Annotated in this window: 46 protein-coding genes; 31 read left to right on the top strand and 15 right to left on the bottom strand. The window is 72.3% G+C overall.

The window, feature by feature from the left end:
* The first annotated feature begins 4,104 nt into the window (after positions 1–4,104).
* The 14 genes from AC4IJH_RS11420 (at position 4,105) to AC4IJH_RS11355 (ending at position 22,442) form a co-directional block, all read left to right on the top strand.
* Positions 4,105–4,545, top strand: coding sequence for a phage tail protein (locus AC4IJH_RS11420; RefSeq protein ID WP_490851507.1), 441 nt, complete (start codon positions 4,105–4,107; stop codon positions 4,543–4,545).
* A complete protein-coding gene (locus tag AC4IJH_RS11415) occupies positions 4,542–5,249 on the top strand; it encodes a CIS tube protein (RefSeq protein WP_490851489.1) in 708 nt (235 codons plus the stop codon). The genes AC4IJH_RS11420 and AC4IJH_RS11415 overlap by 4 nt, the downstream gene beginning before the upstream one ends.
* A 101-nt stretch (positions 5,250–5,350) precedes the next feature.
* Positions 5,351–7,123 carry a VgrG-related protein gene (locus AC4IJH_RS11410; RefSeq protein WP_490851488.1) on the top strand — a complete coding sequence of 591 codons (1,773 nt, stop codon included), beginning with the start codon at positions 5,351–5,353 and terminating at the stop codon, positions 7,121–7,123.
* A 71-nt stretch (positions 7,124–7,194) separates the two neighbouring features.
* A complete protein-coding gene (locus AC4IJH_RS11405; protein ID WP_490851487.1) occupies positions 7,195–7,524 on the top strand; it encodes a PAAR domain-containing protein in 330 nt (109 codons plus the stop codon).
* A 1-nt stretch (position 7,525) separates the two neighbouring features.
* On the top strand, positions 7,526–8,002 hold the full coding sequence (locus tag AC4IJH_RS11400) for a GPW/gp25 family protein (protein ID WP_490851486.1): 477 nt from the start codon (positions 7,526–7,528) through the stop codon (positions 8,000–8,002).
* Complete coding sequence (locus tag AC4IJH_RS11395; RefSeq protein WP_490851485.1) at positions 7,989–9,938, top strand: putative baseplate assembly protein; 1,950 nt, start codon at positions 7,989–7,991, stop codon at positions 9,936–9,938. The genes AC4IJH_RS11400 and AC4IJH_RS11395 overlap by 14 nt, the downstream gene beginning before the upstream one ends.
* A gap of 196 nt (positions 9,939–10,134) precedes the next feature.
* Positions 10,135–10,779, top strand: a complete 645-nt coding sequence (locus tag AC4IJH_RS11390) for a hypothetical protein (protein ID WP_490851484.1) — start codon at positions 10,135–10,137, stop codon at positions 10,777–10,779.
* Between the two features lie 249 nt (positions 10,780–11,028).
* Positions 11,029–12,150 (top strand): discoidin domain-containing protein, encoded by a 1,122-nt coding sequence (locus tag AC4IJH_RS11385; RefSeq protein ID WP_490851483.1) that lies wholly within the window; start codon positions 11,029–11,031, stop codon positions 12,148–12,150.
* Positions 12,147–13,607, top strand: a complete 1,461-nt coding sequence (locus tag AC4IJH_RS11380; protein WP_490851482.1) for a COG1470 family protein — start codon at positions 12,147–12,149, stop codon at positions 13,605–13,607. The genes AC4IJH_RS11385 and AC4IJH_RS11380 overlap by 4 nt, the downstream gene beginning before the upstream one ends.
* Before the next feature lie 17 nt (positions 13,608–13,624).
* The gene (locus AC4IJH_RS11375; protein WP_490851506.1) at positions 13,625–14,278 is read left to right on the top strand and encodes a Pvc16 family protein; all 654 of its coding nucleotides are present in this window, start codon (positions 13,625–13,627) and stop codon (positions 14,276–14,278) included.
* Entirely contained in the window at positions 14,275–16,248 is a 1,974-nt protein-coding gene (locus AC4IJH_RS11370; protein ID WP_490851481.1) for an ATP-binding protein, read from the top strand. Before AC4IJH_RS11375 ends, AC4IJH_RS11370 begins: the two co-directional genes overlap by 4 nt.
* A 75-nt stretch (positions 16,249–16,323) precedes the next feature.
* Positions 16,324–18,906: a hypothetical protein gene (locus AC4IJH_RS11365; RefSeq protein WP_490851480.1), complete on the top strand. Its 2,583-nt coding sequence runs from the start codon at positions 16,324–16,326 to the stop codon at positions 18,904–18,906.
* 353 nt (positions 18,907–19,259) lie between these two features.
* Positions 19,260–19,781 (top strand): hypothetical protein, encoded by a 522-nt coding sequence (locus AC4IJH_RS11360; RefSeq protein ID WP_490851479.1) that lies wholly within the window; start codon positions 19,260–19,262, stop codon positions 19,779–19,781.
* Positions 19,782–20,270: 489 nt separating this feature from the next.
* Complete coding sequence (locus AC4IJH_RS11355; RefSeq protein WP_490851478.1) at positions 20,271–22,442, top strand: hypothetical protein; 2,172 nt, start codon at positions 20,271–20,273, stop codon at positions 22,440–22,442.
* A gap of 259 nt (positions 22,443–22,701) precedes the next feature.
* Here the strand turns inward: AC4IJH_RS11355 and AC4IJH_RS11350 are convergent, their stop codons facing one another.
* Positions 22,702–24,000 (bottom strand): exo-beta-N-acetylmuramidase NamZ family protein, encoded by a 1,299-nt coding sequence (locus tag AC4IJH_RS11350; protein WP_490851477.1) that lies wholly within the window; start codon positions 23,998–24,000, stop codon positions 22,702–22,704.
* A gap of 239 nt (positions 24,001–24,239) precedes the next feature.
* On the opposite strand from AC4IJH_RS11350, the gene AC4IJH_RS11345 reads away from it, so the two are divergent.
* From AC4IJH_RS11345 to AC4IJH_RS11335, 3 genes are all read left to right on the top strand, one after another.
* Positions 24,240–25,007 (top strand): SDR family oxidoreductase, encoded by a 768-nt coding sequence (locus AC4IJH_RS11345; protein WP_490851505.1) that lies wholly within the window; start codon positions 24,240–24,242, stop codon positions 25,005–25,007.
* A 133-nt stretch (positions 25,008–25,140) separates the two neighbouring features.
* Positions 25,141–26,856, top strand: a complete 1,716-nt coding sequence (locus AC4IJH_RS11340; protein ID WP_490851476.1) for a class I adenylate-forming enzyme family protein — start codon at positions 25,141–25,143, stop codon at positions 26,854–26,856.
* 5 nt (positions 26,857–26,861) lie between these two features.
* A complete protein-coding gene (locus AC4IJH_RS11335; RefSeq protein ID WP_490851475.1) occupies positions 26,862–27,455 on the top strand; it encodes a TetR/AcrR family transcriptional regulator in 594 nt (197 codons plus the stop codon).
* 63 nt (positions 27,456–27,518) lie between these two features.
* On the opposite strand, the gene AC4IJH_RS11330 is transcribed toward AC4IJH_RS11335, so the two are convergent.
* The 3 genes from AC4IJH_RS11330 to AC4IJH_RS11320 all read right to left on the bottom strand — a co-directional run bounded on the left by AC4IJH_RS11330 (position 27,519) and on the right by AC4IJH_RS11320 (position 30,449).
* On the bottom strand, positions 27,519–28,742 hold the full coding sequence (locus AC4IJH_RS11330; RefSeq protein ID WP_490851474.1) for an acyl-CoA dehydrogenase family protein: 1,224 nt from the start codon (positions 28,740–28,742) through the stop codon (positions 27,519–27,521).
* A gap of 9 nt (positions 28,743–28,751) precedes the next feature.
* Positions 28,752–29,783 carry a phosphotransferase family protein gene (locus tag AC4IJH_RS11325; protein ID WP_490851473.1) on the bottom strand — a complete coding sequence of 344 codons (1,032 nt, stop codon included), beginning with the start codon at positions 29,781–29,783 and terminating at the stop codon, positions 28,752–28,754.
* A gap of 264 nt (positions 29,784–30,047) precedes the next feature.
* Positions 30,048–30,449: a winged helix-turn-helix transcriptional regulator gene (locus AC4IJH_RS11320; RefSeq protein WP_490851472.1), complete on the bottom strand. Its 402-nt coding sequence runs from the start codon at positions 30,447–30,449 to the stop codon at positions 30,048–30,050.
* A gap of 142 nt (positions 30,450–30,591) precedes the next feature.
* Here AC4IJH_RS11320 and AC4IJH_RS11315 point away from each other — a divergent pair, with 142 nt between their 5' ends.
* Together AC4IJH_RS11315 and AC4IJH_RS11310 are read left to right on the top strand one after the other, a co-directional pair.
* A complete protein-coding gene (locus tag AC4IJH_RS11315; protein ID WP_490851471.1) occupies positions 30,592–31,257 on the top strand; it encodes an NADPH-dependent F420 reductase in 666 nt (221 codons plus the stop codon).
* A 97-nt stretch (positions 31,258–31,354) separates the two neighbouring features.
* On the top strand, positions 31,355–32,263 hold the full coding sequence (locus tag AC4IJH_RS11310) for a hypothetical protein (protein WP_490851470.1): 909 nt from the start codon (positions 31,355–31,357) through the stop codon (positions 32,261–32,263).
* A 21-nt stretch (positions 32,264–32,284) separates the two neighbouring features.
* Here the strand turns inward: AC4IJH_RS11310 and AC4IJH_RS11305 are convergent, their stop codons facing one another.
* The 5 genes from AC4IJH_RS11305 to AC4IJH_RS11285 all read right to left on the bottom strand — a co-directional run bounded on the left by AC4IJH_RS11305 (position 32,285) and on the right by AC4IJH_RS11285 (position 35,836).
* A complete protein-coding gene (locus tag AC4IJH_RS11305) occupies positions 32,285–32,632 on the bottom strand; it encodes a DUF202 domain-containing protein (RefSeq protein ID WP_490851469.1) in 348 nt (115 codons plus the stop codon).
* A 4-nt stretch (positions 32,633–32,636) separates the two neighbouring features.
* Positions 32,637–33,047 carry a YidH family protein gene (locus AC4IJH_RS11300; protein WP_490851468.1) on the bottom strand — a complete coding sequence of 137 codons (411 nt, stop codon included), beginning with the start codon at positions 33,045–33,047 and terminating at the stop codon, positions 32,637–32,639.
* 10 nt (positions 33,048–33,057) lie between these two features.
* Positions 33,058–33,672 carry an NUDIX hydrolase gene (locus AC4IJH_RS11295; protein ID WP_490851467.1) on the bottom strand — a complete coding sequence of 205 codons (615 nt, stop codon included), beginning with the start codon at positions 33,670–33,672 and terminating at the stop codon, positions 33,058–33,060.
* Positions 33,673–33,794: 122 nt separating this feature from the next.
* Positions 33,795–34,760, bottom strand: a complete 966-nt coding sequence (locus tag AC4IJH_RS11290) for a hypothetical protein (protein WP_490851466.1) — start codon at positions 34,758–34,760, stop codon at positions 33,795–33,797.
* 188 nt (positions 34,761–34,948) lie between these two features.
* A complete protein-coding gene (locus AC4IJH_RS11285) occupies positions 34,949–35,836 on the bottom strand; it encodes a DMT family transporter (RefSeq protein WP_490851465.1) in 888 nt (295 codons plus the stop codon).
* A gap of 260 nt (positions 35,837–36,096) precedes the next feature.
* Here AC4IJH_RS11285 and AC4IJH_RS11280 point away from each other — a divergent pair, with 260 nt between their 5' ends.
* From AC4IJH_RS11280 to AC4IJH_RS11250, 7 genes are all read left to right on the top strand, one after another.
* The gene (locus AC4IJH_RS11280; RefSeq protein ID WP_490851464.1) at positions 36,097–37,752 is read left to right on the top strand and encodes an FAD-binding dehydrogenase; all 1,656 of its coding nucleotides are present in this window, start codon (positions 36,097–36,099) and stop codon (positions 37,750–37,752) included.
* Positions 37,753–38,017: 265 nt separating this feature from the next.
* Positions 38,018–38,974 carry a hypothetical protein gene (locus AC4IJH_RS11275; protein WP_490851463.1) on the top strand — a complete coding sequence of 319 codons (957 nt, stop codon included), beginning with the start codon at positions 38,018–38,020 and terminating at the stop codon, positions 38,972–38,974.
* Between the two features lie 90 nt (positions 38,975–39,064).
* Positions 39,065–40,702 (top strand): APC family permease, encoded by a 1,638-nt coding sequence (locus AC4IJH_RS11270; protein ID WP_490851462.1) that lies wholly within the window; start codon positions 39,065–39,067, stop codon positions 40,700–40,702.
* A 103-nt stretch (positions 40,703–40,805) separates the two neighbouring features.
* A complete protein-coding gene (locus AC4IJH_RS11265; RefSeq protein WP_490851461.1) occupies positions 40,806–42,779 on the top strand; it encodes a primary-amine oxidase in 1,974 nt (657 codons plus the stop codon).
* 315 nt (positions 42,780–43,094) lie between these two features.
* Positions 43,095–43,772, top strand: a complete 678-nt coding sequence (locus AC4IJH_RS11260) for a molybdopterin-dependent oxidoreductase (RefSeq protein WP_490851504.1) — start codon at positions 43,095–43,097, stop codon at positions 43,770–43,772.
* On the top strand, positions 43,756–44,403 hold the full coding sequence (locus AC4IJH_RS11255; RefSeq protein WP_490851460.1) for a cytochrome b/b6 domain-containing protein: 648 nt from the start codon (positions 43,756–43,758) through the stop codon (positions 44,401–44,403). Before AC4IJH_RS11260 ends, AC4IJH_RS11255 begins: the two co-directional genes overlap by 17 nt.
* A gap of 157 nt (positions 44,404–44,560) precedes the next feature.
* Positions 44,561–45,532, top strand: a complete 972-nt coding sequence (locus AC4IJH_RS11250) for a hypothetical protein (RefSeq protein WP_490851459.1) — start codon at positions 44,561–44,563, stop codon at positions 45,530–45,532.
* A gap of 173 nt (positions 45,533–45,705) precedes the next feature.
* Here AC4IJH_RS11250 and AC4IJH_RS11245 read toward each other — a convergent pair whose 3' ends face one another.
* The 4 genes from AC4IJH_RS11245 to AC4IJH_RS11230 form a co-directional block, all read right to left on the bottom strand.
* On the bottom strand, positions 45,706–46,824 hold the full coding sequence (locus tag AC4IJH_RS11245; protein WP_490851503.1) for a sensor histidine kinase: 1,119 nt from the start codon (positions 46,822–46,824) through the stop codon (positions 45,706–45,708).
* On the bottom strand, positions 46,824–47,615 hold the full coding sequence (locus AC4IJH_RS11240) for a response regulator transcription factor (protein WP_490851458.1): 792 nt from the start codon (positions 47,613–47,615) through the stop codon (positions 46,824–46,826). Before AC4IJH_RS11240 ends, AC4IJH_RS11245 begins: the two co-directional genes overlap by 1 nt.
* Complete coding sequence (locus tag AC4IJH_RS11235) at positions 47,590–48,144, bottom strand: DM13 domain-containing protein (RefSeq protein ID WP_490851457.1); 555 nt, start codon at positions 48,142–48,144, stop codon at positions 47,590–47,592. Before AC4IJH_RS11235 ends, AC4IJH_RS11240 begins: the two co-directional genes overlap by 26 nt.
* Positions 48,145–48,290: 146 nt before the next feature.
* The gene (locus tag AC4IJH_RS11230; protein WP_490851456.1) at positions 48,291–48,695 is read right to left on the bottom strand and encodes a (2Fe-2S) ferredoxin domain-containing protein; all 405 of its coding nucleotides are present in this window, start codon (positions 48,693–48,695) and stop codon (positions 48,291–48,293) included.
* A 98-nt stretch (positions 48,696–48,793) separates the two neighbouring features.
* On the opposite strand from AC4IJH_RS11230, the gene AC4IJH_RS11225 reads away from it, so the two are divergent.
* The 4 genes from AC4IJH_RS11225 (at position 48,794) to AC4IJH_RS11210 (ending at position 55,375) form a co-directional block, all read left to right on the top strand.
* Complete coding sequence (locus AC4IJH_RS11225) at positions 48,794–50,167, top strand: cytochrome P450 (protein ID WP_490851455.1); 1,374 nt, start codon at positions 48,794–48,796, stop codon at positions 50,165–50,167.
* A 332-nt stretch (positions 50,168–50,499) separates the two neighbouring features.
* Positions 50,500–52,110, top strand: a complete 1,611-nt coding sequence (locus AC4IJH_RS11220) for an ABC-F family ATP-binding cassette domain-containing protein (RefSeq protein WP_490851454.1) — start codon at positions 50,500–50,502, stop codon at positions 52,108–52,110.
* A gap of 146 nt (positions 52,111–52,256) precedes the next feature.
* On the top strand, positions 52,257–54,242 hold the full coding sequence (locus AC4IJH_RS11215) for a hypothetical protein (RefSeq protein ID WP_490851453.1): 1,986 nt from the start codon (positions 52,257–52,259) through the stop codon (positions 54,240–54,242).
* A 74-nt stretch (positions 54,243–54,316) separates the two neighbouring features.
* Positions 54,317–55,375 (top strand): aldo/keto reductase, encoded by a 1,059-nt coding sequence (locus tag AC4IJH_RS11210; RefSeq protein ID WP_490851452.1) that lies wholly within the window; start codon positions 54,317–54,319, stop codon positions 55,373–55,375.
* Between the two features lie 23 nt (positions 55,376–55,398).
* Here AC4IJH_RS11210 and AC4IJH_RS11205 read toward each other — a convergent pair whose 3' ends face one another.
* Together AC4IJH_RS11205 and AC4IJH_RS11200 are read right to left on the bottom strand one after the other, a co-directional pair.
* Entirely contained in the window at positions 55,399–55,887 is a 489-nt protein-coding gene (locus AC4IJH_RS11205; RefSeq protein ID WP_490851451.1) for an NUDIX hydrolase, read from the bottom strand.
* Positions 55,888–55,937: 50 nt separating this feature from the next.
* Positions 55,938–56,630 carry an HAD family hydrolase gene (locus tag AC4IJH_RS11200; protein ID WP_490851450.1) on the bottom strand — a complete coding sequence of 231 codons (693 nt, stop codon included), beginning with the start codon at positions 56,628–56,630 and terminating at the stop codon, positions 55,938–55,940.
* A gap of 385 nt (positions 56,631–57,015) precedes the next feature.
* On the opposite strand from AC4IJH_RS11200, the gene AC4IJH_RS11195 reads away from it, so the two are divergent.
* Positions 57,016–57,591 carry an AMIN-like domain-containing (lipo)protein gene (locus AC4IJH_RS11195; RefSeq protein ID WP_490851449.1) on the top strand — a complete coding sequence of 192 codons (576 nt, stop codon included), beginning with the start codon at positions 57,016–57,018 and terminating at the stop codon, positions 57,589–57,591.
* The last annotated feature ends 80 nt before the right edge of the window (positions 57,592–57,671 follow it).

The following is a 57,671-nucleotide window of genomic DNA, read 5'->3' as shown; positions in this document are numbered from 1 at the left end:
CGTATCCGCGTTGGCCGACAGTGCCGGAGGGGTTCCGGTGGACCGTACCGGGCTCGGGGGCGCCGGAGAGGCGGGGCAGGGGCATACCGCTGGCGCCGGGCGAGAGCAGTGCGAGGACATGAAGCTGGGCGCGGGACCGGTCACGGGCGTCGACGAGCGGCGAGCCGGTGGTACGGGGAGCGAGCGCGAGACCGCCGAGAGACGGCCGCCCGCGTCGGCTGCGGAGCCGGGCGTGGCCGGGCCGGAGGCCATCAGCCAGGAGCGTCGCGCCTCGGCAGCTGGCGATGCATCGGAAGCGGTGCGGCGAAGTGGCGCCGCGGGAGGGCATGTTGGAGGTACAGCCTCAAGCTGCGCGGCGGCGGCCGGGCGGCCTGCCGGGTCTGTGGAACCCCCCGGCACAGCCGAAGGCGTACGCGGGTCTTCGCCTGAGGCGGAAGGCGCGCTCGGATCAAGGCCTGCGGCTGCGCACGAGTGTGTGCGTGAGGTGGGAGCTGTTGCTGGGGCGGAGTGTGCGTCGAGGGTGAGGGGTGTGTCCGGGGAGGAGTGTGGGAGTGGGGCGAGTCCTGCGCATGGGGTGGGGGACGGGCCTGGTGCGGAGAGCGTGTTCGAGGCGGATGCTGCGGTCGAGGTCGGTGTCGACGGCAGGGATGGACTGGTGTCAGCCGAGGCTGTTGGCCGGGGCGAGGTGGGGGACGGGTCGGGGCTCCGGGTGCTGGGTTTGGAGTGGGGGCAGGGCGACGAGGGGATTCCGGCCGCGGGGGAGTTGCTTCGGGGTGCGCGGGAACGGCGTATCGGCGGTGAGTTGCCGGTGCGGCCGAGGACAGGTGATGGGCAGGGCGTTCGGGGTGCGAAGGGTGAGAACGATGAGTTCTGGCCGGAGTCGGCGCGTGTCGGGCGGGATGGCGAACAGAGTGCGGAGCGCGGTGTCCGTGCGGGTGTGCCGGTTTCGGGCGAGGCTCGTGAGCGTGGTGGCGACTTGGCGCGTACGAAATCGCTGACGGAGGCGTCGGGGCGGACAGTTGGCGGTCGTGCCACGGCGGGGGCTCTTCCTGATGTGGGCCGACGGATTCCGAGCGCGGCGCCTGGTGGAGTACGGCCGGAGCCGGCGGCGGGCGCCGGTGGTGCTGGGGTCGTCAGCGAAGCCGGGGAGGCCGAGCGGGGCGGTCTGACGGATACCTCGCCTTCCGCGACTCCTTCTGGGGCTGGTGGTGTGGTTGAGGGGAACGGTGCGCGGTCGCGGGGCGTTCGGGAGCGGGATGCCGAGGCTCGAAGCGCGGTGGAGGGCGCACGGGATGAAGCGCGTCGGCCTGGTGGTGGCACCAGCGTGGGTGCGGGAACGGGCAGTGGGCGGAGTGTAGAGCGGGAGCCGGGTGGCCGCGCTCGCCCGGATCGCGAGGTGCCGATCACGCCCGGAAGCGCTCGTGCACCGATGCCGCAGCCGGAGTCTTCGGCGGGGCGGGAGCTGGGTGTTGAGTCGAAGCCGAAGATGATTCCGGTGGCGGAGTCTTTGGCACGGCAAGAGTCGGTTGTTGAGCCGGGGCTGGTGGCGGAGTCTGCGGTGGCGCCGGAGCTGGTGGTTGAGTCGGGGCCGGTGTCGGAGGCAGATGCAAGGCGGGAGTTGGGGGCGGGCGCGGTGCTCGCCGTGGGGCTGCGTGCAGGGCGAGGCGTGGGCGGGGGCGCCGGTCACGGAGCACGGGAATCGGGTGCGGTGCCCGTCCGATGGGACCCCGTGCGCGGGACGGAACACGGAGTTCCGAGTGTGTTCCGCGCCCGTGGTGCGGAGGGGAAGCGGGGCGCGGAGTACGAGCTGTCTGCCGAGGCCGTCGTGCCTGAGGGCGTAAGCGGTGCTACGCGGAGGACGGAGCGTGCCACTGGCGCTGAACCGTCAGTCTTGGCTGAGGGTGTCGAGCCTGCGCGGGACGAGGATTCCGGCCGGGAGCGGGCCGTCGTACGAGAGCCGGACAGCGGCGTACGGCGCCGGCGCGAGCCGGGGCCCCGTGAGGCGCGCCCCGAGCCGTCGCAGTCGGCAGGCGAGGCCGATGGCTTTGCATCGCACCGCGCCAGTGCCGAGAAGGGGAGCAGGCCAGAACCGGGACTTCGGGACGCTTCTGAGCCGACGGCGGAATGCCAGGTGGCAGCTGCTGTGGCAGGGGAGAACTACGGTCGGGCTCCCGTACCCGCTCCGACGCTGGAGGGCAGGTCAGGGCCTGAGGTTCGGGGTGCTGCCGGGCTCATGGCGGAACGCCGGGTTGCCCATGTGGCGGAAGCGCGTGAGGGCCGGGTCCCTGGCTCCGCCGTGGGGGAGGGAGGTCGGTCAGGGGCGTGGCTTCGGGATGGTGCCGAGTCGAGGACGGGAAACCGGGTGGCTGCCTTGGCAGAGATGCGGGGCGATCGGGTTCTCGTGTGCGCTTCGGTCGCGGAGGGCGGCTCAGGTCCGGAGTTTCGGGATGTTGCCGGGCCGATGGTGCAGCGTCGCGGAGCTGCTGTGACAGAGGTGGGTGAGGGGCAGGTCTCGGGTTGCGGCGTGGGGGCGGGAGGTCGGTCAGGATCGGCGCTTACGGACGCTGCCGAGTCGACTGCGGAGTACCGGGCGGACGTCGTGGATGCGGCGAGGGGCGGTTGGGCTTCTCCGTCCGTTGTGGTGGCGGGGAGTAGGTCAGGGTCGGGTTTTCGGGATGCTGACGGGTCGTTGGTGGAACGCCGGGCGGCTGCCGTGGCGGAGGGGTGTGGCGGAGCCGCTGCGTCCGTTGTGGTGGCGGGGAGTGCGTCAGGGTCGGGGCTTGGGGTGGCTGATGGGGGGCTGCCGAGGGGTGGTTGGGTCTCGGCATTCGGCGGGAGGGCGGATCGTACGCAACGGGCAGGCTCTGCGGATGGTTCACGACCTGGGCAGGCGATGGTTTGTAGTAGTCAACAAGGGTTGGTTGCAGGGTGGTTGGCGGGTGGTGCGTCGTTCGTCGCAGGGTGGGCGGTGGACGTGATGGGGGTGGTGCCGCCGCACGCTGCGATTCGTGGGCTTGTCGAGGCGCTGCCGATGTCGTTGTGGGGGGATGGGGCTGCGGCGGGGCCTGTTGGTGGTGGCGTGGGGGCGCTCGTAGGGGGCGGAGGTCGAGGGCGTGTGCTGTCGAGTTTCGTGTCCGGGGCGGGGGTGGTGGATTCGGGTGGTCTCGATGTCGGTCTTGGTTGGGTGAAGTGGGCGGCTCACGGGCCTAGTTGGCGTCCTGGGCGGGTCGGCTGGAGTGCGGGTGTACGGGAGGAGGAGCAGGCCGGGAGCGAGTTGGCAGGTGGTGTCGCGGGCTCTCGGGGTGAGGGGGCTGTTGCTCCTTCGCGTCTCTCGGGGCGGATGGCGGACGCCGTTGGCGGGAGGCGGGCCTTTGCCCGGATCGGTGTGCGGGAAGCCGGCGCCCCGGTGAAGGGGGAAGTGTGGCGCCGGGCGGAGGCGGGAGGGCATGCGGAGGGAGTCGCCTCGGCGTCGTTCGGCTCGGCTGTGTCCGTGCGGGGCATCGTCGTGCCGGAGGGCCGGGGGACGGGCTCGCGGGAGGGGATGTCCGGGGCGTCGGCGTCGTCTGCGTACGAAGGCGAGCGCTCGCAGCCGCACCCGGAGTACGGGGACGGGGCGTCGCGCGCCACCTCTGACTCCGGTACCGGCATCAGCACCGGTGCCGCGTTCCGATCCGGCCCCGACCTTGCCCGCCCCTCGCTCCAGACTCACCTACCGCCGCCCAGCGCACGCCAGTTCAGCACAATCGCTGCCCGCGCCCCGCACATCGGCATCGACAGTGATGAGTTCTCGGGTGCTCAACTCCCGCTCGCCGATGGGCTATCACGCAGCGGCGCCGGCCTGCCGCTGGCTCCCACCGGAAGGCGGGGCGGTGCGACCCGTCGATCGCCGAGCTGGGGCATTCCGCAGGGACAACGTCCGCAAGGGCAAGGAAAGCCGCCAGTGCGAGGAAATTCGTAACCCGTAATCCATGACCCGTAATCCATAACCCGTAGTCCGTAGTCCGTGAGGGGCAGGCGAACCCCAAGGGCCAGGGCGCTCGCCCCAGCAAAGCAACAACCAACCCACCCCTCTCCAACAGCCCAAGAAAGGCGCAGGTGCACCACATGTCGGGGAATCCGGTCGACCCGGGGACGACGCATCGCTTTCGGCTTGTCATAGATGGGGTCGACCTGGGGGTGTTCACCGGGTGTACGGGGCTGTCCTGCACGGTTGAGGTGGAGGAGTACGCCGAGGGGGGCCGTAACGACTCGACGTGGTATTTGCCCAAGCGGATCAAGTATCCGCCGCTGGTGCTGTCGCGGCCGCTCACCTCGGAGGCCGAGAAGACCAGTCAGTGGGTGATGGATGCGGTGAATGAAGCGCGGCAGCGTACGGGGCAGATCGCATCACTGTCGTCCGGTGGCACGGTGCTCGCGAAATGGGATCTGCTGAATGTGGTGCCCATTGCCTGGAGCGGGCCGAATTTCGACACCTCGGCGCCGAGCGCGGCCACCGAGGTGCTGGAGATCGTCCACCACGGGTTCTTCAAGGCGGGTACGACATGAGCGGTGAGAGTCGCGACAAAATGGTGCGGGCTTCGCTGGAGGTGTATGCGCCGCCGAGCAGCGGCGGTACCGACCCGGGGGCGCAGCTCGACGAGATCCAACTCCAGTTCAATCCGGCGGAGTTGGCGTTGGTCAAAGGGGCTTCGTGGGCGCGCAGCAATGTGCGCTCCGCTCCCCGGGCCGCGGTGCCGGAGTTCACCGGTACGCAGCCGCGCGTACTGGCGATGACGGTGCTGCTGGACGGTGCCGACCAGCGCGGCCGATCGGTCGACGCGCGGGTGACCAAGCTGCTGGAGTGCTGTGCCCCCACGGAGTACAGCATCGACGCGGATCGGCCGTCGCCGCCGTGGGTCAGGTTTCGGTGGGGGGACTTCGCCTCCGTCTCCTTCCTCGCGTATCTGCGCAAGCTGCAGGCCACGTACACCCGGTTCTCCTCGCAGGGGAGCCCGCAGCGGGCGGTCTGCGAGATCACGCTGGAGGAGATCGGCGGGGCCACCAAAGGGCAGAACCCGACGTCCGGTTCGCCGTCCTCGCGCCGCGCCCGCACGGTCGTCGCGGGCGACTCGCTGCAGTCGATCGCGCACCAGGAGCTGGGCGGCGCCGTGGCCTGGCGCGCGGTTGCCCAGCTGAACGGCCTGTCCGACCCGTGGCGGCTGCCCCCGGGGACCCAGGTCCTGCTGCCCGGCCGGGACGACAGTCAGTAAGGCGCCAGCGAGTTGGACGGCGGCGAGCAAGCCGTCAGCGAGTAGGGCGTCAGCGAGCAAGCCGTCAGCGAGCAAGAAATCGCAGGAGGAGAGAGGAAGTCGTGGAGCGGTACACCGCGGGGCTCGATGTGCAGGTCGCAGGGCAGTCGCTGCCCAGGAACTGGGGCCTGGCCCTGGCCTGGGCCATCGCCGAGGAGTCGGGCCGCGCCTCGGCCTCGGCCGAGATCGGGTTCCGCGACCCGGGCTGTGAGCTGCCGGTGAAGACCGGCCTGCGGCTGGGTGCGCGGGTCAAGCTCGTGGCGCGCGACGCCCGGGGTACGGCCGAGCTGTTCGAGGGCGAGGTCACCGGCTGCGAGGCGCGCGCCGGGGAGTCGGGCACCTTCAGTGTCGTACAGGCGGAAGACCTGGCGCACCGGCTCAAGCGCGGACGCCGGGTCGTCGGCTACCACCAGATGTCCGCCGGCGAGATCGCCGCCCAGCTCGCGCGCAAGGCGGGTCTGAAGGTGGGGGAGGTGGACCGTACGTCACTGGTGTACGAGTTCCTCACCCAACCCGGCGTCTGTGACTGGGAGTTCCTCTCCCACCTGGCCCGCGAGAACGGCTGCGATGTCTTCGTACGCGCCGGTGCCCTGCACTTCAAGCGGCCGGCCGCCGCGACCGGCGCGCCGGCGGGGCGGGCCCGCGCCCGGCAGAGCCCGTACGTGCTGGAGTACGGGCACAACCTGGTCACCGTACGGTCCGGCGCGCTGCTGCGTGACCAGGTCACCGGCGTGGAGGTGCGCGGTTGGGACCCGGAGCGCAAACAGAAGCTGGTCGCCGAGCGGAAGGCGACCTCGACACCGTCCCGCGATGTGCGGTGGAAGGCGGCGCCCGAGGCCGTCGGAGGTGAGCCGCTGCGGCTGTCCTCGGTGCCGCGGGCCAGCCAGAACGAGGTGGAGCTGGTCGCGGGCGCGATGGCGCAGGAGGTCGCGGGCGCGCTGAGCGAACTGCACGCCGTGGTACGGGGCGAGCCCCGGCTGCGGCTGCGCTCCGCGGTCACCCTCAGCGGGCTCGGCGACCAGTACGGCGGCCGGTACACGGTGACGTCGGTACGGCACGAGTACCACCCCGACTCCGGCTACCTGACCGACGTCGTGGTGTGCGAAGGCGCCGACCGCGCGGTGATGGGCGGCCCCGGCGACGCGGAGAGCGGCGCGCACCGGATGCGGGGGCTGGTGTCCGGCGAGGTCGTCGACATCAAGGACCCCAAGGAGCGGGGCCGGGTCAAGCTGCGCTTCCCGTGGCTGTCGGACGAATACGTCAGCGACTGGGCGCGCACCGTTCAGCTGGGCGGGAGCAAGGGCGGCGGCGTCGTGCTGCCGGAGGTGGGTGACGAGGTGCTGGTCGGTTTCGAGCAGGGGAGTCTGGACCGCCCTTACGTGATCGGCGGGCTCTACAACGGAGTTGACAAGCCCAGCCCGCACAAGGTCGCGCTCTACGACAAGTCCAAGGGCACCGCCAACCGGCGTTCGTTCGTGTCCAAGAAGGGGCACCGGCTGGAGCTGCTGGACGCGGACCAGGGCCCGCTGGGGGTGCTGCTGGCAACCGGCGACAACAAGTTCCGTATCGATCTGGACCAGCACGGCACACGGGTCGCGATCCACAGCGACGGCGCCGTGGTCGTCGAGGCGAAGGGGGCGGTGCAGGTGAAGGGGGACGGGATCGCGCTGGACGCCGGTTCGGGCGCCCTCCAACTGAAGGGGAGTCAGGTCAAGCTCTCCGGTACGCAGGTGGAGGTGTCCGGCACCGACGTGAAGGTGTCCGGAAGCGGCGCGGTGAAGGTCAAGGGCGGTGCCCTGGCGGAGATCTCGGCCGCGCTGGTCAAGCTCAACTGACGTACGGAATCCCCTCGCGGCCAACAGGCCACCAGGTCAACGCACCCGAAAACGAACGGAGTTCGCACCCCATGCCTCCCGCAGCGCGCGTCGGCGACGCCACCTCCCACATCCCTAACCCCACCCCGGTGCCCGTGCCGGTGGGTACCGGGGCCATCTCCGGCCCGCCGATGGTCCCGAACGTCCTCATCTGTGGCCAACCCGCCGCCGTGGCCGCCTCGTTGGCCACCTGCGTGTTCCCCGCCCACGTGCCGCCGCTGCCGCCCATGCCGCTGATCGCGCTGCCCGCACCGGGCAAGACCGTGCTCATCGGCGGGATGCCGGCGGCCAGGCTCGGCGACAAGCTGCCGTGCGGAGCCGCCGTCGTCGGCGGGGCGCCGACCGTCCACATAGGCGGCTGAGGTGTCCGAACTCTTCATCGGCAGGGGCTGGTCCTGGCCGCTGGGCGTGAGCCCGTCCGGCGGCGTGGCGATGGCCGAGGGCTTCTCGGAGGTCGAGCAGTCCATCCGTCTGATCCTGGGGACGGAGCCCGGGGAGCGCCCGATGCGCCCGGAGTTCGGCTGCGCCATCCGCGACCAGGTCTTCGGCTCCTTCGACGCCTCCACCAGTGGCGCCATCGCCCAGGAGGTGGGGCGGGCGCTGGACCGCTGGGAGCCGCGGATCGTCGTGGACGAGGTGGATGTCGTACAGAGCGCGGACGAGCAGGACGTACTGCGCATCCACGTCGGATACCACCTGGCCGGCACCAACAGCCGGCGCAACCTCGTCCACCCCTTCTATGTGATCCCCGCGCACGGGAGTGGCCGGGAGTCCTCCCCGGCGACCCGGGAACTCCCGCAGGCGCCCGACCGAGAAACCGATAGTGATGTCACTGCCTAGCCCGAACCTCGACGACCGCCGCTTCCAGGACCTGGTCGACGACGCCAAGCGGTTCATCCAGCGCCGCTGCCCCGAGTGGACGGACCACAACGTCTCCGACCCGGGCGTCGCGCTCATCGAGGCGTTCGCGCAGATGGTCGACCAGCTCAGCTATCGCCTGAACCAGGTGCCCGAGAAGATCCACCTGGACTTCCTGGACCTGCTGGGCATGAAACTGACGCCACCTCAGGCGGCCACCGTGGAGCTGACCTTCTGGCTCTCGGCGGCGCTGGAGACGGCCGTACGCGTACCCTCCGGAGCCGAGGTGGCCACCGCGCGCACCGGGCACGGACCGGCCTGTGTCTTCACCGTCGACCGCGAACTGGACATCGTGCCCAGCGAGTTCAAGCACATCGGCACCGCCGAGGCGGGGCGCGGCGCGGTCCTGGTCACCGAGCGCTTCACGGCGGGCGAGAGCCTCGCGTGCTTCTCGCACCGGCCCGCGCCCGGCGACAGCCTGGTGATCGGGCTGACCGAGGCCGTGCCGCGCTGCGCGGTGGCGCTGCGCGTGGACTGCTCGCTGGACGGGGTCGGCGTGGACCCGCGGCGCCCGCCCCTGGTGTGGGAGGCGTGGTGCGGGGAGCGGTGGCTGCCCTGCGAGGTGGACAGCGACTCCACCGGCGGCCTCAACCGGCCCGGCGAGGTCGTCCTGTTCGTCCCCGAGGGCCATGCGATCTCGCTGATCGGCCGCCGCCGGGCCGGCTGGCTGCGCTGCCGCGTCCTGGAACCCGCCGCCGGGCAGCCCGCGTACTCCGCCTCGCCGCAGATCAACGCCATCGAGGCGTTCACCGTGGGCGGCACCACGACCGCCGTGCACGGCGAGGTGGTCACCGGCGAGGAACTGGGCACCTCCGACGGCACCCCCGGGCAGAGCTTCGCCCTGGAGCGCACCCCCATCGCCGCGGGCTCACTGCGCACCGTGATCACCGAGGGGGCCGGTGGCCGCCAGGACTGGACCGTAGTGGCCACCTTCGCCGACTCCGGGCCCGCGGACCGGCATGTGACGGTCGACGAGGTCGCGGGCGAGGTGCGGTTCGGCCCTTCGGTACGCGATGTGGACGGCACCGTACGCCAGCACGGTGCCGTACCCGAGATCGGCGCGCGCATCGCCGTCGCCGCGTACCGCAGGGGCGGCGGCCGCGCGGGCAATGTCGCGGCGGGCGCACTGACCGTGCTGCGCACCCCGCTCGCCCTCATCGGGCGGGTCGACAACCGCGTGGGCGCGGTGGGCGGCGTCGACGCCGAGTCGGTGGCCGGGGTCAAACAGCGCGCCGCGCAGTGGCTGCGGACCCAGGAGCGGGCGGTGACGGCCCGCGACTACGAGGTGATCGCGGGCGCCGCCTGCCGGGAGGCGGGCCGGATCGAGTGCGTGGCGGACACGGACCCCGGGGGCGGCACGCTCGTACGGGTCCTGATCGTCCCACGGGTGCCGGACACCCAAGAGGACGAGAACTGGCGGGAGTTGGTGCCCTCGCGCGCCCTCCTGGACGCGGCGGCCGACGCCGTCGAGGCGGCCCGCCCGCTGGGCACCCGCGTGGCGGTGAGCGGACCCGCGTACCAGGGCGTGACGGTGGTCGCCGAGATCGAGCCGGTACGCGGCGCCGACGCGGAAGCCGTCCGCACGGACGTCCTGCGCGCGCTGCACACCTTCCTCAGCCCGCTGCCCGCCCAGGACGGCAGCCGGGCGGGCTGGCCGCTGGGGCGGGCGCTGCGGATGAGCGATGTGTACGCGGTGGCGGCCCGGTGCCCCGATGTGGAGGCGGTGAACAAGGTCGAGCTGTACGCCGCCGACCTGGCCACCGGCGAGCGGCAGCCCGCCGAGAAACGGATCGAGGTGGGGCCGACGACGCTCTTTCTGTCCTATCGGCACCAGGTGGCGGTGAAGGCGCGGCGGTAGGGCGCGGCCTCGTACACGCGCCGCCCGCCGCCCGCCGCGCGGATCCGCCGTAACGAAGCCGCCACCCGCCATCGGCCCTCCGACCTCCGACATCTGCGCTCCGCCCTCTGACCTCCGTCATCCGCTGTCGGACATCCGCGATCCGCCAGCCGACATCCGTAATCCGACCTCCGCAATCCGTAGAAAGGGGGACACCATGCGCGCACCGCGCGTTAGCGCCCACAGGCGCCCGGCCGTCGAGCCCGAGGAGGTGGCCCCGCCGCCTCTCGTGCCCGGCAGCCGCTCGCTGCGGGCGATGCTGCCCGAGAGCTACCGCGAAGGGGACTTCGCCGACCGCTTCATCGCGGGCTTCGATGACACCCTCGCGCCCGTCATCGAAACCCTGGACTGCCTGGACGCCTACTTCGGGCCGCGCACCGCACCGGCCGACTTCCTGGAGTGGACGCTGCGCTGGATGGGCACCGAACTGCCCGACGCCGTCGACGCGGCGGGACGTCGCAACGCCCTGCTGCTCGGCCGCAGGCTGCACGGCCTGCGCGGCACCCGCGCGGGGCTCGAACTCCTGGCCCGCGAGGTGCTGGACGCGCGGGTGGTGATCGCCGAGTCCGGCGGCACCTGGCGCGGCCCGAGCCCACAGGAGATCTTCGCGGGGGACGGCGCCGCCGCGGCGGCCTGGGCCGACATCCGCATCGAGCTGTCGCCCGCGGCGGCTGCCCGGTGCGCGGGCCGCACCCAGGAGATCGAGGCACTGGTACGCGACTGGGTTCCGGCGCATGTCTCCGGCCGGGTCGTCGTCACGCCCGCTGCGCCGAGCCCCGAATCGCCGGGGGAGGTGGTCTGATTGGCGGGTCTGTACGGGGACGGCGGCGCGCGTGGCCCGGGCGGGGCGGGTGGCGCGGGCGGCCGGGAGATGTGCGCGGGCTGCGGGGCTCCGGCCGACGGCGGCGAGATGTTCTGTGTGTCCTGCGGCGCCTATCTGGGGTGGGATGACACCGGGGCACGGGCGGTGGTCAGGGAACAGCCGCCTGTTGCCGGGCAGTCGGGCGCGGGTGGGGTGCCGGGTCCGGCTGGTCCGTCGGGCGCAGGTGGGGTGCCGGGTCCAGCCGGTCTGTCGGGCGCGGCAGGTCCGTCGGGCCTGTCCGGTCCGTCGGGCGCGGCCGCGCTGGAATCCGTACCGTCCCCCTGGCCGGATCTGCCGCGCCCGCAGCAGTACCGGTCGGTGTATCCGTCGGACCCGCTGAACTCGCCGAGTCGGCCGCCGCGCCACACCACCGAAGCGGCCCACCCGGCGGAAGCCGAGTACCCGGCGGGGGCTGCCCATCCGACGGAGGCTGCCCACCCGGCGGAGTCCGCGTACTTGCCGGGAGCCGCGGAGTCCGCGTACCCCACCGCCCGGGACACCCCGCCGCACACCGCCCCCTACACCTCGTACGCTCCACCCCCACCCCTCATCCCCTGCCCCGACTGTCACATCCACAACGACGAAACCCGTACGTACTGCACCCCCTGCGGCGCCGTACTGCGCCCCGAGCCCGAGCCGGAGCAGCTCACCCGCCGCCAGCGGCTGCGCAAGCAGTGGGAGGAGCGGCCCCGGCCCTGGCACCTGGACCGGCGCTGGTGTCTGCTGCCCGCCGCGCTGCCCGTGTTCTTCGCCTTCGGGCTGTCGACGGGCTGGTCGATCGAGGCGGTACGCGGCGTGATCCCCGCCGTCGAGGACCGCTTCTCCGACCAGGTCGCCACGGCGCCGAGCAAGGTCGAGGCGACCAGCGAGGCCAAGGGGTACGAGGCGGGCAAGGCCGTCGACGGAGTGGACAACCAGGCCTGGGCGCCCGGGCCGCACGGGCAGGGCGCGGTCGGACAGTCCCTGACGGCCACGTTCCAGCAGCCGTTCCGGCTGACGGGGCTCGTCATCCTCAACGGCGCGTCCAAGAAGCCCAAGGAGTACCTGGCGGGGGGGGGGGGGGGGGGGGGGGGGGGGGGGGGGGGGGGGGCCCCCCCCACCGCCTTCACCGCGATCGCCGTCACGGCTTCCGGCAAGACCGAGCGCAAGGAGCTGCGCCTCGCCGACCAGCCGGGGCCGCAGGACTTCCGGTGGGGCGTGGACGACGTCGTGTCGGTGGAACTGCGGATCGACGGGGTCCACGCGGGGCCGCAGCCCGACGCACCGGTCGCGCTCGCTGAAGTGCAGTTCTTCACCAGGCAGGACACATGACGCTCCGAGCCGAACTGGTCGTACCGGACGGCGCCGTCGTACCGGGCGACACCGTGAACACCGACCTCCACGTCTGGAACGAAGGCCGCATCGTCGACGCTTACGAGCTGACGCTGCTGGGGCCGCCGGGGGAGTGGGGCGAGCGCAGGCTGGGGCAGCTGCCGGTCTACCCCGGCAACCACGAGAAGATCAAGGTTCCCATCGCCGTGCCCCGCAGCGGTGAACTGGAGCCGGGGAGGCTGCCGTTCGCGGTCCGGGTGGCCTCGGTGGAGGACCCCTGCGCCGTCGCCGTACCCGAGGCCGAGCTCGACATCGGTACGTTCCGGGATCTGGAGACGGAGCTCACCCGCCCCCAGGTGAGCGGGCGGATCTTCGGCAGCAACCTCATCACCCTGCGCAACACCGGCAACACCTCCATCAGCGTGCGCCTGCGCACCGCCCCGGAGGACGCGAAGGCGCCACTGCGCTCGCGGCTGCGCCGTACCCGTGTGGTGCTCGGCGTCGGCGACCGGGCGCGGATCGGCGTGCTGCTGCGGACCGGCAAGCCGGTGGCGGTGGGTACGGCCGAGAGCTGGAACGTCAAGGTCAGCGCCGAGTGGGACGGCAGCGAGGTCCGGGAGAGCACCTTCGCGTACCGGCGGCGCCCGTTCCTGACCAAGGGGAGCCTGAAGGTGGCGACGCTGCTGGTCGCGGCGGCCGTCGCCGGGGTCGCGCTGTGGATGTCCCCGGTCGGCGGCGGCACCCGTACGGGTCAGACGCAGAGCGCCGAAGGGCCGCCGCAGCTGGAACAGGTCAAGGCCGCCGCCGCCAAGGCCGAGCAGGAGGAGAAGAAGAAGGGCGAGGCCGAAAAGAAGAAGGAGGAGGACGAGAAGAAGAAGGAAGAGGAGGAGAAGAAAGAGGCCGAGGAAGACAAGGCGCCGAAGAAGAAGTCGCTCCAGCGGGCGCTGTTCGTCCAGGCGAAGAGCGGCGGCACGGGCGCCGGCAAGAGCAGTCAGTACACGGTGGAAAAGGGCTACCGGCTCAAGCTGACCGCGGTGCAGATCACCGCGGCGGGCAACGGGACGCTGCTGCTGAGCGCCGGCGGCCTTCCGCTGGGCAGCATGGCGCTGGGTCAGGCCAAGGACATCGTCCCCAAGTCCCCGGTCGTGGTGCAGGAAGGCGAGACGGTCACGCTGACCGTCCAGTGCGCACCCTCGACCGTCCCCCAGCCCTCCGGCTCCCCACCCGCCTCATCGTCCCCGCCACCCGCGGGGCAGTCCGCGGCAGACGGCAGCTGTACGGCAACGGCGCTGGTGACGGGCGAACTCATTCCCAACAAGGGGCCCTTTTCCAAGGACTCGACGGACCCCAAGGACCCCAAGGACCCCAAGGACCCCAAGGACTCCAAGGGCTCGACAGATCCCAAGGACTCCAAGGGCTCCGCGGGATCGTCGGGTTCTCAGGGCAACAAGGCGTAGGAGGCGGACCGTTGAGTGTGGTCCAGCGGGTCGACGAGACCCTCGAAGAAGAGCTGACGCGCGGCCCGCTGCGCACGGCGAACATCCAGGTGTCCTTCGAGACCCCCGACGCGGACTGGTCCGCGCGGCGCTCCGGCCCGTGCGTGAACCTCTTCCTGTACGGCATCGAGGAGGACACCTCCCGCAGCCAGTCGGGCGGCGTCAGCGTCATCGACGAACAGGGCACAGTGGTCGGCTACGGCAGCCCCCCGCGCTACTTCCGGCTCGCCTACCTGGTGAGCGTCTGGGCGCAGTCGGTCCAGGACGAGCACCGGATGCTCGGCACGCTCCTCGAATGGTGCGTCCGCACCGAGGAGCTGGTGCTGCGGGCCGCGGGGGAGGGGGACGGTACGCACCTGTCGCTGGGCCTGCGGGAGGCGGGTGACGGTTCGGAGAGCGCGGCCTCGCGCCTGTGGTCGAGTCTGGGCACCGCCGCCAGGCCCGTACTGGATCTGTCCGTGACGGTGCCGCTGAGCAAGCCGGCCGAACAGAGCGGACCGGCGCCGGTCAAGGGGATGGGGCTGCGGGCGCGGCAGTTGGGGGACTCTGAGGCGGCCCGGCCGGGAGCCGCCCGTACGTCCACGGAGCCCGGCGCCTCCCGGCCCCGCCGCAATGTCGAGGAGATCGCATGAACGACGGCCTGCTGCAGGACCGTCTGGCCGTCGTCGAGAACCGGCTGCGGCTGCTGTACGCACAGCGCACCGCCGATCTGACGGATGCCGGAGGAATGGTTTCCGACGACCCGTCAGGACTGTCGGGAGGTGCCGGTCAGGGGAGCGGATGGGATCCCGGCGGCTATCCGGATGGCGATCAACTGATAGGTCTGGCAAGGGAGTTCATGCTGGACGAAGCAGAGGTTGATCTGCTCGTCTGTGCCGTGCTGCCCGAACTCAGCCCCGTCTGCGGCGCCGCGTACCGCATGCTGACCGGCTCGGCGCACTCCTCGCGGCCCACCGTCGCCGTCGCCCTGGAGGTCCTGGGAATCGCCCCGGCCGAGGGGATGGCGCGCGGGCTGCTGCGGCCCGGCTCCCCGCTGCTCGCCGGCGGTCTGATGGCGTACGAGAACCCCGAGGCGACCTATCCCGAGCGGCTGCTGCGAGTGCCGGACCGGGTGCTGAGCCACCTCGTCGGCGAGGGGTGGCGAGCGGGGGACGTGCGTGCCGTACGGGAGGCCGTGGCACAGACCTGCGGGCGCCACCTCCAGCCGCTGCCTCAAGGGGCGCGGGTGGCGGAGCCTTCGGTGCGCGACGCCCTCCTGAGGGATGACGTGTCCCGCGACGGAATCACGTACGTGCACGAGAGTGCCAACGGGCCTGCGCTGCATGCCATGTGTGGCGTACTGAGGGACGCGGGCCGGCTTCCGCTCCTGATCGATCCGGATGAACTGGACGATACATCGGCCGATTTCGCGGACATGGTCATACGGGAGGCCCGGCTGCTCGGCGGCGCCGTCATCGTCCCGGTCTTCCTGGAGGCGGATGCCCCGGCCGCCGCGGCGCTACGCCGCTTGATCATGGGCCTGTCCGCCGCGCCGCTGCCCGTGCTGCTGTACGGGAGCGCCGCCTGGGACGCGGACGCGTGGGGTACGACGCCGGCGGTCACGGTCGATGTCAGGCACCTCCCGCAGCGGGCGGCGGACCCGGCCGACGCGATGGCCCCAACGGGCGCGGCCGCCTGTCTCGTACCGGAGCGCCTGTGCTCCACCGCGGCCCCGGCGCTGGACCGGGCCCGCAGGCACGCCGCGCTGAGCGCTCGCGGTCTGGCGCCCGACGAGGCCCGGCGGATCGCCCACGACTGCGCCCTGCGCGACCTCGGCCGCTTGGCACGGCATGTCCAACCGGACGTGAAATGGGACGACTTGGTGCTGCCGGAGGCGGTGCGCGAACGCCTGGACGCCCTGACCTTCCGCATCAGGCACCGGCGGCGCGTGCTGGAGGAGTGGAACTTGCGCCGCGGTGGCGGCCGGGGCAAGGGTGCCACCGCACTGTTCGCGGGCGAGTCGGGTACGGGAAAGACGATGGCCGCCGAAGCGGTCGCCGCCGAACTGGGTGTGGACCTCTACATCGTCAGCCTGCCGACGGTGGTGTCCAAGTACATCGGGGAGACCGAGAAGAACCTGGAACGGATCTTCTCCGCCGCGGAGTCGCTGAGCGGTGTGATGCTCTTCGACGAGGCGGATTCGGTATTCGCCAAGCGCGGCGCCGTACGGGACTCCAACGACCGTTATGCGAACCTGCAGAGCGGCTATCTGCTGCAACGCCTGGAATCCTTCGACGGCCTGGCCATCCTCACCACGAATCTCCGCTCCAACATGGACACGGCCTTCACCCGCCGCTTCGACGAGGTCATCGAATTCGAGAGCCCGGGGCCCGATGTCCGCGCACGGCTCTGGCGTGCGTTCCTCGGCGCGGAACTCGCGGACCGCTGTGAGATCGACCGGCTGGCGGACCGGTTCACGCTGGCGGGCGGCGGCATCAGAGCCGGTGTCGAGACGGCGGCCTTCGCGGCAGCCGCCGAGGACCGACAGGTCTCGACCGAGGATCTGCTCAAGGGAATCGAGGTCGAGTACCGCAAACTCGGCCGCCTCTTCGACGCATTGTGACGGCCTGCTGAGCATCTTCCGGTCACCTTCCGACGGCCTTCCGAACACCGGCGCTGACGACGACAGGAGTGGGGCATGGAACAGGAAAAGCCACGCCACAAGAAGAAGAGCCCCGCGGCGAGCACGCAGACGACGGCACCGACGAGTGCGGCGTCGCGCTCCTCGATCGAGACGGGAATTCCCGCGGCGCCTTCGGCCCGGGACAATGCCGCCATGTCCGGCTGGGTGAATGCCGCCATGTCCGGCTGGGTGAATGAGGGTGCCTCGACGTCGAGCGCACACCGCACCAGTAGCAGTTCCGTCATGCGCAGCATCGGCAACGACTACCGGTACATGGCCGACGCGCAACTCGCCTCCTCCGAGCCCGTCAAGCGCTACGGCGAAGTGGGCGCTCGGGCGGAGGAGAACATCGCGCACCTGCAAAGGGGGCAGGAAGAGATCAATCGCCAACTGGTCGCCGACGCCGCGGAGATGATCAAAGAGGGCAAGCGGATCGTCAAGGAGATCGACAAGGAGCACAAGCAGGAACAGAAGGCGGCAGGCGCCGAGGCGTACTCCCGCCTCAAGGACTACGCCCTCGCACAGGGCCACACCACGCCCCGCACCCACAAACCCCTGGACGCTCAGGCCGCGCAGCACCTGGCCGACCACTTCGAGGCCAATGAGCAGCGGGCACGGGAATCCAGCGCCGAGAAGGCGGTCGCCGACGCCGTACGGAATGCGCAGAAGGACGCCGAGATCGCGGCCAAGTACGCCGAGCGGGAGCGGCGCAACGCCGCATGGGAGGCGGCGCATCAGGAGCGGCGCGCCGAACTGAACCAGGAGTCGGAGCGGAGCTGCGCCGCCGCACGGGAGAAGCAGAAAGAGCGCCAAGCAGCCGCCATGCAGACGGAATTGGCGCAGGCGTCCCGACGGCAGGAGCAGTTGTCCCGCGAACGGCACGTCAGGGAGAACGCGCCGATCCCGCACCTCCTGGTGCAGACCGGGGAGCATCTGACCCGTGCCCGGCACCGCTCCGGCGAATACGAGAGCGCCAAGCGCGACACCGTCGGCACGCTCCTCCAGCGCCTCACCGGCCCCGGCGAGCACACGGCGAAGGATTACGCGGGTGAGGGCCTCTCGCAGGAGTGTCTCGGCCTGCACGCGGACTTCTCGGCGATGAAGGAGCGCCTTGGCACCCCGGAGACCAACCCGATGGGCAGCGCCGAGGACCTCCGCTACCGAAACCGTATCGGCGACAGAAATCCGGGACTCCACGCCGACGCTCTCACGACGAAATTCGAGAAGGCCGAGTCGGCACTGGACCCCCTGCTGTGCAGGGCCCGCGAAATGGAGACCGATCCGCTGCTGAAACTGACCGACCGGGAGCAGGAGGCGTACGAGGAGGAGATCGCGGCGGAACTCGTCGCGGAGGGAGTGGCGAGCCCCACCCCCGAACAGATCGTCATGCGCCAGCTCGAAAGGAAGCTGGTGGAACTCGCCGGAACACCACAGGAGTCGACGGTCCGCGACAGGCTGGAGAGCATCCGCCACCCCATCTGGCACGCCCCGGCCTACTTTCCCGTCCCGGTGGGCGTGAGCCCCGCCGACCTCCCGGAACAGCAACGGCATCTCGTACACCGGTCCAACGTCCAGGTCGAAGTGCACGACGGGGAACGCTGGGTCCGTGTCTACCAAGTGGTGTACGCGCCCGCGAAACCCGGGAGCGGCCACAAGGACGTACGCCAGAGCAGCGCCGAGAACCGTATCGAGCTCGTCAACCAGCAAGGGACGGCATGGATCAATGCCGGGCAGCCGTGGCGAGCCCTGCACTACATGCGCACCTACCGAGCGCAGGCCCTGGCATCGGGAAAGCCTCTCTCGACGGAGAACGGCCGGCCGCTCATCCGCTCCTGGCTCGTCCCGGAACAGACCTATGGCGACATCACCTCCACGGCCATCGGTGAAGGCCAGGCGGGCGTGCTGGGAGAGCGCTCGCTCAATGTGGATGTCAATGCCGCGGCCGACCAATACGGCGTCAGGGGTGAGGACATCGCCGCCCTGGAACGCCATTCCCGTCCCGGGTCCCTGGTCACGTACGCCATTGCCCCCGACGCCTCCGCATCCGGATCGGGCGCTGAATCCGGCACTGGCACTGGCAGTGGTACCGGCTCGGGCTCCGGCTCCGAGAACGCGTCCGTACGCCCCCTGGACGACCTGCTCTCCGACATCGGGCTGCCTCCCGCCCGCCACTTCCCGGAATTCTCCGTGGCGAGCGGCCCTGGCCCCACTCTCTCCCTCGTCCTTCCGCTCAGCGGCGACAACAGAATGCAGAACGACGCGGCGCAGCAGGCCCATCGCGCCTGGCTCACCCATCTGCTGGACCACTGGTCGACCGAGACGGCGCAGCGCCACTCCCTGGGCGACCCGACATACGAACAGGTGCAGCGGGCGGCCACCTATACCTCCATGCCCGGCTACATCCGGCAGGGCTACGAGGAAATGCAGCACGAAGCCCTGCACTCCGCCAACCCCTCCCGCACGGCAAAGGAATTGGAACGCCGGGAGAAACAGTCCAGGAAGAAGCAGCAGAAGGGCAAGCCCTCGCCGGAGGAGATAGAGCGGCTCCGCAAGGAAAAGGGACGAGGCGGCGGAAAGCCCGGGGGACGGCTGCTTTGAGCCGATCGCGACCGGTCCCTGGGCAGGGCGGGCGCACGCTGGATCATGCGGTACGCGGCGAGAACTGGTCGGTGGCGCCGAAGAGTTGGCGGAAGGGACGGACGGGGCGGCCGTACGCCCCGAACGCGCCGTTCCACTAGCGCGGCTTCGCCGGATCGAGGAGTGGCCGCAAGATCCTTTCGGGTGCGGCCCCACCCCTCCTTCCGCGATCCGCAGTGCGGTCAAGAAGGGGAATGAGACGGCTTGTCGGGGTGGGTGTGGTTCGAGTGGATCGGGCAGAACGCGCCATTGCCGTGTGGCGGGCGGCATGAGGGGTAGACGCGTTGGGCGTGTGCTTCGTAGCGTCCCTGCCCATGCGAATCACTCAGCTCAGACGTTTCGGTCTCGCCGCCGTCCTCGCCTTCGCCCTCGCCCTCTTAGGCCTCGGCCAGACGGCCACCGCCGCCACCGCCAACGCCGCGCCCGACCTGGCCTTCACCGTCGACAAGCCGACCGCGACGCCCGGTACCACGGTCAATCTCACGATGACCTTCACCAACAACCAGAGCACGGACATCTGGTTCGTCTACCAGTCCGTGCAGCCGACCTGGGCCACCACCCAGCGTCCGGACCTGAAGTACACCTTCGGCACCTGCGCCGGCACCGGAGTCAGCTGCACCGGCAGCGGTACCACCACGCTCGGTGTGAACTACCAGGTCCCGGTGCCGCCCGGCACCAGCCGCACCGTCACGATCCCCGTCCAGATCGCCGCCGACTCCGGCTGCAACGGCAACATCGCCTGGTACTCCTACGTCTACTACGAGTTCAACGACGGCACGGAGCACAAGGACGGCACCTTCAACACCCCGACCACCCGGGTGACCTGCGCAGCCTGAGCGCCGACCGGCGCCGCGCGCCACGGAAGGCCACACTGCCTGCCGGCCGATCCCTCCCCGGGGTCGGCCGGTTCCGTGTGCGCCGCGAATCTCCCCCGAACGGCCACGAATCCGCCCTGGCAGTCGGCCAGTTGTGCGGGTGAGGTGGCCGGAATCGGTGGCGGGGGTGCGGCTCGCCGTATCGCTCCCCACTCGTCCCGATCGGGTGTGCACCGTCTGCGGACGGGGCATTCGCGCCGGTCCGGCCCGGTGTGCCGCCTGCAGGGCACCCGCGCGGGGGCGCTGTCCGGCGCCCGGCACGCTGCACACCGGCCGATCTTTTTCGTCATGTTTCACAGAAGGCACTCAAGAACCCCAGAAGAGTCTCACCATGTGTTCCGTCACAGAGGACGGCGCTGCGTCGGTCGCGGCGGCCGGGCTCTTGCGCTCGGAGCGGGCTCCTTTCGGGTTGGGGGCCGGCCGGGCCTCTCAGGGGAGGGACCTCACCACGTGAAGCGGAACAGACACCGCAGCCATCGCGCTGCCGCGCTGGCGACCGGCGCACTGCTGCTGGCGCTCGCGGCGCCGTCGGTGCCCGCGTCGGCTGCACCGGCGGCGCCGCGGATCGATCTGCGGGTGCTCGTCGTCACCGACGGCGGCCCCGCCACCGCCGCCATCACCGCCGAACTGGACGGCGAGGGAACGCCGTACACCCTGGTCGACCTCAGGAAGACCGGCCGTCCGGTCATCGACGCCGACTTCCTGGCCGACACGGTGGACGGCGGCCCGCGGGCCAAGTACCAGGCGGTCGTGCTGCCCAACGACAACCCGTTCCCGGTGGGGTCGGCGGAGATGGCCGCGATCACCGCGTACGAGAAGGCCTATGCGATTCCGCAGGTCGACGCCTACACCTATGCGCGCCCGCAGGTCGGGCTCCAGGTGCCGGGCAGCAACGGCTACAGCGGGCCGGTGGACGGGGTGCGCGCGCAGGTGACGCCGACGGGCCGCAGCGGGGCGTTCGGCTACCTCAAGGGCGGCGTGCCGTTCGAGGACAACTCGCCGATGGTCAATGAGAGTTATGCCTTCCTGTCCCAGCCGGCTCCGGGCGCGGACTTCACCAGCTACGTCGAGGCGCCGGTGCCAGGGCGCAGCGCCAAGGGCACCCTGGTCGGCGAATACCGCCACGACGGCCGCCGCCAGCTGGTGGTCACCTTCGCCTACAACCAGCACCAGCAGCAGTTCAAGCTGCTCGCCCGCGGCATCGTCGACTGGATGACCCAGAACGTACGGCTCGGCGCCTCGCGCAACTACTTCGCGGTCCACATCGACGACGTCTACGCCGCCGACGACCGCTGGGACTCGGATCTGAACTGCACCCCCGGCGATGTGGACTGCCAGCCCGGCGAGGGCACCGTCAGCTCCATCCGGATGACCCCGGAGGACGTACGCCACGCCGTCACCTGGCAGAAGAACCGCAACTTCAAGCTCGACATGGCCTACAACGGCGGCGGAAGCGAGGAGTGGCGCCGCGAGCACAACGGCATCGACCGGCTCGCGGACGAATTCATCGCCACCCGCAACGAGTTCCGCTGGATCAACCACACCTACGACCACCCCTACCTGGGCTGTGTGCAGAACACCACGGTCGTGCCGTGGAAGTGCGCCACCAACTCCGACGGCTCCACGCGCTACGTCAGCCAGACGGAGATCTCCCGGCAGATCTCCGAGAACCAGCAGTGGGCCGACCAGGGGCGACTGCCTACAGAGCCCGACGAGCTGGTCACCGGTGAGCACTCGGGGATGAAGCTGCTGCCGCAGCAGCCCGAGGACAACCCCAACCTCGCGCCCGCGCTCGGCGAGAACCGCATCGCCTGGCTGGGCGCCGATATGTCCCGCGACCCCGACCAGCGCAAGATCGGCCCCGCGCTGACCGTCGCCCGCTACCCGGTGAACATCTTCTACAACGCGGGCCGGGTGGCCGACCAGGTGGACGAGTACAACTGGCTCTACACCAGCCGCGCCCAGGGCGGCAGCGGCCTGTGCGAGGACCAGCCCAACAGCACCTGCATGCCGGCCCCGCTGGACAAGAGCACCGGCTTCGCCGACTACATCGTGCCGCTGGAGACACAGACCGCGCTCGGCCACGCCCTGGGCAACGACCCGCGCCCGCACTTCATCCACCAGTCCAACCTCGCCGAGGACCGGATCGGCTACCCGGTGATGGACGGCGTGCTGGACCAGTACACGGCGCTGTACGCGGACAGCGCGCCGCTGGTGAACCTGCGGATGAAGGAGATCGGCGCCGAACTGCGCGACCGGTCCGCCTGGCGCAGCGCCGTCAAGGCCAATGAGGTCACCGCATACCGGATCGGCGACAGTGTGACCGTCAAGGCCCCGCGGGGCGTCGCGGCCACCGCCACCATGCCCAACGGCACCCAGCAGGTCCTGCCCGGCACCACCACCGCCTTCGGCAAGGTCTACGCCGGCAGCGTCTCCGGCTGGGTCTCGCCGGGCACCGGGCAGAGCGACATCACCCTGACGCTCGCGGCACCCACGCAGCCGTCCGTCGCGCCCCGGCACGGCACGGCGGCGCCCGCCGACCGCGCTCCGGCCGCGACCTCGCCCCGTACGCCGGTCCCCGCAGGGGTGGCCGAGCAGGTGCCGTACGGCGCCGGACGCTGACGCCGTGACGGCCAGCAGCGGCAGCCGCCGCCGCGCGGTTCTCACCATGCCGGATCCTCCTCAACTCTCCGCAGGAGCTTGGAAAATGATGATCCGGCAGTGAGCGTGGGCCGTGCCATGGTGCCTGCACCCCGATGCCGGTGCGGTCTTCCGCACCACCGGTGGGTGGGGGTTACCGCCCCCACCGCGCCCCCCCCACCCCCCCCCCCCCCCCCCCCCCCCGCGACGCCCCCTCGCGACGCACTCCTCGCGTCCGGCGCTATGCGTACCGCAGGTACCGCCGCCGCAGCGTCCGGAAGCGCGCCAGCCCGTCCTGCCAGGCCGCCACCACCTCATCGGCGCCGGCGCCCGCGTCGATCATGGTCCGTACGGACGTCGTGCCCGTCAGCTTGTCGATCCAGTGGTCGGGGCGCCAGGCGAAGCCGCCCCACACCTTCTTGGCGGTCACCAGCAGCGCGATGCCGGTACGGACCGGATCGAAGGCGTCCCGGTCGTGCACATGCAGCTGGACCCCGCCGATCGTCTTGCCCTGGAACTTGGAGAAGGTCGGCGCGAAGTACGCCTCCCTGAAGTGCACTCCGGGCAGGCCCTGCGCGTTCGCCGCCGCCGCCCACTTGCGGTCGATGCCGTCGGCGCCCAGCAGCTCGAAGGGCCTGGTCGTGCCCCGTCCCTCCGAGAGGTTGGTGCCCTCGAACAGACAGGTGCCGGAGTAGACCAGGGCGGTGTCGGGGGTGGGCATGTTGGGGCTCGGCGGCACCCACGGCAGCCCCGTGGTGTCGAAGAAGTCGCCGCGCCGCCACCCCTTCATGCCCACCGTCGCCAGGTCGGTGGCCCGCCCCGCCGCGCGGGGCACGAACGCGTCGTTGAAGAGCATCGCCAGCTCCGCCACCGTCATGCCGTGCGCCAGCGCGATCGGCTCCCGCCCCACTCCGGAGGCCAGCGCGGGCTGGAGCAGCGGCCCGTACGCGCCGCGCCCGGTGACGGGGTTGGGCCGGTCCAGCACGACCAGGCGCCGCTCGGCGAGGGCGGCCGCGACCATGCAGTCGTACAGCGTCCAGATGTAGGTGTAGAAGCGGGCGCCGACGTCCTGGATGTCGAAGACGACGGTGTCCACGCCGGACTTGGTGAAGATTCCGGCCAGTTCCCGGGCGCTCTTGCCGTAGGTGTCGTGCACGGGAAGCCCGGTGGCGGGGTCGGTGTAACTGCCCTCGGAGCCGCCCGCCTGGGCCGTTCCCCTGAAGCCGTGCTCGGGGCCGAATACGGCCGTCAGATCCACCCGTTCGTCGGCGTGCATCACATCCACGATGTGCCGCGCCTGGGGGGTGATGCCGGTCGGGTTGGTGACGACGCCGACCTTGCGGCCCGCCAGCTGCTGGTAGCCGCCCTCGGCCAGCCGGTCGAATCCGGTACGCACCCGGGGCCGGCCGCCGCCGTGCGCGGCGCCCCCTTCGGGCCGGGATCCGGCGGCCTCGGCGGCCGCGCAGGGGCCCGCCGCCGCGGTGACCACCGCGCCCGCCGCACCCGCTGACGCCAGGAGATTCCGTCTCGACAGGGCCATGCGCACACCTCCGTGGTCGGGGTCCGTGTCGTGCGCACGCTAACGCGCCACAGGCCCCCGGGGAACGCAGGCGGCGGCCGCGCGCGGCGGAATCCCGCAGAGGAGGCGGCGGACGGCTGCCCGGATCACGCCCCCCGGTTCTCCGGATCGCGTCGGCGGTCTTCCGCCGCGACATACCGACTGGTTAGTCTGCCCGGCAGTCCAGTCGATGGAGACCGAAGGGGGCAGGCGTGCGAGCCGTGCCGGAAGCCGTACGGGACAAGGCAGTTGTCGTGACCGGGGCGGGCGGCGGCATCGGAGCCGCGCTCGCCCGCGCGTTCGCGGACCAGGGCGCCCGCGTCGTGGTCAACGACCTGGACAAGGCCAAGGCGGAACGTATCGCCACCGAGATCGGCGGGACGGCCGTCCCCGGCGACGCCTCCGCCGTCGTTCCCGCGGCCCGCGAAGCGCTCGGCGGCACGGTCGACATCTTCTGCGCCAACGCGGGCGTGCCGACCGGCGGCGGCCCCGAAGCGCCCGACGAGGACTGGGCGCTGGCCTGGGACGTCAACGTCATGGCGCACGTACGGGCCGCCCGGGAACTGCTGCCGCACTGGCTGGAGCGCGGCTCGGGCCGCTTCGTCTCCACCGTCTCCGCCGCCGGGCTGCTCACCATGGTCGGCGCGGCGCCGTACAGCGTCACCAAGCACGGCGCGCTGGCCTTCGCCGAGTGGCTGTCGCTGACCTACCGTCACCGCGGCGTGGCGGTGCACGCCATCTGCCCCCAGGGCGTACGGACCGACATGCTCGCCGGCACCGGCAGCGCGGGGGACCTCGTGCTCGCCCCCACCGCCATCGAGCCCGAAGCCGTCGCCGAGGCCCTCTTCGAGGCCATGGCGCAGAGCCGCTTCCTGGTCCTGCCGCACCCGGAGGTCGCCGGGTACGCCACCGCGCGGGCCGCCGATCCCGAGCGCTGGCTCGGCGGGATGAACCGCCTCCAGCGCCGGCTGGAGGGGGTCGACGACTGACCGCGGCGGGCCGTGGCGAGCGAGAAAGCGGAATCGGGGGAAACACGCATCCGGCCGTAGGTTTGGGCACCAGCGGAATCCGAGGGCCGGGTGCCGGACCACAGGACGCACAGGAAGGAAGGGCCACACCTCGATGACCTCCTACCAGGACAAGCCGTGGCTGGCGCTGTTCACCGACGCCCAGCGCGCTCCCGTCGACCCGAGCCCCTCGACACTGCACGCCTTCCGGGACGCGGTACGCCGCGTCCCCGGCCGCACCGCGCTCGCCTACTTCGACGGGCGGCTGTCCTACGCACAGGCCGACGCGCTCTCCGACGGCGTGGCCCGCCACCTCGCCGCGCACGGCTTCCGGCCCGGCGACCGGGCCACCGTGATGCTCCAGAACACCCCGCACTTCGTGCTCGCGCTGCTGGGCATCTGGAAGGCGGGCGGCGTGGCCGTACCCGTCAACCCCATGTACAAATCGGGTGAGATGCGGCACATCCTGACCGACGCCGAGGTCACCGCCGTCATCTGCGCCGACGGCACCTGGGCGGACTTCCTGCGCGAGACCGCGGCCGCGGTGCCGTCCGTACGGATCGCGCTGACCGCCTGTGAGAGCGACCTGCAGACCCGCAATGACGCGCGGGTACTGCGTAACGGGCGGCCGGGCGGGGCCGCGGAGCAAGCCGCGGGCCAAGGGGCGCAGGACCTGTTGACGGCGGCCCGCAGCGCGCCGGGGGCCGGCTCGGCGCCGCGCGTACGGGAGCCCGCCCCCGAGGACATCGCGCTCATCAGCTACACCTCCGGCACCAGCGGCCTCCCCAAGGGCGCCACCAACACCTTCGGCAACATCGCCCACAACGCCGAGCGGCAGCGCGTCGGCCTCGCGCTGCCCGACGGCGCCACCTACTTCGCGATGGCCCCGCTGTTCCACATCACCGGCATGGTCAGCGAACTGGCCTCCTGTATCGCCAACGCGGGCACCCTCGCCCTGGCCCACCGCTTCGAGGCGGGCGTCGTCCTGGACGCCTTCGTGGAACACCGCCCCGCCTATACGGTCGGCCCCTCCACCGCCTATATGGCGCTGATGGCCCACCCCCGCGCCGGCCGCGACCACTTCACCTCCTTCCAGGCGATGTACTGCGGAGGGGCGCCGCTGCCGCCCGCGCTGGTGGAGAGGTTCCGCACCGACTTCGGTCCGTACCTGCACAACGGCTACGGGCTGACCGAGTGCACCGCGCCCTGCGCCAGCGTCCCGCTCGGCACCGTGGCGCCGGTGGACCCCCACTCCGGCACGCTCGCGGTCGGCGCCCCCGGACCCGACACGGTGATACGGATCATCGACGGCCACGGCCGGGACGTGCCCTTCGGCGAACAGGGCGAGATCGCGGTGCGCGGTCCGCAGGTCGTGCCCGGCTACTGGCGGCGGCCCGACGCCACCGCGGCGGCGCTGCCCGACGGTGAACTGCGCACCGGCGACATCGGGTTCATGGACAGCGACGGCTGGCTCTATGTCGTCGACCGCAAGAAGGACATGATCAACGCCTCGGGCTTCAAGGTATGGCCCAGAGAGGTCGAGGACGTCCTGTACACGCACCCCGCGGTGCGCGAAGCGGCGGTGGTCGGTGTGCCCGACGCCTATCGGGGGGAGTCGGTCAAGGCGTACGTCAGTCTGCGCCCGGGGCACGAGCCGGACCCGGTCGGACTGGCGGCCTACTGCAAAGAGCGGCTGGCGGCGTACAAGTATCCGCGGGAGGTGGAGGTCCTGCCCGATCTGCCGAAGACGACCAGTGGGAAGATCCTCCGCAGGGAACTGCGCGACCAGGCGCGGCTCGCACTACCGCAGGCACGGACGAAGGACAGGTGACGGGGATGGCCGGCAGGACGGAAGGTGGCACCAAGCCCGTGGCCCAGCGGCTGCTGGCCACCGCCACCCGCCTCTTCGCGGAGCGCGGCTACGACCGTACCTCCGTACAGGAGATCGTCGAGGCGGCGGGCGTCACCAAGGGGGCCCTGTACCACTACTTCGGCTCCAAGGACGATCTGCTGCACGAGGTCTACGGGCGGGTGCTGCGCCTCCAGCAGGAGCGCCTGGACCACTTCGCGAACGCGGACGCGCCGGTGGAGAAGCGCCTGCGGGACGCCGCCGCCGACGTCGTGGTCACCACCATCGAGAACCTCGACGACACCAAGATCTTCTTCCGCTCCATGCACCACCTGGGCCCGGAGAAGGACAAGCAGGTACGCGCCGAACGCCGCCGCTACCACGAGCGCTTCCGCGCCCTGGTGGAAGAGGGCCAGCGCAGCGGCGTCTTCAGCGACGCCACCCCCGCCGACCTCGTCGTCGACTACCACTTCGGCTCGGTCCACCACCTGGGCACCTGGTACCGCGAAGACGGCCCCCTCACCCCCCAGCAGGTCGCCGACCACCTGGCCGACCTCCTCTTGCGGGCCCTGCGACCGTAAGCAGCCGCCGGGGCGGCGCCGCGCACGGCCGCCGCCCCACGGGCTCCCGCTGCGCCTGCCGCGTCAGTCGGATGTCTGATGACGCCTCAGTTCGCGGCGGGCCAGGGAGCGTTGGTGGACCTCGTCGGGGCCGTCGGCGAGTTGGAGGGTGCGGGCGCCGGCCCAGAGTTCGGCGAGGGGGAAGTCCTGGCTGACGCCGCCGGCGCCGTGGAGCTGGACGGCGCGGTCGAGGATGTCCACGACGGTGCGAGGGGTGGCGATCTTGATGGCCTGGATCTCGGTGTGTGCGCCGCGGTTGCCGACGGTGTCCATGAGCCAGGCCGTCTTCAGGACCAGCAGGCGCAGTTGCTCGACGGCGACGCGGGCGTCGGCGATCCACTCCTGGACGACGCCCTGGTGGGCCAGCGGCTTGCCGAAGGCGGTACGGGTCACCGCGCGGCGGCACATCAGGTCGATGGCGCGCTCGGCCATGCCGATCAGCCGCATGCAGTGGTGGATGCGGCCGGGGCCCAGGCGGGCCTGGGCGATGGCGAAGCCGCCGCCCTCCTCGCCGATCAGCGCTCCCACCGGGACGCGGACGTTGTCGAAGGTCACCTCGGCGTGCCCGCCGTGGTAGTGGTCCTCGTAGCCGTACACCCGCATGGCGCGCCGGACTTCGAGCCCCGGGGTGTCGCGCGGCACCAGCACCATCGACTGCTGGCGCCGGATGTCCGCGCCGTCCGGGTCGGTCTTGCCCATCACGATGAAGATCTCGCACTGCGGGTTCATCGCGCCTGAAATGAACCACTTGCGGCCGTTGATGACGTACTCGTCGCCGTCCCGGTCGATACGGGTCTCGATGTTCGTCGCGTCGGAGGAGGCCACCTCGGGCTCGGTCATCGCGAACGCCGAGCGGATCTCGCCGGCCAGCAGCGGCTCCAGCCACTGCTTCTTCTGCCGGTCGGTGCCGAACTGTGCGAGGACTTCCATGTTGCCGGTGTCCGGCGCCCCGCAGTTCAGGGCGACGGGCGCCAACTGCGGGCTTCTTCCGGTGATTTCGGCCAGCGGGGCGTACTGGAGGTTGGTCAGCCCGGCGCCGTACTCGTGGTCGGGGAGGAAGAGATTCCACAGCCCCTGCTCGCGCGCCCTGGCCTTGAGCTCCTCGACGACCGGCGGGGTGTCCCAGGGCGAGTCCAGGGCCGCGCGCTGCTCGTCGGCGACCTTCTCCGCGGGGTAGACCTGCTCGTCCATGAAGGTCAGCAGCCTGTCGCGCAGCTCTTCGGTGCGCGCGTCGTATGCGAAGTCCATGGCGGTGCCTCAGCCTTCCTTCAGGGCGGTGAGCTTGGAGAGCCCGTGGTCGATGAACACCGGGACGAGTTCGCCGATCCGGTCGAAGCCCGCGCCGAGCGTCTGGCCGAGCGTGAAACGGTAGTGAATGCCTTCGAGGATGACCGCGAGTTTGAAATAGGCGAACGCGGTATACCAGGCGATGTGGGAGACATCCCGGCCGGAGCGGGCCGCGTACCGCTCGATCAGCTCCGCGGGCTCGGGGTGCCCCGGCGCGCTGCGGGTCGTGGTGACCGGGGAGCCGGGGGTGTCCTCCTGCTCGCTGTACATCACCAGCAGGCCCAGGTCGGTGAGCGGATCGCCGAGCGTGGACATCTCCCAGTCCAGCACCGCCGTGATCCGGTCGTCCGCGCCGACCAGGACGTTGTCCAGGCGGTAGTCGCCGTGGACCACGGCAGGGGAGGGGGACGGCGGCAGCGCCCGCGCCAGGGACTCCTGGAGCGCGTCGATGCCGGGCAGATCGCGGCTGCGCGAGGCCGCCAACTGCTTGCTCCAGCGCCGTAGTTGCCGCTCAAGGAAGCCGTCGGGGCGGCCGAAGTCGCCCAGCCCCACCGTCTGCGGGTCCACGGCGTGCAGTTCGACGAGCGTGTCCACAAGCGAGAGCAGCACGCCGCGGGTGCGCTCGGGGCCGAGCGCGGTCAGCTGGGCGGCGGTGCGGTACGGCGTGCCGGCCACCAGCTCCATGACGTAGAACGGCGCCCCGATGACCGACTCGTCCTCGCACAACAGCAGCGCGCGGGGCACCGGCACCGGGGTGGGGTGCAGCGCGCCGATGACGCGGTGCTCGCGCCGCATGTCGTGCGCGGTGGCCAGGACGTGGCCCAGCGGCGGGCGGCGCACCACCCACTGGCCGGTGCCGTCGGTGATCCGGTAGGTGAGGTTGGACCGCCCGCCCTCGATCAGCTCCGCGCCCAGCGGGCCGTGGACCAGCCCCGGCCGCTCGCGCTCCAGGTGGTCCCGCAGCCGCTCCAGGTCCAGGCCCGGGGGGTTGCCCTTGGTCATCGTGCGCCTCCATGCGGAGTGAACGGTCGGATCGGGTCTCCGTACGGGGCGGTGCCGGTGCCGGACCGCCCCCGCACGATCATGCCGACTAGTCGGTATGGAGTCCAGAGGCCGTACATGGGGCGTCCGTCACGCACCACCGCCCGCGCGCTTCAGCCGGTGACGCTCGGGGTGTCGCGGGTCACGGAAACCGTGCGGGCGCGGGCCCGGCCACCCGCCGCGGCCCGCGGGAGTCCCCGGCGGAGAGGCCCGTATGACACGGTGTCATTCATTGGCCCCAGCATGGCACTCGGAGCGCTCCTGCGCCGCCACGATCGCGTCACCGTGCTCCCACGACCACCGCGCCAGAGCCCCCAGCGGGCCGATCAAGGTCCGGCCGAGCGCGGTCAGTTCGTACTCCACGCGCGGCGGCGCCTCCGCGTAGCGCCGGTGCTGCACCAGCCCGTACCCCTCCAGCCTGCGCAGCGTCTGTGTCAGCACCTTCGCGCTGATGCCGCCGATCGCCGTGCGCAGCTCACCGGGCCGCCGCGGGCCCGCGTCCAGCGCGTAGATCACCACGCCGTTCCAGGAGTGCGACAGCAGGTCCATGCCGATGCGCGCACGGCAGTCGGCGAGGAACTCGTAGTGTGGCCTGGCGTCCGCCCCGTCCGAGAAATCGCTGCTCATCCCGCCCCTTCTAGCCGATCCGTTACGCACCGAATGGTGTCCGACGACCTGCCTAGTGTCCATGGACGTAACCCATGGAGAGCGCCGCGGCAGACAGCCGCGGCACAGAGCTGCCGTGGTGGGCTGAAGGGGAGGACCGCTGATGCGGATCGGAATTCTGGGCACGGGGAACATGGCCGAGGCGCTGGCCACTCGGTGGACCGAGAGCGGCCACGAGGTGCTGGTCGCCGGGCGTGACGGGAAGAAGGCGGCCGCGCTGGCCGAGCGGATCGGCGGCACGGCGCGCCACGGCAGCCTGCGCGAGGCGGCCGGATTCGGTACGGCGGCGCTGCTGGCGGTGCCGTACGCGGCGGTGGAGGACGCCCTGCGCCAGGCGGGCGCCGCGCAGGGAACGCTCAGGGGGCGCACCCTCATCGACTGCGTCAACCCCATGAGCACCGACCCGGCCGAGAAGGGCACCCCGCTGCCCGTCGCGGGCGGCCGGCCGAGCGCCGCCGCGCACATCGCCGCGGTCGCCCAAGGCGCCCATGTCGTCAAGGCCTTCAACCTCTGCACACCCGCGGTATGGCGCACGGCCCCGCCGCTCTTCGACGGCGAGCCGCTCGCCGTCCCCCTGTGCGGCGACGACCCCATGGCCCTGGAGACCGTACGGACCCTCATCCGCGACATGGGCTGCGTCCCGCTGCCCGCCGGCGGCCTCGACCGGGCCGGCCTCCAGGAGTCGGCCCTGGCCTTCCTGGCCGGCTTCTGGTTCCAGGGCCTGGAGCCCAGGGCCGCCCTGCCGCCGATCGGCGCGCACGGGCAGTGAGTCACGGGGCGGGCGGCGGCGGGGCGTGAACGGGCCTTGCGGCACGGGAGGGGAATGCGAGTGCCCGTTGTCAGTGGCGGATGGTCCACTGGTGACCATGAGCACGAGCCCGCCCGACGCACCCCGCCCGCCCCGGCCCTTCCGCTGGTCGCCGGCGGCCTCGCCCGACCGCGGCGCGGATCGGCTCGGCGTGCTCACGGACGGCGCCGAGCCCGCCGACCTGTGGTATCTGAACGAGCTCGTCGCGTGCACGGCCGAGGTCCTGGCCCGTACCGCCGCGGCCGATCTGTGCTTCGTCGGCCGCTCGCTGGACAGCATGCACGACCTGCTGACCGGGGTGTACGAGGGCACCTCGCGCCAGACGGGCGGGCTGCTGCGGCTGCCGCTCTCCACGTCCGGGCTGTGGGGAGGCCATATGCCGGGCCGCTCGCGCCAGCGGCTGCGTGAGCACCTGGCCTCCGTCGGGCTCGCCCCCTGTGCCCTGGCCCGTCGCAAACGCCCCGTCGCGCTAATCGATGTCGTCCACCGGGGCGGCACCTTCGACACCCTGCACAAGGAACTGGCCGCCTGGATCGCACAGAGCCGGGAGCCCTGGCAGGTGATCCGCCGCAAGCTGCGCTACGCGGGAGTGACGATCCGGGGGAGGACCAGCCCGAACCACTGGCGCTGGCAGCAGTCCGAGAGCAGCTCGTGGGTGCGCACGCTCCCGGCCGGGCATGTCGTCAACGTGTCGCTGGACTTCCCGGTCTGGGGCTGGCTGGGAAACCATCAGCCCAAGGTCAACCCCTCCTTCCCGTACGGCAGTTGGTTCGACGAGCAGGCCGCGCGGGTGCCCCGGCACGAGCGGCTGCCGCAGGCGCTCGCCGAGTCCCTGGCGCTGGTGGCGGCCGGCCGCGAGCGCGCGGTGCGCGACCGGATCGTCAAGGGCATGTCCGCCGAGCCGGGCTTCGCCGACCGCCGGATACGCGCGCTGGCACGGGAGATACGCGCGGGCCGGGCGGCGTAGCCCCGGCGGCCCGGCCCGTTCTCAGAGGATGATCGCCGCGCCGCCCACGGCCAGTGCGATGGTGCAGGCCACCGCGAAGGCGGCGGTGCGGGGCGAGAGGGTCGCGGGGCGCCGGGAGGCGGTCAGGGAGCGCAGCCGGCGGTGGGCGGTGGCCAGGAAAGCGAGCCAGGTGAGGGCCAGGAGGGCCGCGGTGAGGACCGCCGCGGGGGAGCCGGTGCGGCCGTTGAGGACGGCGCGGATGGCGAGGAGGGTGACTGCCGCGTAGGCGAGGGTGATGCGCCGCCAGGACAGCCGGGTGCGCTCCGGCTGCAGGCCGGGGTCGCGAGGCGGGGCGGGGGAGCCTGCCGTGTCATGCGCGGTGTCCGGCATGGGGTCATCGCGTCCAGCCGAGGAGGACCAGGACGACCATGGCCACCGCGAGCAGGGCGACGGCCACGGCCAGGGCGGTCGGGAAGCGGGAGGCGGGCAGGTCCTCGCCGCGGCGCATGGCGCGTTCGCAGCGTACCCAGTGGTTGACCGCGCGGATCGCGCACAGGACGCCGGCGGCCAGGAGGGCCACCGTGCACACCAGCCGCACCACAGGGTGCAGCGAGGGCAGGAACTGATCCACCGCGAAACCGCCGGCGACCAGGGCGAGGGCGGCCCGCAGCCAGGCCAGGAACGTCCGTTCGTTGGCCAGCGAGAAGCGGTAGTCGGGCGTATCGCCCTCCTCGCGGATCCGCTCGGGCGCGAACCACAGCCGCACCCCCGCGCCGATCGACCGCAGTCTGTCGGTGAGGATCATGGCCAGAACACTACCCGTCGCTATCGGCGCCCTGCTCGGTGTACCACGCGCGCAGGCGGTGGTAGGCCTCCAGGCCGTCCGGCACCCACGGCCACTTCGGCAGCAGCCGCGTCAGCTCCTCCTCGGTGAGGAAGGCGTGCCAGGCCACCTCCGACTCCTGCGGGTCCACGGGCAGTTCGCAGCGCACCTCGTAGACGGCGGACCACCAGCTGTGCTCGGCGGTGGAGTAGAGGAACTTGAACAGCGGTACGGGCCGCGGGAGTCCCTGGACGCCCAGTTCCTCCTCGGCCTCGCGCAGCGCCGCGGTGTCGTAGGACTCGCCCGCGCCGACCACGCCGCCGACGAACATGTCGTAGTGCGAGGGGAAGACGAGCTTGCGCGCGGTACGGCGGTGCACGAAGATCCGGTCCTCGGCGTCCCGGGCCAGGACGAACGCGCAGCGGTGGCGGAGGTGGCGGGCGTAGGCCTCACCGCGCGGGGCCTGCCCCACCACCCGGTCGTTCTCGTCGACGATGTCGAGGATTTCGTCCGCGTTGAGCGGTTGTTGTGAGGTTGCCGGAGTTTGTGGGGTGTGAGGGGTCAGTGGGGTCCGGGGGGCGTCCTGGGGGAGAGGCTGATCGCTCATGGTGGCCATGGAACCAGACGGCCCGCGGCCGCTCGCGGGCCGTCCGCCGCGGCCTGCGGTGCCGGTCCCGGTGAGGCCCCGTACGCCTCACCGGGAGGCCGCCGCCGCCGGTTCCCCGGGGGTCAGTGGCGGCCGTGCCCCCGCCGCTGCTGGCCGCGGTGCCCGCCGCGCCGCTCCTCGCCCTCGGCCCCGCCCACGGACCGGTCCCAGCGCCGCCCCTCGCCGCCGCGCCGCTCCCCGCTCCCGCCCGACTGCCCGCGCTCGCCCGCCTGCCCGCTCTCGCCCCGGCCCGTACGCCGGTCCGCGTGCCGGGCGCGGTCCGTACGCTGCGCACGGGAGCCGGGCCCCGCGATCTTGTCCCAGCCGTCGCGTGCGCGCGGCGCGCTCTCGCGATCGGCGTCCCGGTCCTGCCTGCCGTGCCGGTCGGCGCGCCAGGCGGCGCGGAGCAGGACGCCGCCGCGCCCCTCGGTGTCCCAGCGCGCGCTGAAGGAATACCGGCCGGCGAAGCGCGAGGCGGACCCGTCGTACGCCAGAACCGTGGCCCACAGCTGCGCCGCCGTGTCCGGGGCGGCCGAGGAGGGCGCGGCGGGAGCGGCGGGGAGCGGGTCGGCGGGCGCGGGCGGCGGCACCGGTGTACGGGGCGTGCCGCCCGTACCGGCCGCGAAGTCCGGCAGCGTGCCGTGCACCCCGTCGCCGAGCCCGCCGTCGACGGGTGCCGCCGGGGCGCCGAGGCCCGGAACGGCCGGTCCCGGAAGGGGGGCCGGTGGCGCCGACGGCACGGGCGAGGCCGGTGCGTGGCGGGAGGCCACGATCTCGCGCGGCGGGTCCGCCGCGAGGTGCCGGTGGTCCTGGCGCATCAGCAGGAACAGCACCGAGGCGGCGCCGACGGCCGAGAGCAGGACCGTGGTGGCCGCGGCCCGGTAGCCGGGTGCGAGCCGCCGGGGGCGGACGACCTCGCCGCGGATGACCCGCGGAGTGTCTTTGGGGCCCGGTGCGACGGGGCGTGCGGCGGGGGTCACCACCGTCGGGCTCACCACGCGCACGCCCTGGGGGACCGCCCGCTCCGGTGTGGGTGGACGTACTGACATGGCGCCGGATCATTCACGGCGCGCCGGGCGCTGTCCAATCCGAGGAAACGATTAACTGCCCCTGGGCGCGCCCGTGGTGCCACGAACGGGTGGACGGGGAGCGGGAGTTGACGGCGGTGGACGGACGCATTCCGGGTACCCCGTCAACGGCGCGATGCCAACAAGCAAGTCGGCTGAGGAAGTTGGGGTCAGTGCGGCTGGAGGTCGCGGGAGCGCTCGGCCGTGCCGATGCCGGGCGGCATCGCCGGATGGCGGCCGATCAGCACGATGCCGAGGACAATCGCCGCCAGCCCCACCGCCTCCCAGGCCAGCGCGCCCGTCGTCATCCGCAGCCGGTCGCCCAGGAAGCCCACGCCGCAGACGATCCCGGCCAGCGGCTGGGCGGCGGTCAGGGCGGGCAGCGACATCCGCAGCGGCGCCGTCTCGAAGGCGCTCTGCACCAGCACCAGCGAGAGAATGCCCAGCGCCACGATCGCGTACGGCTGCCAGCTGGTGAGCAGGAGCGCCCAGCCGCCGTGCCCGAAGCGGTCGCCGCTGATACGGGTGAGGGCGTCCTGCAGGCCGTACACCAGACCGGCCGCGACCCCCAGGAGGGCCGCCTCCAGCGACATCCGCACCCGTTTGGCGCAGGCCGCCAGCAGCAGCGCCGTACCCAGCACCGCGCCCATGATCACCCAGTGCGTCAGCGGGTCGGAGACGCTGCGCCCGCCGCGCGGCTGACCGGCCACGACGAACACCGTCACACCGCCCGCCAGCAGCCACAGACCGCCCCAGCCGTGCCAGCCCAGACGCTGGCCCGTCAGCCGTCTGGACAGGGCCATGGCGAACAGCAGATTGGTCGCCAGCAGCGGCTCGACCAGGGTGATCTCGCCCATGCCCAGTGCCACCGCGCCCAGCGCCATGCCGGCCACCATGAAGCCGATGCCGGCCAGCCAGCGGGGCATCCGTACCAGGTCCAGCAGCAGCCGCAGGGACAGGAAGTCCTGCATGGGGGCGCGCTGCGCCGCGCCCTGCTGGAGTACGAATCCGAACCCCAGGCAGCACGCCGCAGCCAGGGCCACAAGGATCACCGTCACGTCGCGCACCTCAAGTCGAGCGGGGCGAGGGGAACTTGGCCGAGGATAGCCACCCCGGCGCCGCCCCGTCGCATGCGTGGTGCGCGGGTACCCTCGCGGACCGGCGGGGAACCCGAGGTTGACGCGGTGGCCGGGTGAGCTGAGGATCTAATCCCACGGCGCGCGCCACCTGGCGCGATGCGCGCGTCGGCCGACGGGGCCCGGGACATCCGGACCGCGCGGCCAGGACACAGGACACAGAAGGCGGGGACGGCTGGGACATGGCCTACGACGCTGACGTCATCGTGATCGGAGCCGGGCTGGCGGGCCTGGCCGCCACCGCGGAACTCGCCGAGGCCGGGCGCAAGGTGATCCTGCTCGACCAGGAGCCCGAGCAGTCCCTCGGGGGCCAGGCCCACTGGTCCTTCGGCGGCCTCTTCCTCGTCGACTCCCCCGAGCAGCGCCGGCTGCGCATCCGCGACAGCCGCGAACTGGCCTGGCAGGACTGGCTCGGCGCGGCCGGCTTCGACCGCCCCGAGGACCACTGGCCGCGCGCCTGGGCCAAGGCGTACGTCGACTTCGCCGCGGGGGAGAAGCGCTCCTGGCTCCACCAGCAGGGCGTGCGGCTCTTCCCGGTGGTGGGCTGGGCCGAGCGCGGCGGCTACGAGGCCACCGGGCACGGCAACTCCGTACCGCGCTTCCACGTCACCTGGGGCACCGGGCCCGGCATCGTGGCGCCGTTCGAGCGCCGGGTGCGGGCGGCCGTCGCGCGCGGCCGGGTGGAACTGCGCTTCCGGCACCGCGTGACGGTCCTGGCGCGCAGCGCGGGCGCGGTGGACACGGTCTGCGGCGAGGTGCTGGAGCCCTCCGGAGCGCCGCGCGGCACGCCCAGCAGCCGCGAGGTGATCGGAGCCTTCGAGCTCAAGGCCCAGGCGGTGATCGTCACTTCGGGCGGCATCGGCGGCAACCACGACCTGGTACGCGCCCATTGGCCCGAGCGGCTGGGCACCCCTCCGCAGCGGATGCTCTCGGGCGTGCCCGCGCATGTGGACGGCCAGATGCTCAGCGTCGCCGAGGCCGCGGGCGGGCGGCTGATCAACGGCGACCGCATGTGGCACTACACCGAGGGCATCGACAACTGGAACCCGATCTGGCCCAAGCACGGCATCCGCATCCTCTCCGGGCCGTCACCGCTGTGGCTGGACGCGCGCGGCAACCGCCTGCCCGTACCGCTGTTCCCCGGCTTCGACACCCTCGGCACCCTCGAACACATCATGAAGACGGGCTACGACCACACATGGTTCGTGCTCACCCGGAAAATCATCGAGAAGGAGTTCACGCTCTCCGGCTCGGAGCAGAATCCGGACCTGACGGGCAAGAGCATCCGTGAGGTGCTGGGGCGGGCCCTGCCCGGCGCGCCCGGCCCCGTCCAGGCCTTCATGGACCAGGGCGTGGACTTCATCGTGGAGCGCTCGCTGACCGATCTCGTACGCCGGATGAACGCCCTCACCAAGGAGCCGCTGATCGACGAGTCGGCGCTGCGGCGCGAGATCGTCGCCCGGGACCGGGAGATCACCAACACCTTCACCAAGGACCTCCAGGTGACCGCGGTGCGCGGGGCGCGCAAATACCTCGGTGACCGGCTGATCCGCACCGCGCCGCCGCACCGGCTGATGGACGCCAAGGCGGGGCCGCTGATCGCCGTACGCCTGAGCATCCTCACCCGCAAGACGCTCGGCGGGCTGGAGACGGACCTGTCCTCGCGGGTGCTGACCGAGGGCGGCGCGCCGCTGCCGGGGGTCTACGCGGCGGGTGAGGCGGCCGGGTTCGGCGGCGGGGGCGTGCACGGGTACCGCTCCCTGGAGGGCACGTTCCTGGGCGGCTGTCTCTTCTCGGGGCGTACGGCGGGGCGCGCGGCGGCGCGGGCGGTGGGCTGAGCGGACGGCCCGATCGCCGGGCCATCACGGCGGCGGATTCCGATCATCAACCGCCTTGATCTTTGCGGAGGTTGACCGATTCGGCCATTCCCGGTCCGGCCTTGACGCGGGGCCGCGCCTGCCGCTTTGCTGTGCGTGCCCGTCCGGCGTGGACCAGACCACTGGGCCGATCCAGCGCCCCGGACCGTGGCCCGTCAGCCGAAGTCGTCCAGGCACGCCCCCAGTTGGGGCCGGAGGTGATGCGCGTCGTGGAGAGTCCCCGCCGATGACTCCTCCACTGCCGTTCGGGCGTCCACGGGGCAGAGGCGCCCTGGCCCTCGCGCCCGCCCTGGACGACACCCGGCTCGCCCTGGCCGCCGCCGCGCTGGCGCACGGGCGCTGGAACCAGGTCCGTACGCTGCTGGCCGAAACCGGCACGGACTGGGACCGGCGCGGCCACCGCATGGTCGTCCTGGCCCAGGGCGCGGCCAGCGCCGCCTGGGCCCGCGACTGGCAGCTCGCCGAACCGGACAGCGCGGATGCCGCGGCCCTGCTGGCCTGCGCCACCGTCGTACGCGCCCTGCGCGGCAAGGAGAGCGCGCAGACCGCCCTGCGGGGCTGCCGGGCGGCCGCCCGGATGGCGCCCGCCGACCCCACGCCCTGGCTGGCCGTACTGATGCTGGCCCGCCGCAACGGCACCGTGGACGAGCGCGAGCACGCCTTCGACCAGGTACGCGCCCGCCACCCCGACCACCACCACGCACATCACCTCATGGCCGCCTGCCTGGCCGAGCACCAGCAGGGCGAGTGCGACGACCCGCTGCACCAGGTCTACGACTTCGCCGCCTGGGCCGCCGAACAGGCGCCCGCCGACTCGCCGTTGGCCGTGCTGCCCGTCGTCGCACACGCCGAGCGCTACCGCGTGCTGGCCGCAGCGGGCTTCGAGCCGCCCGACCCCGCCGCCTCCCTGCACTGGTCGGGGCGCCGCGCCCGCCAGGTGATGAAGGCCGCCTTCGACTGGTGGCTGGAGTGGGAGGCGGAGGACCACCCGCGCGGCAAGATCGACCTCAACTTCCTTGCGCACGCCACGTTTTACCAGGGCAGGATGGCGGAGGCGGCCGCGCTCTTCCACCGCATCGGCCCGCACATCACCGCCGCGCCGTGGTCCTATCCGGGCCGGTCTCCCCGGCAGGCCGTAGCGGCCTTCAGGGCGGCGCGCGAGGCCGCGTTCAGATCCGTGTGAGCCACCAGCCCGTCAAGACCCAGCACAACCGATTCGCCGGCACGTGATCCAGCACACCTGATCCGCAACCAGGGGAAGGACACCTCCGCCATGCTGACGGGGAGCAAGGGCAGAAAGGGCAGCAGAGGCAGCAAGGGCACAAGCCATGGCAGCCATCGCGCGGGCGGCCCGCGCCGGCCGGGCCGCCCCGGCGAGATCAACACCTTCAAGGGGCAGGAGCGGGCGCTGCGCGCGGGGCGCATCGGCACCCCCGGCCTGCTGCTGTCCGTACTGGCCGCCAGCGCACCGCTGATGGTGGTGGCGGGCGTCATGGTCACCACGTACCAGGTCATGGGCATCGTGGGGCAGCCGCTGCTGTTCGTCGTGCTGGGCGTGGTGATGGCGCTGTTCAGCGTCGGGTACGCGGAGATGAGCCGGCATGTGCACAACGCGGGCGCCTTCTACGCCTACATAGCCCGCGGCCTGGGCGGCACGGCGGGCGCCGGGGCCTCCTTCGTGGCGCTGGCCGCCTACAGCGCGCTGCAGGTCGGCATCTACGGCATCTTCGGCTTCGAGGTCGCCGGGCTGCTGGCCCAGCACGTCGATGTCACCGTCGCCTGGTGGCTGCCCGCGCTGCTCGCCGTAGTGGTCACCGGGGCGCTGGGCGCGCTGAAGATCGACCTGAACGCCAAGGTGCTCGGCGTCCTCCTGGTCGTCGAGGTCGCCCTGATCGTCGTCTTCGACGTCGCCTTCGCCGCCGACCCCGGGCCGCAGGGCCTCTCTTGGCAGGCCTTCGACCCGGCCGCGCTCGGCGGCGCGGGCCTGGGCACCGCCCTGTGCTTCGCGGTCGCCGCCTTCGTCGGCTTCGAACAGGCCCCGGTGTACGCCGAGGAGACCAGCCGCCCGCAGACCGTGGTCGCCCGGGTGATGTTCCTGGCCGTCGGCTTCGTCGCCGTCTTCTTCGCCCTCGGCTCCTGGCTGATCGGCGTCGCCACCGGACCCGACCACGTCGTGGCGACGGCGGGCAAGGAGGGGCCGGGCCTGATCTTCGCCCTCACCGGGCCCCGGCTCGGCACGGGCTTCACCGACGCCCTGCACCTCTTCTTCGTGACCGGGATCTTCGCCTCCATGCTCAGCTTCCACAACGTCGTGGCGCGCTACGCCTTCGCGATGGGCCGCGAAGGGCTGCTGCCCGCCGCATTGGGCCGCACCTCCCGCTCCAGCGGCGCCCCCGCCCTCGGTTCGCTCCTGCAGACCCTGATCTCGCTGGTCGTCGTCGGCGCCTTCGCGCTCACCGACAGCGCGCCCCACGGCGACCCCACCACCCCCGTACTGAAGCTGTTCACCTGGGGCGGCAACGTCGGCGCGCTCGGCGTGATCCTGCTGATGGCGACCGCCTCCGTCGCCGTCATCGCCTTCTTCCTGCGGCGCGGCGCGGGCCGGATCCAGGCAGGGCGGCTGGCTGCCGCGGGACTGGCGGCGCTCGCCCTGCTGGCCGTACTGGCCTACGCCGTCAAGGACTTCGGGGTTCTGGTGGGCGCGGGCGACGACTCCGTGCTGCGCTGGGCGCTGCCCGCGCTGATCGGCGCGGCCGCGGTCATCGGCCTGGTGCACGGCCGTGTGCTGCGCGCCAGGAGGCCCGCCACGCACGCCCGTATCGGACTGGGCAATCAGGCGTTCCAATTGGAGAAGCTGCAAGCCCAGGGGAAGCCGGGGCGGCCGGACGGGCCGGTGGCGCCGCGGGGGTGAACCACCGCGGACCGGGTGGGCCCGCCCCGGCTCCCGGGGCGCTGCCGCGCACCCGACCGTGCGCGTGCTCGCGTACCGAGGAGAACCGAGAAGGAGAGCCGAGATGGCCACGCACCCGCTCGACCCGCTGTCCGCCGAGGAGATCACCGCCGCGCGCACCATCGTCCAGGAGGCGGGCCGGGCCGGCGCGACCACCCGCTTCCCGCTCGTCCTGCTGGACGAACCGGACCGGCACACCGTCACCGCCCACCGCGCGGGCGACCCCGTCGTCCGGCGGCTGCGGCTGACCCTGCTGGAGCCCGCGACCGGTGTCAGCGCCGAGGCGCTGGTCGATGTGACGGCCCGGTCGCTGGTCTCCTACCGGGAGTTGGACCCGCGGCGGGACGGCCAGCCGCCCGTCCTGTTCGAGGAGTACGTGCGCTGCGACGAGATCGTCAAGGCCGACCCGGGCTGGCGCAAGGCCATGGCCGAACGTGGCATCACCGACACCGCACGGGTCGTCGCGGCCCCGCTCGCCGCCGGGAATTTCGGCATCGCGGCGGAGTCCGGGCGGCGCATGCTGCGCTCGCTGACCTTCCTGCGCTGCGACACCTCCGACAACCCCTTCGCGCACCCCGTGAGCGGACTGGTCGTCGACGTGGACCTGACCGAGGGCCGGGTCATCCGCCTGATCGACACCGGCGCCGTCCCCGTACCCGCCGAATGCGGGCGCTACGAGGCCGAGTTCACCGGCCCGGCCCGCACCGACCTGAAGCCGCTGCGGATCACCCAGCCCGAAGGCCCCTCCTTCACCCTGGACGGGTACGCCCTGACCTGGCAGAACTGGCGGCTGCGGATCGGCTTCAACGCCCGCGAGGGCCTGGTCCTGCACGAGATATCCCACCAGGACGGCGACCGACTGCGGCCCGTACTGCACCGCGCGTCACTGGCCGAGATGGCCGTCCCGTACGCGGACGCCACCCCGGACCGCAACTGGGTCTGCTACCTGGACGCGGGGGAGTACACCCTGGGCCGCAACGTCAACTCGCTGCGGCTGGGCTGCGACTGCCTGGGCGAGATCCGCTACCTCGACGCCGTCGTCCACGACGACGAGGGCCGTCCGCAGCCGCTGCACAACGCCATCTGCCTCCACGAGGAGGACCACGGGCTGCTGTGGAAGCACAGCAACATCTTCGACGGCTGGGCGGTGGACAGCCGCCGCTCCCGGCGCCTGGTGATCTCCTGTGTCGCCACCCTCGGCAACTACGACTACGGCTTCTACTGGTACCTCTACCAGGACGGCTCCATCGAGTTCGAGGTCAAGTCGACCGGGCTGGTGCAGACGTCGGGCTCCGCGGTGGGCGAGGTCTCCCCGTACGCCACCGAAGTCGCGCCCGGTCTCCAGGCGCCCTACCACCAGCACTTGTTCTGCGCGCGGCTGGACGCGGCGGTGGACGGCCACGACAACACCGTCGAGGAACTTGATCTGGTGGCGCTGCCCATGGGACCGGACAACCCCAACGGCAACGCCTTCACCACCCGTACCACGGTGATCGCCGACTCGGGTGAGGGCGGGCGGCTGGCCGATGCCACGGTCGGCCGTCGCTGGCGTATCACCAACCCCTCCTCGCACAACCGCACCGGCCGGCCCGTCGCCTACACCCTGACTCCGCAGCCCGGCCCCACCCTGCTGGCCCGGCCCGGCTCCTCGGCCGCCGCCCGGGTCGCGTACGCCACCAAGCACCTGTGGGTCACCCGCACCCGTCCCGAGCGGCGCTATCCCGACGGCGACTACCCCAACCAGCACCCCGGGGGCGCGGGCGTCCTCCAATGGACCGTCCCCGGCGAGTCGTTGGAGAACACCGGGCTCACCCTGTGGCACTGCTTCGGGCCGACGCATCTGCCGCGCCCGGAGGACTGGCCGGTCATGCCGGTGGACAGCTGCGGGTTCACGCTCAAGCCGACCGGGTTCTTCGACCGCAATCCGGCGCTGGATCTGCCGAAGGAGAGCGAGGGGAGCGGGGGGAGTGCGGGAAGCGAGGGGAGCGGAGGGAGCGGAGGGAGCGGGGGTGGGCACTGCCACTCGGGGGAGGGGTGATGCGGGTGGGGCGGTAGCGGCAGGGGTAGTAGTGGCTGTGGTGGTGCGGGGCCGTCCTGCTGCGGTCTCGTGCTGCGGCGTTGTCGTGCTGCGGCGTCCGTCGTGCAGCGGCGTCGTGCTGCGGTGGCGCGGAGAGTGTGACGGAAGTCTGACGTAACGGCCTCGGGCATGGCCCTCGGCCGCGGCGGGTGCTCGAATCGAAGGGTGACTTCGCAACGTTCCGGCCGCTCGGGGGACTCCTCGCCGGGCCGGTCGCCAGACTCCTCGCCGAGCCGTCGGGAGGCCGACGGGCGCGGTGCCCCCGTCGGCCGCCGGCTGGTGCTGGGCATGCTCGCCACCGGCGCCGCCGGTATCGCCGCCGCGCCCTATCTCCAGCGCGCTTACGACAGCACGGTCGGCGCCGTCGCCCAGAAGGACCCCACCGGCCTGTCCGGTCTCCTCCCGGCCGGCGGCGGCTTTCGCTACTACTCCGTGACCGCCTCGGTCCCGCACAAGAACGCGGACAGCTACCGCCTCACGGTCGACGGCCTGGTGGACCGCCGCCGCGAGTACCGCCTGGCCGACCTTCGTGCACTCCCGCAGACCCGGCTCGTACGCGACGTGCAGTGCGTGACCGGCTGGCGGGTGCCGCACACCCCCTTCGAGGGCGTGCGGCTCTCCCACCTCCTGGACGCCGCAGGGGTACGCCCCCAGGCCCGCGCCATCCGCTTCACCTGCTTCGACGGCGCGTACAGCGAGAGCCTGACCCTCGAACAGGCCCGCCGGGACGATGTGCTGGTGGCCCTGCGCATGCAGGACCAACCCCTGGGGCACGCCCACGGCGGCCCGGTCCGCCTCTACGTCGCCCCCATGTACTTCTACAAGTCCGCCAAATGGCTCTCCGGCATCACTGTCACCGACTCCGTGACGCCCGGCTACTGGGAGAAACGCGGCTATGACACCGACGCCTGGGTCGGCCACTCCAACGGGCGGGACGATGCACCGACGACCTGAGACCACCGACCGCCCGCACGCCCCGGACCGGCTGCCCTGCCGCGACCGCGTTCTGCGCTTCACCCGGGCCGAACGCTGGGTGCACCGCAGCACCGCCACCCTGATGGCGATCTGCGTACTGACCGCCGGCTGCCTCTACCTCCCCTTCCTCGCCCAACTCGTGGGCCGCCGCGCCCTGATGGTCACCGTCCACGAGTGGTCGGGCCTGCTGGTCCCCGTCCCCCTCCTGCTGGGCCTGGCCTCCCGCCCGCTGCGCGCCGACCTGACCCGCCTCAACCGCTACGGCCCGCACGACCGCCACTGGATACGCGCCGCCCTGCGCCGCCGTCCGGAGCGCACGGCGGGCAAGTTCAACGCCGGACAGAAGCTGTACGCCGCCTGGATAGCGGGCGCGGTACTGGTCATGACCGGCACCGGAATCCTGATGTGGTTCACCGGCCTGGCGCCCCTGGCCTGGCGCACCGGCGCGACCTTCGTCCACGACTGGCTGGCGCTGGCGATCGTCATCGTCATCGCCGCCCATGTGGGCAAGGCCTACGGCAGCCCCGAGGCCCGCCGGGGCATGCGCACCGGCACGGTCGACCGCCGATGGGCCGCACACGAACATCCCCTGTGGGAACGGGAGGAGTAAGGGCAGTAAGGGCAGTAAGGGGAGTAAGAGAAGTAAGAAGAGTGACGGGGCGTACGGAGACCCGACGCGGGGCGGCGGCCGGCTACAACCATCCGCCGCCCTCCCCGGTCCCGTCCTTGTGCGCGTAACCCCGTTACCCGTACAAGGAGTTGAGCCGATGAGTCCGGTACGCCTACGCACCGGCACCCTGCTCGCAGCCGCCGTTCTGGCCCTCACCACCCTCCTGGCCGGAGCCCCGGCCCAGGCCCGGTCGGCCCAGGCCCGGTCGGCCCAGGCCCAGTCGGGCAAGGTGCAGCTGGTCCTGGACCGTGCCCTGGAAACCCTTTTCGTCCCCCCGCCCGGCGACGACGGGAGCAACCCCCCGCGCTTCGAGTTCGAGTTCTACTCCCGCGGGCCCGTCCCCGAAGAGGAGGCGAAGAACATCACCGCGTCCTTCGATGCCACCGCCCTCAAGGGCAAGGCCACCCTGACAGACCTGGGCTACAGCTGCCGGCGCGGCGGCTATGTCGTCACCTGCTCGCTGGGCGACGTCTATCAGCGCACCAGCCTCGTGCCGTTCCGCGTGATGGCGTCGCCGAACGCGAAGCTGAACGACTCACGCAAGATCACCGCCACCTTCACGGGCAGCAACTTCCCCACCGTGCGGCACACCACCACGGCCGTCATCGGCCTGCCCGAGCTGCGCACCGGCGCCCACCCGCCGCGCACCGGCGTCAAGCCCGGCTCCTGGCTCTCCATCACCCCGGCCCTGGCCAACCTCGGTGACGTCCCCGTCCGCCAGGGCCTCACGGTCACCCTCTTCGGCCATGTCGCCCTGGCGGCCCGCCACAGCAACTGCCGCTACGCGCCCGACGGGACATTCGCCGAGTGCGACTTCCCCCAGCCGATCGCCGCAGGCGGCACCTATGAACTCGACACCCCCCTCTCCGGCACCGTCGAGAACGTCCCCAGCGGGTTCATCAGCTACTACCTCTATCCCCTCGGCGACCCGGACAACTTGACCTATCCCCTGCCCGCCGACGCCCCCCGAGGCGACGGCCCGCCCGTACGCCTCAAGCGCATCCCCACCCAGAACTTCCACGAGGGCCCAGGAGACCTGCACTTCACCACCACCCCCGCCACGCGCTAACCCTGGCCTCCGGGGGGGGGGCGCCCCCCCCCCCCCCCCCCCCCCCCCCCGCGGGGTGCGCTGTGTCCACCCGTCCCGCCCCCAGCGGCACGACTGCCCACAGCGTCGGTCGGGGGGAGGGGGAGGCAGCAGGTGGGGAGGTGGAGTCGGTGGTTGATGTGGGGGTGTGGTGGTCAGGGGAGGGGGAGTTCGACCTCGAAGCGGCAGCCGGTGCCGGAGTTGCGTACCGTGGTGCGGCCGCGGTGGGCTTCCACGATGCCGCGCACGATGGCGAGGCCGAGGCCCGCGCCGCTCTGGCCGTCGGTGCGGGGGGTGCGGGCCGTGCTGCCGCGCCATCCGGTCTCGAAGACGCGGGGGAGGTCCTCCTCCGGGATGCCGCCGCAGCTGTCCTGGACGGCGAGCACCACCCGGTCCGCCTCGCGCCGGGCGCTCACCGCGACCGTGCCGTCGGCGGGCGTCGCGCGGATCGCGTTGACCAGCAGGTTGCCCAGGACCCTGGTGATCTGCTGGGCGTCGACCTGTACGGGCAGCGCGGCCACCCCGCCGTCCACCAGCCGCACCCCGCCCGCCCGGGCGAGGGGCCGGGCGCCGGAGAGGGCGTCGTCCACCAGGTCGTACACCGAGACCCGGGACAGCGTCAGGGAGAGCGCGCCGGCCTGGATGCGGGAGATCTCGAAGAGGTCGTCGACCATCGCGGAGAGGCGTTCCACCTCGATGCGCATCCGGGAGTGATAGCGGGCGGTGTCCTCGACGACGCCGTCCTCCAGGGCCTCGGCCATGGCGCGCAGCCCGGCGAGCGGGGTGCGCAGATCGTGCGAGATCCCGGCGATCAGTTCGCGCCGGGAGGTGTCCAGCGCCCGCTCGCGCTCCCGCGCCGCCGCGAGATTCTGGCTGGTCTGCTCCAACGCGCGGGCCAGCGCGGCGAGTTCGGCCGTGGGCGGATCCGCGGGCGCGACGAAGCCGCCCTCGCTGCCGACCGTACGGGCCGCGTGCGTCAGCTCCCAGCCGCCCGCCGCGATCCGGTTGCCGAACAGCAGGGCCGCGACCAAGGACACCACGCCCGAGACGGCGACCACGGCCATCACCACCCCCAGGTCGTGCGGGGACAGGAACATGGCCCGGGCGACCGCCACCGTCCCCGCCGCCATGGCGGCGACCGCCAGCAGCGCCACGGCGAACAGGGACAGGACGACGGACTGGCGCCGCAGGGCTCGTACGGCGGGCGCCGCCAGCAGCCCCACGCAGGCCGCGCCGAGGGCCGCCAGCGCCACGATGACCAGAAAGTCCTTGATCACGGCTGGTCACCGCCCTCGGCCCCGGCCGGGTCGAAGCGGTAGCCGGCGCCCCACACCGTCGCGATCAGCCGGGGCGCTGCCGGGTCGTCCTCGACCTTCTCGCGCAGCCGCCGCACATGCACCGTGACGGTCGACAGATCGCCGATGTCCCAGCCCCACACCTGCTGGAGCAGCTCCTCCCGGGAGAACACCCGGCCCGGATGCCGCATGAAGTGCACCAGCAGGTCGAACTCCCGGGTCGTCAGGGTCAGTTCGCGGCCCGCCCGGACCGCGCGCCGCCCGCCCGGGTCGGCGCTCAGGTCGCCGGCCCGCAGGATCCGCGCCGGGGCGGCGGCCGGCGGCGGGGCCTCGGCTCGGCGGAGTACGGACCCGATGCGCAGCACCAGCTCGCGCGGGCTGAAGGGCTTGGTGACATAGTCGTCCGCGCCCATCTCCAGCCCGGCGATACGGTCCGCCTCCTCGCCGCGCGCGGTGAGCATCACCACCGGCACCGACGGCCCCTCCTCGCGGCGGCGCAGCCTGCGGCACACCTCCAGACCGTCCAGTCCCGGCAGCATCAGGTCCAGCACGATCAGATGCGGCCGGAAGGACGCGGCCCGGTCCAGGGCGGCGAAGCCGTCGGCGGCGTGGTCGGTGTCGTATCCGGCCCGGGAGAGATAGCCGGTGACGACCTCGGCGACGGTCGGGTCGTCCTCGACGACCAGGACGCGGCGGGGTGCTGCGGGCGGGGGCGGGGGGTGGGGCGTTGTTCGGTGCACGGGATCAGCGTGCCATCGCGGACATCGCATCGAGGTCCGCGGCACCGAAGGAGACGGAGAACCGCTTGCACCACACCACGGCGCTGCGGAACTGGGACAGATCGGTCCCGGAGGGGACGGCGTAGTTCTGGTTGCCGCGGTTGCCCTTGAGCTTGCCCAGCTCCACGGCTCCGTCCCCGAGCCCCTTCTCGACCTCGGCGGCGCTGCGGGTCGACAGATAGACGCGTACGTCGGGGCCCTCGGAGGTCTTCAGGTCCTCCAGGCGCAGCACCCGCGCGCCGTCGGCGAGCCCGAGGGTGCGGGCCGTCCCGCTGGTGTCGTGCTCGTGGGAGACGAAGCCGCCCCGGGCCAGCTCCTTGTCGCCCATGGCCGCCTTGGACGCGGAGCCGGAGGGCGAGGCGGGGGCGGAGGCGGCGGGTGTGGCGCCGGGCAGGGACTCGTTGACGGTGGTGTTCGTGAACGCCCGCCACGGCTGGAAGAGGTAGAGCACAAAGGCCGCGACCAGGACGAGGACCAGGAGGGCCGGGACGACGGTACGGCGGGTCAGTGAGATCTTCATGCCCTCAGAAAACCCCGGCGACCGCCCGCCGCGCGCGCTGCGGACGGGTTCCGTAAGACTCCGGTAATCCTTGTCCGCCCCGGCAGGCCGGGATACCGGCCCTCAGCCCGCTCTCACCCCGCTCTCACCCCGCCCTCGCCCCTCCCTCAGCCCTCCAGCGCCTCGCGCACCCGCCGCGACACCGTGAAGGCGTACAGGTCCAGCACGCCCGGCGGCTCGGCCAGCCCCGGCCCGCCGGCGTGGATCCACGCCGCGATGTCCGCGAGCGCGTCGTCGTCGTTGACCAGTCCCAGCCATACGGGCCGCCCGCCCGCCGCACGCCCCGCGGCGGACGGCTGGACCACGATCACATTGCCCTGGTCGCAGACGTCCAGGCACTCCGAGGCCCGCACCTGGGCCGCGCCGTCCAGCGCGGCGCGCAGCTTGGGTATCTGGCCCGCGTGGTCGACGCCGGGGATCTTGCGTGCGTCGCCGCAGCAGCAGCCACGGCAGACGGTGACCCGGCACGGGGAGGGGGAGGCGGCGGCGCGTCCGGAGCGCTTGGTGATCATTCGGCCTATGGTACGTGCGCCGGGCAGGAGCCCGGCAGGCCGCCGCCGTACCGCGTCAAGGGGCTTTTCACGGCCCGGATTTGGGATAGGAACCGTCCATGACCCTCACCGACATACCCGGGCCCAAGGGCCTCCCCGTCCTGGGCTCGATGTTCGACCTCCAGCGCGACACCCTGGGGGCCTTCGTGCGCGCCCGCCGCGACCACGGCGATGTGATCCGCCTGGTCGCGGGCCCGCCCGGACTGCGCAGCGTGTTCTACGCGATCTTCTCGCCCGAGGGGGCCCAGCGCGTCCTGGCCTCCGAGGCCGCCAACTTCCGCAAGGACCACCCCTTCTACCAGGAGGTCCGCGAGTCCTTCGGCAACGGCCTGCTCACCAGCCAGGACGAGGACTACTTGCGCCAACGGCGGCTCGTACAGCCGCTGTTCACCAAGCGCCGGGTGGACGGGTACGCGGCGGCGGTGACCATGGAGGCCGCCGCCGTGGTGGAGCGCTGGCGCACGCCCGAAGGCGCCGCCGCGGGCCGCGGCCGGACGGTCGAGCTGATGAGTGAGATGAACCGGCACGCGCTGCGCACGGTCTCCCGCATCCTCTTCGGTACGGACGTGGAGGCGGCGGTCGACGTCGTGCACCGCTCCGTGCCCGCCATCAGCACCTATGCCGCGCGGCGCGGCTTCTCGCCGCGCAACGTCCCGCGCGAGTGGCCGACGCCCGCCAACCTCCGGGCGCGGCGCGCCACGGACGACGTCCGCAGGGTCTGCGACCGCATCGTCGCGGAGCGGCGCGCGGCCCCCGGTACGGGCGAGGACCTGCTCTCCCTCCTGGCCCGGGCGGGCAACGACGAGGACGGCAGCCTGGACGCGACCGAGGTCCGCGAGCAGGTGCTGATCTTCTTGCTGGCCGGCCACGAGACGACCGCGACCTCGCTGGCCTTCACCCTCCACCTGCTGGCCCGCCACCCCGCCGAACAGGCCCGCGTCCACGAGGAGATCGACCGCGTACTGAAGGACCGCACCCCCGAGGCGGACGACCTGGACCGCCTCCCGTATCTGACGATGGTCCTCAAGGAGGCCATGCGCCTGTACCCGGCGGCCTCCCTGGTCAGCCGGCGCGCCGTGGCCGCCACCGAGATCGGCGGGTACCGCATTCCGGCGGGCGCCGACGTGGTGGTCTCGCCGTGGGTGACCCACCGGCACCCGGACCTGTGGGAGGAGCCGGAGCGCTTCGACCCGGAGCGGTTCGCGCCCGGGCGGGAGGCGGAGCGCCACCGCTACGCCTGGTTCCCCTTCGGCGGCGGCCCGCGCGCCTGCATCGGACAGTACTTCTCCATGCTGGAGTCGGTGCTCTCGCTGGCGATGCTGCTGCGCGCCTATGAGCTGGAGGCGGTGGACACGCACGTTCCGGTCTCCGCCGGGATCACCCTCCAGGCGAAGGGCCCGGCCCGGGTGCGGCTGCGCGCCCGGGGGCAGTAGCGGCGGGCGGCCCCAGGCACCCGCGAAGAGGCTGACGCGGGCGGGCACGCGGCCGCCCGCGCGAGGGCGACGAAAAATACGGATGCGTTTTCGTGGGTGCCGCCGTACCGTCGTTCCCGGTCCCATTGCCGCCGATTGGAGAAGGCCGTTGCTCGTCTGAGGTCCTGAGACACCGCGCCCGCGGCGAAGTGTGCCTGTGCACCCGCCGCCCGGCTCCGTGTGCGACCTCGGCGTCCGGCCGTCCTCGCCGCCCTTTCGCGGGACCGTCCCCGCTCGCGGTGTCTCCCTGCGCTGTCACCACCCACCGCATCACGCGCATCGAGGAGACCTTTATGTCTACGACCCCCGCCTCAGTGGTCTGCACCGGCCTGGCCTTCGCCTGGCCCGACGGCACCCAGGTCCTGGACGGCTTCCAGCTCGCCGTCGGACCCGGCCGCACCGGCCTCATCGGCCTGAACGGATCGGGAAAATCAACCCTGTTGAAGCTCATCGCCGGTGAACTGGACCCGTCCGAGGGCAGTGTGAAGGTGGCCGGAGAGATCGGCTACCTCCCGCAGAACCTCGTCCTGGACACCGCTCTGCGGGTCGACGAAGCCCTCGGGATCGCCGCCACCCGTACCGCCCTGCACGCCATCGAGAGCGGCGACGCGAGCGAGGCCCACTTCGCGGCCGTGGGCGACGACTGGGACGTCGAGGAGCGCGCCCGCGCCACCCTCGACCAGCTCGGGCTGCACGGCATCGACCTGGACCGCACCATCGGCGAGGTCTCCGGCGGCGAGTCCGTGCTGCTGCGGCTGGCCGCGCTGCTGCTGCGCCGCCCCGAGGTCCTGCTGCTGGACGAGCCCACCAACAACCTCGACCGCCGCGCGCGAGCGCATCTGTACGACGCCGTCGCGAGCTGGTCCGGCGTCATGGTCGTGGTCAGCCACGACCGTGAACTCCTGGAGCTGGTCGACCAGATCGCCGATCTGCGCGGCGGCGAGGTCCACTGGTACGGCGGCAACTTCTCCGCGTACGAGCAGGCGCTCGCCGTCGAACAGGAGGCGGCCGAGCGCATGGTGCGGGTGGCCGAGGCCGATGTGAAGCGTCAGAAGCGCGAACTGGCCGACGCTCATATGAAGTTGGCCCGCAGAGTGCGCTACGGCAACAAGATGTACGCCAACAAGCGCGAGCCGAAGATCGTCATGCAGGAGCGCAAGCGCCAGGCCCAGGTCGCGGCGGGCAAGCACCGCATCATGCACACCGAGAAGCTGACCGAGGCCAGGGAGCGGCTGGACGAGGCGGTCGACGCGGTCCGGGACGACGACGAGATCCGCGTCGACCTGCCGCGCACCCAGGTCCCGCCGGGGCGCGCCGTACTGACCCTGCGCGGCCTCGAAGTGCGCTACGGGGCCCGCGCGGGCCTGTCCCTGCACGGCCCCGAGCGGGTCGCGCTGACCGGCGGCAACGGCGCGGGCAAGACCACCCTCCTGCGGACGGTCACCGGCGAGATCGCACCGGTGGCGGGCGAGGTGGACGTCCACGTACCGCACCGCTTCCTCCCGCAGCGCCTGGACGTCCTGAAGGACGAGCTGACCGTCGTCGAGAACGTCGCGCGCTTCGCCCCCGGCGCCACCGACAACCAGATCCGCGCCCGGCTCGCGCGCTTCCTGTTCAAGGGCGCCCGCGCCGACCAGAAGGCCGGCACGCTCTCCGGAGGCGAGCGCTTCCGCGCCGCTCTCGCCTCCCTGATGCTCGCCGAACCCGCCCCCCAACTCCTGCTCCTGGACGAGCCGACCAACAATCTCGACATGGCGTCGGTACGCCGTCTGGTGACGGCCCTGGAGTCCTACCAGGGCGCGCTGATCGTGGTCAGCCACGATGTGCACTTCCTGCGGGAGATCGGGATCACGCGGTGGCTGGCGCTGGAGGGGGGCGAGGTGACCGCCGTCGAGCCGATGTGAGGACGGGCCGGGCGGGCAGGGGGCCGGGCGGGCCGTGGGCCTGGCGGCCAATTCGGTTGCCGCCCGCCCTTCCAGTGGTCCATGATCCGGCGCATGACCTTCATGACGCACCTGAACCACCGGAAGGGCGGCCACCGCCCCACCCGATGACCGCGCGGACGCCGGGCGAGGACCTGGCCCGCATCGCGGCGGCCGTCGCCGACGGATCCGTCCTCGACCCCGGAGACCCGGGCAGAAGCGCCGCGTTCACCATGGTGGGCGCCGACCCCGACGGCCCTGTGACCCGCCTGGTGACCACCCTCACCCGCGACGGGCGGCCCGCCGTTCGGTGCACGGCCCTGCGCCTGCTGCGGGAGCTGGCCTTCGACCGCACCGCCTACTGGGAAGCCCCCGCCAAGGCGGCGCTGGCCCGGCTGCGGGACCAGGACCCGGACGTCAGGCGGGCGGCCGCCCGCCTGCTGGTCGCCTCCGGCGCCGCCGATGACGCCCTGACCCTGCTGACCGCGCCGCTCGTGCTGACCGACCCCGTCGTGCGCGTCGCCCTCGCCGACGCCCTGCTGTGCGGCGAGCACCGCCGGGAACGGGCGGAACTCCTGCTGGGCGACGGCCTTCCCGCGGTCCGTCTGCTCGCCTGCTTCACCCTCCTGGCCTGCGCGCCACCGGAACGGCTGCCCGTCCTCGACGCCATCGCCCTGACCGAACTGGTGGAAGCGCAACGGTGGTTGGGGAAGGGGGACGGCCCGTGGGCCACGGGCGAGCGATGGCTGGACGCGCTGGCCCGCCAGGACCGTGAGGCGCACGCCTACGCCACGGCGGCGCTGCTGCTCGGCGGCGCGAAGGGCGCCGTCGGCCGGCGCATCGGCGCCGATCTGGCGCACGCCGCGATGCAGCGCTGGCGCGCTGCCCCTGCCGTCCTTCTTCCGCACCTTCTGGCAGTGCTGGGGCCAGGCGTGCAACGCCTGGATAAAAGGGCGGTCATGGCACCGCGGGCCGGCGGGAGGGCCGGTCGCGCCCACGCGGCAAAGCCGCAGAGCGACACGGCCCCACGCCCCGTGACGGGCCCGGCCGTCGCCGCAGTGGAGGCCCTGTGTGCCTCCCGCGCCGCGACCCGGGCCGCCGCCGATCAACTGGCCGGGCTGCTGGGCGCGTCCGATGACGGCCTCGCCTGGAGTGTGGCGTGCGCGCTCGCGGGCGTCGGCGATCAGCGGGCGACTCCGTATCTGCTGGCGCGGCTGAGCGGCGGGCATTTGCCGGCCGGGATCGGGCCGGCGCTGCACCAGGTGCTGGCGGACGGCGCCGACCCCGCCGCGTTCCTTCCGCCGCTGCGGGAGGTGCTGACCGGTGAGGAGCCGGGCGGGCTGTACGTGGCGATGCGCGCGCTGGCGGCGATCGGGCCGCGCGCGGCACCCGCCGTACCCGAACTGACCGCGGCCCTGCGGTGGTCGATAGCCGGGGAGCTGCCGTACGGGCTGCAGTTCCACCTCGCGGTGGCGCTCGGCCGGATCGGCGAAGCCGCCGCGCCCGCCGCGCCGCTGCTGGCGGAGATCGCCCTGGGGGACGGGCACACCACGCCCGGCGCGGTCCTGGCGCACGCCCAGGTCACCGGCTGCCGCGACGCCGTCGAGTGCTACCTGGACGCCCGGTTCGACACCCCGCGCCGGGTCCGCGACGGCTCGGCGCTCTTTCGGTGGCTGTACGAGAACGGCGGGCTGAGCGAGCGCCACGCCCGTCAGCTGCGGCGGCTCGTACTGGAGCGCCCCGGTGTGATGCAGGCCCGCGGCGCCCACACGCTGTGGCGGTACGAGGGCCCCGCGGCGGCGCCCGACCTGCTGGCCGTACTGCCCCGCTACCTGGACAGCGAGTCGCTCGGCCCGTCGGCCATGGCCACCCTCGCCGCGATGGGCCGGCACGCCCGGTCCGCGCTTCCCGCCCTCCGTGCGGTGCTCGACCGCCGCGTACGGCTGCCGTTCGACGAGCCGAACCGGGACGCGGAGCTGTGGGCCGATGAAGTGGTGCTGGAAGCCGCCCGGCGGACGCTGGCCGCCATCGAGCGGGCCGCCGATGACGAGCAGGCCCCGGAAGGGCACGGGCGCCGGCGCCCCAAGTCCCCTGTGCCCCGCACGACGGCGTAAAACGGCTTGTGCTGGAGCGGGCTCCAAGTCATAGCGTCCGGGGCACGACCCGACCGAAGGGGAACGGAAACAACGTGCGTTACACACTGTTCGGGAAGACCGGCCTGCGGGTGAGCGAGCTGAGCCTCGGCGCCATGACCATCGGTGAGGACTGGGGCTGGGGCGCCGCCAAGGACACCAGTCGGCGGATCGTGGACGCCTACGCGGACGCGGGCGGCAACTTCATCGACACCGCCGACATCTACACCGACGGCAGCTCGGAGAGGATCCTCGGCGAACTGCTCGAAGGCCGCAGGGACCGTTTCGTCCTGGCCTCCAAGTACACCTGCGCGACCCGCAAGGGGGATGTGAACGCGGCGGGCAACCACCGCAAGCACCTCGTGCGGTCGGTGGAGGCGAGCCTGGAGCGGCTGCGTACCGACCACCTCGACGTGCTGTGGGTGCACGCGCGGGACAACTTCACCCCCGTCGAGGAGGTCATGCGGGCCCTGGACGACGTCGTGCGTTCGGGGAAGGTGCTCTACGTCGGGGTGTCCGACTGGCCGGCCTGGGAGATCGCCCAGGCGAACACCCTGGCCGAGCTGCGGGGCTGGACCGCCTTCGCGGGCTCGCAGCTGCGCTACAACCTGCTGGAGCGGACGCCGGAGCGCGAACTGCTCCCGCAGGCGCGCGCCTTCGACCTGGCCGTCCTGGCCTGGGCCCCGCTCGCGGCGGGCAAACTCACCGGCAAGTACCGCCGTGGTGAGACGGGCCGGCTGGACATCGAGCCGGAGGGCACCGCGCCCGACAGCACCGACGAGGCGGTCATCACCGCCGTACTGGAGATCGCCGAGCAGGGCGGCTGGAGCCCGGCGCAGGTGGCGCTGGCCTGGCTCCGCGGCCGGCCCGGCAACATCATCCCGATCATCGCCGCCACCAAGGAGAGCCAGCTCGCGGACAACCTCGCCAGCGTCGAGGTCGAGCTGGATGCGGATGCGGTGCGGCGGCTCGACGAGGTGAGCGCGGTGCCGCTCGGGTTCCCGCACGACTTCCTGCGCGAGCCGGGGATCCTGCAGAACGTGTACGGCGACCGCTGGGCGGACATCGAGGACCGGCGGTCGACGTACCGGCGGACGGTCACCGACATCCGCTGAGGCGCGCGGCGGCCGGGCTCACGTCACGCGCCCCCCCCCCCCCCCCCCCCCCCCCCCCCCCCCCCCCCCCCCACGACGCCTCCCGGCCCGCAGGCCAGGGCCAGGCTCTGCCCGCACTGCGAGTGCAGCGGTGCGGGCAGGGCGTCGGGCGCGAACCAGCCCAGCTCGTCGAACTTGTGCGGCTCTGCGATCCCCGCCTCGTCCGGATCGATCCGTACGCCGAAGACGACGGCGACCCAGTGGGAGCGCGCCGGACGGCCGCGCACCACATTGCGCACGCCGAGCTGCCGGATCTCCAACGCCCGCGCGCGGTACTCCTCCTGGACCTCGCGCGCCACGGCCTCCTCGAAGGACTCGCCGAACTCCAGCGCCCCGGCACCGCAGTCCCACGTCCCCGGCTCGTCCCGGGCCCCGGCCCCGCGCCGGGCCAGCAGCACCCGCCCGCCGCCGTCGTGGCACACGAACACGCACGAGACCTTGGGCGCCTTCGGGGATGTCCGCTTTGCCGTCACCGATTCTCCCGTCACCGCTCTTGTCCCTCCCCGCTGTTTTCGCTCCCCGCTCAGAAGTGGTGCAGCAGCTCGGGGAACTTCGCCAGGTGCAGCACCTTGTCGTCCGTCGGGTCCAGGGCGGACTGCTCCAGGACCCAGGTGTGGTCGTTCGGGATGAACACCGCGTTCAGCCCCGCTGCCCTGGCGGGCAGGATGTCGGACTTGGGGGAGTTGCCCACCATCCACGTACGCTCCGGAGGCAGCGCGCCCGCGCGCACCAGCTCCTCGTACGTACGGACGTCCTTCTCCGCCACGATGTGCACGTCCCGGAAGTGGTGGGTCAGGCCGGAGGCGTCCACCTTGCGCTGCTGCTCGTCGGTGTCGCCCTTGGTGAGCAGGAGGAGTTCGTGCCGCCCGGCCAGCTCCTGCAGTGTCGTGGCGACTCCGGCGATCAGCTCGACCCGGTCCGCCGCGAACGCCTGGGCCCATCCGGCGATCCGGGCCAACTCCTCTTCCGACGCCGAGCGTTCGCGTACCCGTGCCACGCACTCGCCCAGGCTGCGCAGGAACACCTTGCTGCCGTAGCCGTGCACGGCGGCATTGGCCGCCTCGATCTCGTCGAGTATCGAGCGGACCCCGGCGCGGCCCAGTTCCGGGTGGTCCAGCCACTCCAGGAAGTCCTCGATGACCCGCTCGAAGATGATGTTGTTCTCCCACAGGGTGTCGTCCGCATCAAAGATCAACACCTGCTCCGGCCCGGCCACTTGCTCTCCTCGTGCGATCGGTCTGCGATCCTGCCGCGGTCCATCCGTCCCGGTCGGGAAGGGTAACCGCCAGGTGGTGCGGGGTGCATCGGCATTAATGACCGCTGCGGGCGGGGCGCGAGGGGCGCGAGTGATGTGGGGGATGGCCGGAATGTGCCGCAGTGGTCTGCCGTCCGGGGAACGGTGAGGGATGATCGCAAGGGGTGGGCCGGGTACGTGCCGCCGATCGGTGAAGAGCCGGTCGCGATCCGTTGACTGAAGACCGGTCGAGAGCCGTGACGATCGGCGAAGCCGCGGGCCCGTTCCCAGGACATCTGACTCACCCGGACCGCGCCGCAGGCCATAGGGCGCAGGGCAGCGGGTGAACGATCATTCGGGGTATGACATGCGACGTTTTGGCACTGCACTGGCGGCACTGATGCTGGCGGGAATCGGCATCGCCGCGACAACGACCTCGGCCGGGGCGGCGCCCGCCGCCCCGGCGGTGAACTGCGAGACCGGCTGGGGCAGCAGCGACAAGTCCGCCGAGCCCGGCAGCTACCCGCCGCTGGCGAACATCCGGGCCGGCCGGCACACCTGTTACGACCGGCTGGTCTTCGACATACGCGGCACCTCCGGCGGCCCTGTCGGCTACCGGGTCGGCTATGTGGACCAGTTCCACCAGGACGGCTCCGGCGAGCTGATCCCGGTCGGCGGCGGCGCCATCCTGGAGGTCCGCGTGGCGGCGCCGAGCTACGACCCGGCGACGCACCGGGAGAGCTACCCGGGCCGGGCCGGCAAGCCGCTGCCCGGCGTGGACATCACCGGTTACCGGACCTTCAAGGACACCCGCTTCGGCGCCAGCTTCGAGGGCGACACCCAGATCGCGCTGGGCGTCCGGGCCCGGCTGCCGTTCCGCGTGACCCAGACCCAGAACCAGCTCATCGTGGATGTGGCGCACTCCTGGAACGCGGCTCGGTAGGTTCCGTTCGGCCGGTGGTGATGGATCGTTGCCGGTCGATCACCACCGGCCGGCGTCCGCGGCGCCTGAGCCCCACCGTC

It is taken from the genome of Streptomyces sp. UF-297 (assembly GCF_058245575.1).
Note: the sequence above shows the minus strand (reverse complement) of the source record. Positions and strands in the feature narration are given on the sequence as shown.

What these genes read in the sequence shown, in the direction of transcription:
- AC4IJH_RS11235 (WP_490851457.1), bottom strand. Translation starts at nt 48,144, where the DNA reads ATGAAGATCTCACTGACCCGCCGTACCGTCGTCCCGGCCCTCCTGGTC.
- AC4IJH_RS11280 (WP_490851464.1), top strand. Translation starts at nt 36,097, where the DNA reads ATGGCCTACGACGCTGACGTCATCGTGATCGGAGCCGGGCTGGCGGGC.
- AC4IJH_RS11295 (WP_490851467.1), bottom strand. Translation starts at nt 33,672, where the DNA reads ATGAGCGATCAGCCTCTCCCCCAGGACGCCCCCCGGACCCCACTGACC.
- AC4IJH_RS11215 (WP_490851453.1), top strand. Translation starts at nt 52,257, where the DNA reads ATGACCGCGCGGACGCCGGGCGAGGACCTGGCCCGCATCGCGGCGGCC.
- AC4IJH_RS11270 (WP_490851462.1), top strand. Translation starts at nt 39,065, where the DNA reads ATGCTGACGGGGAGCAAGGGCAGAAAGGGCAGCAGAGGCAGCAAGGGC.
- AC4IJH_RS11255 (WP_490851460.1), top strand. Translation starts at nt 43,756, where the DNA reads ATGCACCGACGACCTGAGACCACCGACCGCCCGCACGCCCCGGACCGG.
- AC4IJH_RS11390 (WP_490851484.1), top strand. Translation starts at nt 10,135, where the DNA reads ATGCGCGCACCGCGCGTTAGCGCCCACAGGCGCCCGGCCGTCGAGCCC.
- AC4IJH_RS11415 (WP_490851489.1), top strand. Translation starts at nt 4,542, where the DNA reads ATGAGCGGTGAGAGTCGCGACAAAATGGTGCGGGCTTCGCTGGAGGTG.
- AC4IJH_RS11265 (WP_490851461.1), top strand. Translation starts at nt 40,806, where the DNA reads ATGGCCACGCACCCGCTCGACCCGCTGTCCGCCGAGGAGATCACCGCC.
- AC4IJH_RS11220 (WP_490851454.1), top strand. Translation starts at nt 50,500, where the DNA reads ATGTCTACGACCCCCGCCTCAGTGGTCTGCACCGGCCTGGCCTTCGCC.
- AC4IJH_RS11240 (WP_490851458.1), bottom strand. Translation starts at nt 47,615, where the DNA reads ATGCGATGTCCGCGATGGCACGCTGATCCCGTGCACCGAACAACGCCC.
- AC4IJH_RS11330 (WP_490851474.1), bottom strand. Translation starts at nt 28,742, where the DNA reads ATGGACTTCGCATACGACGCGCGCACCGAAGAGCTGCGCGACAGGCTG.
- AC4IJH_RS11405 (WP_490851487.1), top strand. Translation starts at nt 7,195, where the DNA reads ATGCCTCCCGCAGCGCGCGTCGGCGACGCCACCTCCCACATCCCTAAC.
- AC4IJH_RS11350 (WP_490851477.1), bottom strand. Translation starts at nt 24,000, where the DNA reads ATGGCCCTGTCGAGACGGAATCTCCTGGCGTCAGCGGGTGCGGCGGGC.
- AC4IJH_RS11310 (WP_490851470.1), top strand. Translation starts at nt 31,355, where the DNA reads ATGAGCACGAGCCCGCCCGACGCACCCCGCCCGCCCCGGCCCTTCCGC.
- AC4IJH_RS11340 (WP_490851476.1), top strand. Translation starts at nt 25,141, where the DNA reads ATGACCTCCTACCAGGACAAGCCGTGGCTGGCGCTGTTCACCGACGCC.
- AC4IJH_RS11230 (WP_490851456.1), bottom strand. Translation starts at nt 48,695, where the DNA reads ATGATCACCAAGCGCTCCGGACGCGCCGCCGCCTCCCCCTCCCCGTGC.
- AC4IJH_RS11320 (WP_490851472.1), bottom strand. Translation starts at nt 30,449, where the DNA reads ATGAGCAGCGATTTCTCGGACGGGGCGGACGCCAGGCCACACTACGAG.
- AC4IJH_RS11290 (WP_490851466.1), bottom strand. Translation starts at nt 34,760, where the DNA reads ATGTCAGTACGTCCACCCACACCGGAGCGGGCGGTCCCCCAGGGCGTG.
- AC4IJH_RS11395 (WP_490851485.1), top strand. Translation starts at nt 7,989, where the DNA reads ATGTCACTGCCTAGCCCGAACCTCGACGACCGCCGCTTCCAGGACCTG.
- AC4IJH_RS11380 (WP_490851482.1), top strand. Translation starts at nt 12,147, where the DNA reads ATGACGCTCCGAGCCGAACTGGTCGTACCGGACGGCGCCGTCGTACCG.
- AC4IJH_RS11225 (WP_490851455.1), top strand. Translation starts at nt 48,794, where the DNA reads ATGACCCTCACCGACATACCCGGGCCCAAGGGCCTCCCCGTCCTGGGC.
- AC4IJH_RS11325 (WP_490851473.1), bottom strand. Translation starts at nt 29,783, where the DNA reads ATGACCAAGGGCAACCCCCCGGGCCTGGACCTGGAGCGGCTGCGGGAC.
- AC4IJH_RS11250 (WP_490851459.1), top strand. Translation starts at nt 44,561, where the DNA reads ATGAGTCCGGTACGCCTACGCACCGGCACCCTGCTCGCAGCCGCCGTT.
- AC4IJH_RS11275 (WP_490851463.1), top strand. Translation starts at nt 38,018, where the DNA reads ATGACTCCTCCACTGCCGTTCGGGCGTCCACGGGGCAGAGGCGCCCTG.
- AC4IJH_RS11335 (WP_490851475.1), top strand. Translation starts at nt 26,862, where the DNA reads ATGGCCGGCAGGACGGAAGGTGGCACCAAGCCCGTGGCCCAGCGGCTG.
- AC4IJH_RS11315 (WP_490851471.1), top strand. Translation starts at nt 30,592, where the DNA reads ATGCGGATCGGAATTCTGGGCACGGGGAACATGGCCGAGGCGCTGGCC.
- AC4IJH_RS11365 (WP_490851480.1), top strand. Translation starts at nt 16,324, where the DNA reads ATGGAACAGGAAAAGCCACGCCACAAGAAGAAGAGCCCCGCGGCGAGC.
- AC4IJH_RS11305 (WP_490851469.1), bottom strand. Translation starts at nt 32,632, where the DNA reads ATGCCGGACACCGCGCATGACACGGCAGGCTCCCCCGCCCCGCCTCGC.
- AC4IJH_RS11420 (WP_490851507.1), top strand. Translation starts at nt 4,105, where the DNA reads ATGTCGGGGAATCCGGTCGACCCGGGGACGACGCATCGCTTTCGGCTT.
- AC4IJH_RS11195 (WP_490851449.1), top strand. Translation starts at nt 57,016, where the DNA reads ATGCGACGTTTTGGCACTGCACTGGCGGCACTGATGCTGGCGGGAATC.
- AC4IJH_RS11370 (WP_490851481.1), top strand. Translation starts at nt 14,275, where the DNA reads ATGAACGACGGCCTGCTGCAGGACCGTCTGGCCGTCGTCGAGAACCGG.
- AC4IJH_RS11360 (WP_490851479.1), top strand. Translation starts at nt 19,260, where the DNA reads ATGCGAATCACTCAGCTCAGACGTTTCGGTCTCGCCGCCGTCCTCGCC.
- AC4IJH_RS11300 (WP_490851468.1), bottom strand. Translation starts at nt 33,047, where the DNA reads ATGATCCTCACCGACAGACTGCGGTCGATCGGCGCGGGGGTGCGGCTG.